At 68.6% G+C, this 57671-nt stretch carries 45 protein-coding genes and 1 tRNA gene (2 of these 46 cut by a window edge); 18 read left to right on the forward strand and 28 right to left on the reverse strand.

Annotated features, from left to right (window positions below; translation table 11 throughout):
* Window positions 1-1868: the 3' portion of an aminopeptidase N gene (pepN, locus tag TFU_RS10910; protein WP_011292627.1), read on the forward strand. 673 nt of this gene lie to the left of the window's left edge; only the last 1868 of its 2541 coding nucleotides appear in the window; its start codon lies off the left edge, out of view; the stop codon is at window positions 1866-1868.
* Window positions 1869-1955: 87 nt separating this feature from the next.
* On the opposite strand, the gene malQ is transcribed toward pepN, so the two are convergent.
* The gene (gene malQ / locus TFU_RS10915) at window positions 1956-4064 is read right to left on the reverse strand and encodes a 4-alpha-glucanotransferase (RefSeq protein WP_011292628.1); all 2109 of its coding nucleotides are present in this window, start codon (window positions 4062-4064) and stop codon (window positions 1956-1958) included.
* Window positions 4065-4241: 177 nt separating this feature from the next.
* On the opposite strand from malQ, the gene TFU_RS10920 reads away from it, so the two are divergent.
* Entirely contained in the window at window positions 4242-5468 is a 1227-nt protein-coding gene (locus tag TFU_RS10920) for an MFS transporter (protein ID WP_227480909.1), read from the forward strand.
* Between the two features lie 7 nt (window positions 5469-5475).
* On the opposite strand, the gene TFU_RS10925 is transcribed toward TFU_RS10920, so the two are convergent.
* Window positions 5476-6906, reverse strand: coding sequence for an amidase (locus TFU_RS10925; RefSeq protein WP_011292630.1), 1431 nt, complete (start codon window positions 6904-6906; stop codon window positions 5476-5478).
* Between the two features lie 320 nt (window positions 6907-7226).
* On the opposite strand from TFU_RS10925, the gene TFU_RS10930 reads away from it, so the two are divergent.
* Complete coding sequence (locus TFU_RS10930; RefSeq protein WP_016189018.1) at window positions 7227-7913, forward strand: nuclease-related domain-containing protein; 687 nt, start codon at window positions 7227-7229, stop codon at window positions 7911-7913.
* Between the two features lie 225 nt (window positions 7914-8138).
* A complete protein-coding gene (gene ilvD / locus TFU_RS10935) occupies window positions 8139-10016 on the forward strand; it encodes a dihydroxy-acid dehydratase (protein ID WP_011292632.1) in 1878 nt (625 codons plus the stop codon).
* 383 nt (window positions 10017-10399) lie between these two features.
* Here the strand turns inward: ilvD and TFU_RS15865 are convergent, their stop codons facing one another.
* Both TFU_RS15865 and TFU_RS10945 read right to left on the reverse strand, forming a co-directional pair.
* The gene (locus TFU_RS15865; protein ID WP_038043978.1) at window positions 10400-10606 is read right to left on the reverse strand and encodes an FmdB family zinc ribbon protein; all 207 of its coding nucleotides are present in this window, start codon (window positions 10604-10606) and stop codon (window positions 10400-10402) included.
* 135 nt (window positions 10607-10741) lie between these two features.
* Window positions 10742-11296, reverse strand: a complete 555-nt coding sequence (locus TFU_RS10945) for an HNH endonuclease (RefSeq protein WP_011292634.1) — start codon at window positions 11294-11296, stop codon at window positions 10742-10744.
* Between the two features lie 517 nt (window positions 11297-11813).
* On the opposite strand from TFU_RS10945, the gene TFU_RS10950 reads away from it, so the two are divergent.
* The 3 genes from TFU_RS10950 (at window position 11814) to TFU_RS10960 (ending at window position 15693) form a co-directional block, all read left to right on the forward strand.
* Window positions 11814-13922: a prolyl oligopeptidase family serine peptidase gene (locus TFU_RS10950; RefSeq protein ID WP_011292635.1), complete on the forward strand. Its 2109-nt coding sequence runs from the start codon at window positions 11814-11816 to the stop codon at window positions 13920-13922.
* Window positions 13923-14005: 83 nt separating this feature from the next.
* Window positions 14006-14455, forward strand: coding sequence for an acyl-CoA thioesterase (locus TFU_RS10955; RefSeq protein ID WP_016189022.1), 450 nt, complete (start codon window positions 14006-14008; stop codon window positions 14453-14455).
* A complete protein-coding gene (locus TFU_RS10960) occupies window positions 14452-15693 on the forward strand; it encodes an MFS transporter (protein WP_011292637.1) in 1242 nt (413 codons plus the stop codon). Before TFU_RS10955 ends, TFU_RS10960 begins: the two co-directional genes overlap by 4 nt.
* Window positions 15694-15738: 45 nt before the next feature.
* Here the strand turns inward: TFU_RS10960 and TFU_RS10965 are convergent, their stop codons facing one another.
* From TFU_RS10965 to TFU_RS11010, 10 genes are all read right to left on the reverse strand, one after another.
* A complete protein-coding gene (locus TFU_RS10965) occupies window positions 15739-16206 on the reverse strand; it encodes a globin (protein ID WP_038044003.1) in 468 nt (155 codons plus the stop codon).
* A gap of 132 nt (window positions 16207-16338) precedes the next feature.
* Window positions 16339-18003: an energy-dependent translational throttle protein EttA gene (gene ettA / locus TFU_RS10970; RefSeq protein ID WP_016189024.1), complete on the reverse strand. Its 1665-nt coding sequence runs from the start codon at window positions 18001-18003 to the stop codon at window positions 16339-16341.
* Between the two features lie 95 nt (window positions 18004-18098).
* Window positions 18099-19175, reverse strand: a complete 1077-nt coding sequence (locus TFU_RS10975; protein WP_016189025.1) for a DUF4192 domain-containing protein — start codon at window positions 19173-19175, stop codon at window positions 18099-18101.
* 64 nt (window positions 19176-19239) lie between these two features.
* Window positions 19240-20586 (reverse strand): sensor domain-containing diguanylate cyclase, encoded by a 1347-nt coding sequence (locus tag TFU_RS10980; RefSeq protein ID WP_011292641.1) that lies wholly within the window; start codon window positions 20584-20586, stop codon window positions 19240-19242.
* Between the two features lie 324 nt (window positions 20587-20910).
* Window positions 20911-22932 (reverse strand): YfjP family GTPase, encoded by a 2022-nt coding sequence (locus TFU_RS10985; protein WP_011292642.1) that lies wholly within the window; start codon window positions 22930-22932, stop codon window positions 20911-20913.
* Window positions 22933-22973: 41 nt separating this feature from the next.
* Window positions 22974-24833, reverse strand: a complete 1860-nt coding sequence (locus TFU_RS10990; protein ID WP_011292643.1) for a GTPase — start codon at window positions 24831-24833, stop codon at window positions 22974-22976.
* Window positions 24834-24894: 61 nt separating this feature from the next.
* Window positions 24895-26175: a uroporphyrinogen-III C-methyltransferase gene (gene cobA, locus TFU_RS10995; RefSeq protein ID WP_011292644.1), complete on the reverse strand. Its 1281-nt coding sequence runs from the start codon at window positions 26173-26175 to the stop codon at window positions 24895-24897.
* Window positions 26176-26561: 386 nt separating this feature from the next.
* Window positions 26562-28880, reverse strand: coding sequence for a nicotinate-nucleotide--dimethylbenzimidazole phosphoribosyltransferase (cobT, locus tag TFU_RS11000; RefSeq protein ID WP_227481047.1), 2319 nt, complete (start codon window positions 28878-28880; stop codon window positions 26562-26564).
* Window positions 28881-29077: 197 nt separating this feature from the next.
* Window positions 29078-30088, reverse strand: coding sequence for an Rv2231c family pyridoxal phosphate-dependent protein CobC (gene cobC / locus TFU_RS11005; RefSeq protein ID WP_011292646.1), 1011 nt, complete (start codon window positions 30086-30088; stop codon window positions 29078-29080).
* 261 nt (window positions 30089-30349) lie between these two features.
* Window positions 30350-30422, reverse strand: a tRNA-Arg gene (locus tag TFU_RS11010).
* A 562-nt stretch (window positions 30423-30984) separates the two neighbouring features.
* On the opposite strand from TFU_RS11010, the gene TFU_RS11015 reads away from it, so the two are divergent.
* On the forward strand, window positions 30985-31953 hold the full coding sequence (locus tag TFU_RS11015; RefSeq protein ID WP_011292647.1) for a cobalamin biosynthesis protein: 969 nt from the start codon (window positions 30985-30987) through the stop codon (window positions 31951-31953).
* A gap of 55 nt (window positions 31954-32008) precedes the next feature.
* Here the strand turns inward: TFU_RS11015 and TFU_RS11020 are convergent, their stop codons facing one another.
* A complete protein-coding gene (locus TFU_RS11020; protein WP_011292648.1) occupies window positions 32009-32488 on the reverse strand; it encodes a hypothetical protein in 480 nt (159 codons plus the stop codon).
* A gap of 179 nt (window positions 32489-32667) precedes the next feature.
* Here TFU_RS11020 and TFU_RS11025 point away from each other — a divergent pair, with 179 nt between their 5' ends.
* Together TFU_RS11025 and TFU_RS11030 are read left to right on the forward strand one after the other, a co-directional pair.
* A complete protein-coding gene (locus tag TFU_RS11025) occupies window positions 32668-33108 on the forward strand; it encodes an NfeD family protein (RefSeq protein WP_011292649.1) in 441 nt (146 codons plus the stop codon).
* A gap of 91 nt (window positions 33109-33199) precedes the next feature.
* Entirely contained in the window at window positions 33200-34279 is a 1080-nt protein-coding gene (locus TFU_RS11030; RefSeq protein ID WP_011292650.1) for an SPFH domain-containing protein, read from the forward strand.
* Between the two features lie 384 nt (window positions 34280-34663).
* Here TFU_RS11030 and TFU_RS11035 read toward each other — a convergent pair whose 3' ends face one another.
* Together TFU_RS11035 and TFU_RS11040 are read right to left on the reverse strand one after the other, a co-directional pair.
* Window positions 34664-35632 carry a quinone oxidoreductase family protein gene (locus tag TFU_RS11035; RefSeq protein WP_011292651.1) on the reverse strand — a complete coding sequence of 323 codons (969 nt, stop codon included), beginning with the start codon at window positions 35630-35632 and terminating at the stop codon, window positions 34664-34666.
* Window positions 35633-35689: 57 nt separating this feature from the next.
* Entirely contained in the window at window positions 35690-37624 is a 1935-nt protein-coding gene (locus TFU_RS11040) for a serine/threonine-protein kinase (protein ID WP_011292652.1), read from the reverse strand.
* A 287-nt stretch (window positions 37625-37911) separates the two neighbouring features.
* On the opposite strand from TFU_RS11040, the gene TFU_RS11045 reads away from it, so the two are divergent.
* Window positions 37912-38175 carry a DUF6504 family protein gene (locus TFU_RS11045; RefSeq protein ID WP_011292653.1) on the forward strand — a complete coding sequence of 88 codons (264 nt, stop codon included), beginning with the start codon at window positions 37912-37914 and terminating at the stop codon, window positions 38173-38175.
* A 130-nt stretch (window positions 38176-38305) separates the two neighbouring features.
* Here TFU_RS11045 and TFU_RS11050 read toward each other — a convergent pair whose 3' ends face one another.
* Window positions 38306-38524: a hypothetical protein gene (locus tag TFU_RS11050; protein WP_016189034.1), complete on the reverse strand. Its 219-nt coding sequence runs from the start codon at window positions 38522-38524 to the stop codon at window positions 38306-38308.
* Window positions 38525-38713: 189 nt separating this feature from the next.
* On the opposite strand from TFU_RS11050, the gene TFU_RS11055 reads away from it, so the two are divergent.
* Both TFU_RS11055 and TFU_RS11060 read left to right on the forward strand, forming a co-directional pair.
* Window positions 38714-39841, forward strand: a complete 1128-nt coding sequence (locus tag TFU_RS11055) for a sensor histidine kinase (protein ID WP_011292655.1) — start codon at window positions 38714-38716, stop codon at window positions 39839-39841.
* Window positions 39838-40524: a response regulator gene (locus TFU_RS11060; protein WP_011292656.1), complete on the forward strand. Its 687-nt coding sequence runs from the start codon at window positions 39838-39840 to the stop codon at window positions 40522-40524. The genes TFU_RS11055 and TFU_RS11060 overlap by 4 nt, the downstream gene beginning before the upstream one ends.
* 5 nt (window positions 40525-40529) lie before the next feature.
* Here the strand turns inward: TFU_RS11060 and TFU_RS11065 are convergent, their stop codons facing one another.
* Genes TFU_RS11065 through TFU_RS11085 form a run of 5 tightly spaced genes read right to left on the reverse strand, consistent with a single transcriptional unit; the run spans window position 40530 to window position 44136 of the window.
* Window positions 40530-42116, reverse strand: coding sequence for a polyamine aminopropyltransferase (locus TFU_RS11065; RefSeq protein ID WP_011292657.1), 1587 nt, complete (start codon window positions 42114-42116; stop codon window positions 40530-40532).
* Window positions 42116-42538: a DUF350 domain-containing protein gene (locus TFU_RS11070; RefSeq protein WP_011292658.1), complete on the reverse strand. Its 423-nt coding sequence runs from the start codon at window positions 42536-42538 to the stop codon at window positions 42116-42118. The genes TFU_RS11065 and TFU_RS11070 overlap by 1 nt, the downstream gene beginning before the upstream one ends.
* Before the next feature lie 40 nt (window positions 42539-42578).
* Window positions 42579-42989, reverse strand: coding sequence for a hypothetical protein (locus TFU_RS11075; RefSeq protein WP_011292659.1), 411 nt, complete (start codon window positions 42987-42989; stop codon window positions 42579-42581).
* Entirely contained in the window at window positions 42979-43524 is a 546-nt protein-coding gene (locus TFU_RS11080; RefSeq protein ID WP_011292660.1) for a DUF2617 family protein, read from the reverse strand. The genes TFU_RS11075 and TFU_RS11080 overlap by 11 nt, the downstream gene beginning before the upstream one ends.
* A 12-nt stretch (window positions 43525-43536) precedes the next feature.
* Window positions 43537-44136 (reverse strand): DUF4178 domain-containing protein, encoded by a 600-nt coding sequence (locus TFU_RS11085; protein ID WP_011292661.1) that lies wholly within the window; start codon window positions 44134-44136, stop codon window positions 43537-43539.
* Window positions 44137-44456: 320 nt separating this feature from the next.
* Between TFU_RS11085 and TFU_RS11090 the strand changes: the two genes are divergently transcribed.
* Window positions 44457-46436: an acyl-CoA dehydrogenase gene (locus TFU_RS11090; protein ID WP_011292662.1), complete on the forward strand. Its 1980-nt coding sequence runs from the start codon at window positions 44457-44459 to the stop codon at window positions 46434-46436.
* A gap of 10 nt (window positions 46437-46446) precedes the next feature.
* Here the strand turns inward: TFU_RS11090 and TFU_RS11095 are convergent, their stop codons facing one another.
* Window positions 46447-46935 carry an Lrp/AsnC family transcriptional regulator gene (locus tag TFU_RS11095; protein WP_011292663.1) on the reverse strand — a complete coding sequence of 163 codons (489 nt, stop codon included), beginning with the start codon at window positions 46933-46935 and terminating at the stop codon, window positions 46447-46449.
* A 190-nt stretch (window positions 46936-47125) separates the two neighbouring features.
* Here TFU_RS11095 and TFU_RS11100 point away from each other — a divergent pair, with 190 nt between their 5' ends.
* Window positions 47126-47494, forward strand: coding sequence for a hypothetical protein (locus tag TFU_RS11100; protein WP_011292664.1), 369 nt, complete (start codon window positions 47126-47128; stop codon window positions 47492-47494).
* A 223-nt stretch (window positions 47495-47717) separates the two neighbouring features.
* Here the strand turns inward: TFU_RS11100 and TFU_RS11105 are convergent, their stop codons facing one another.
* Complete coding sequence (locus TFU_RS11105) at window positions 47718-48515, reverse strand: purine-nucleoside phosphorylase (protein ID WP_011292665.1); 798 nt, start codon at window positions 48513-48515, stop codon at window positions 47718-47720.
* A 151-nt stretch (window positions 48516-48666) separates the two neighbouring features.
* Here TFU_RS11105 and TFU_RS11110 point away from each other — a divergent pair, with 151 nt between their 5' ends.
* The gene (locus TFU_RS11110) at window positions 48667-49350 is read left to right on the forward strand and encodes a hypothetical protein (protein WP_011292666.1); all 684 of its coding nucleotides are present in this window, start codon (window positions 48667-48669) and stop codon (window positions 49348-49350) included.
* A gap of 444 nt (window positions 49351-49794) precedes the next feature.
* On the opposite strand, the gene TFU_RS11115 is transcribed toward TFU_RS11110, so the two are convergent.
* Complete coding sequence (locus TFU_RS11115) at window positions 49795-51147, reverse strand: heparan-alpha-glucosaminide N-acetyltransferase domain-containing protein (protein WP_011292667.1); 1353 nt, start codon at window positions 51145-51147, stop codon at window positions 49795-49797.
* 24 nt (window positions 51148-51171) lie between these two features.
* Entirely contained in the window at window positions 51172-53136 is a 1965-nt protein-coding gene (locus tag TFU_RS11120) for an acetoacetate--CoA ligase (protein ID WP_011292668.1), read from the reverse strand.
* Between the two features lie 495 nt (window positions 53137-53631).
* Between TFU_RS11120 and TFU_RS11125 the strand changes: the two genes are divergently transcribed.
* Window positions 53632-54684 carry an SGNH/GDSL hydrolase family protein gene (locus TFU_RS11125; protein ID WP_152436259.1) on the forward strand — a complete coding sequence of 351 codons (1053 nt, stop codon included), beginning with the start codon at window positions 53632-53634 and terminating at the stop codon, window positions 54682-54684.
* A gap of 6 nt (window positions 54685-54690) precedes the next feature.
* Here TFU_RS11125 and rocD read toward each other — a convergent pair whose 3' ends face one another.
* A complete protein-coding gene (gene rocD / locus TFU_RS11130; RefSeq protein WP_011292670.1) occupies window positions 54691-55947 on the reverse strand; it encodes an ornithine--oxo-acid transaminase in 1257 nt (418 codons plus the stop codon).
* Between the two features lie 673 nt (window positions 55948-56620).
* Here rocD and TFU_RS11135 point away from each other — a divergent pair.
* Window positions 56621-57671 carry the 5' portion of an acyl-CoA synthetase gene (locus tag TFU_RS11135; RefSeq protein ID WP_011292671.1) on the forward strand. 602 nt of this gene lie beyond the right edge of the window, so only the first 1051 of its 1653 coding nucleotides appear in the window; the start codon lies at window positions 56621-56623; its stop codon lies beyond the right edge, outside the window.

A 57671-nucleotide genomic window follows, 5' to 3' on the forward strand; every position in this document is an offset into this window, starting at 1 on the left:
CCGACGCGATCCTGGAAGTCACCAAGCAGGGCTTCGACTTCTTCCACCAGCTTTTCGGGGTCCGCTACCCGTTCGGCAAGTACGACCAGCTGTTCGTCCCCGAGTTCAACGCCGGGGCGATGGAGAACGCCGGGGCGGTCACGTTCCTGGAAGACTACGTGTTCCGCTCCCGGGTCACCGACGCCCGCTACGAGCGCCGCGCCGAGACCATCCTGCACGAGATGGCGCACATGTGGTTCGGCAACCTGGTCACCATGCGCTGGTGGGACGACCTGTGGCTGAACGAGTCGTTTGCCACGTTCGCCAGCGTGTACTGCCAGGCCCAGGCCACCAAGTGGCGGGACGCCTGGACCACGTTCGCCAACGTGGAGAAGGCGTGGGCGCTGCGCCAGGACCAGCTGCCCTCCACCCACCCAATCGCCGCGGACATCCCCGACATCCAGGCCGTGGAAGTCAACTTCGACGGCATCACCTACGCCAAGGGCGCCTCCGTGCTCAAGCAGCTCGTCGCCTACGTGGGGGTGGAGGAGTTCTTCTCCGGGGTGCGCGCCTACTTCGCCGAGCACGCCTGGGGCAACACCGAGCTGTCGGACCTGCTCGCGAAACTGGAGGAGGCGTCCGGACGCGACCTGTCGCGCTGGTCGCGGGAGTGGCTGGAGACCGCGGGCGTCAACACGATGCGCCCCGAGTTCGAGGTGGGCCCCGACGGCACGTTCACGTCCTTTGCTGTCCTCCAGGAGGCGCCAGCCGACCATCCGACCCTGCGCTCCCACCGGTTGGCGATCGGCCTGTACGACCGCACCGACCAGGGAATCGTGCGGCGCGACCGGGTGGAGTTGGACGTCAGCGGCGAGCGCACCGAGGTTCCGGAACTGGTGGGCAAACGCCAGCCTGACCTGGTCCTGCTCAACGACGACGACCTCACCTTCATCAAACTGCGGTTGGATGAGCAGAGCCTGCGCACGGTCGTGGAGAGCGCCGGCGAGATTGTTGAGTCGCTGCCGCGCGCGCTCGTCTTCGCCGCGGCGTGGGACATGACCCGCGACGGCGAGATGCCCGCGCGGGACTACGTCCGCCTCGTCAGCCGCAACCTGGCCGGGGTCCGCGACGTCGCGGTGGCCCAAACCCTGCAGCGGCAGGCCGTCTCCGCGCTGATCCACTACGTCTCCCCTGAATGGCAGGAGGAAGGTTTCAACCTGCTCGCCTCCCGGCTGCGGGAGCTGCTCACCTCTGCTGCTCCCGGCAGCGACCTGCAGCTCGCCTACGCCCACGGGTTCGCTGAGACGGCGCGCGCCCCCGAGCACCTGTCGCTGCTGCGGGGGATCTACGAGGGCGCGATCGAAGTGGAGGGGCTGAAGGTCGACACTGACCTGCGCTGGGCCCTGCTGCGCCGCCTCGTCGCGGCCGGTGCCGCCGGGGAAGCGGAGATCAACGCGGAACTGGAACGCGACCCCACCGCCGCGGGCGAGCGGGCAGCGGCAGGCTGCCGGGCGGCGATCCCCACCGCGGAAGCCAAGGCCGCAGCCTGGGAGCGCATCACCAGCGGCACCCTGGCCAATGCGGAGTTCCGCGCGACCCTGGGCGGATTCGTCGAGCCCGCCCACGCTGAACTGCTGCGGCCCTACGTGGACCGCTACTTCGGCCAGCTTGCGGACGCGTGGGCGAAGTGGACTGCCGAGTTCGCGCAGACCTTCACCGAGTTCGCTTACCCCGGCTACCTGATCGAAGAGGAGACGCTGCGCCGCACTGACGCCTACCTCGAGACAGAGAACCCGGTTCCGGCGCTGCGCCGCCTCCTGCTGGAAGGCCGGGCCGGTGTCGAGCGTGCCCTGCACGCTCGGGCGCAGGACGCTGCGGCCGCACACTGACCGTTTCTGGCCTGGTGGGCGGGCGCTGCGCGGGACGCGGTGTCCGCCCATCGGCGTCTTTGCCCCGGCAAGGGCTCCCGCGGGCGGTCACCACTGCGGGCAGAGGAACGACCGGGATGGGCGGGGCAGTGGGGGCGCGGCCCGTGCCGTGCCGCTGCCCGGGGACAGTTGGGTGAGCTCCCCGAGTGCGGCACGCACTGCCGCAGCCCACTGCGGATTGGTGATCAGGTCTTCGAGGAGGACCGGCTCCCCTTCACTGTTGGTGAGCGGGATCCGCCAGTTGGGGTATCCGCTGCTGGTTCCCGGCTGGTTCTGCATGCGGTGGTCGCCGACCACATCGGCCAGGGACACGCCCACCAGGACGGCAGGGGTGCGCGCCAGGTAGCTGTGCAGCGCGGTGACCACAGCGGCGGGCTGAGCCACGGGGTCGGTTCCCTCCGCGAGCAGCCCGAGTTCGGTGAGCAGCGCGCACCAGGCGGCGACCTGGGCTTCGGCTTCGGCGCGCTCTTCTTCCACCGGGCGGGTGAGCAGGCCCAGGTGGGAACGCAAAGCCACGTGCTCGGCCGTGACATAGGAGGTGATCGGGGGAAGGTCGTGGGTGGCGACCGTGGCCAGGCAGTCGGTCCGCCAGGTTTCCGGGCGGCGCGGGGCGCCATGCTCGTCGCGTTCAAACCACAGCACGGATGTGCCGAACACTCCGCGTTCGGACAGGTAGTCGCGGACCCACGGTTCGACTGTCCCCAGGTCTTCCCCGATGACGAGCGCGTTTGCTTCGTGGGCGGCCAGGAGCAGCGCGCCCACCATGCCCTCGTGGTCGTAGCGCACGTAGGTCCCTTCGGCGGGGTCGGCCCCCTCCGGGATCCACCACAGCCGGAATAGTCCCATGACGTGGTCGACCCGGATGCCGCCAGCGTGCCGCCCTACCTGCCGAAGCTGGTCGAGGAAGGGAAGGTAGCCCTGTTCGGCGAGGCGCACCGGATGCCAGGGCGCTTGCCCCCAGTCCTGGCCCTGCTGGTTGAACTCGTCCGGGGGTGCGCCAACGTGGATCCCGGGGACGAGCACTTCGCGGTGGATCCAGGCGTCTGCGCCGCCGCTCTGCGCCCCGACCGCAAGATCGTGCACGATTCCCACGTCCATTCCGGCGTTGCGTGCCGCGGTCTGGGCGTGGGTGAGTTGGCTGTCGAGAATCCACTGGGTCCAGCGGTAGAAGTCCACGCGACGCCAGCGGCGCCGCGTTTCGACGCGGACCTCTTCGGCGGTGGGGTCGCGCAGCGGCTCCGGCCAGCGGCGGTAGTCCGGTCCGTGCTCTTCGGCTATCGCGCACCACGTGGCGTAGCGTTCCAGGGCTTCGCCTTCGCGGTCCAGGTAGTCGCGGAACGCCTGCTCCCGCTCCTCTGAGCGGCTGACCCCGTAGATGATTTCCAGGGCGGCCCGTTTGGCTTGCCAGACCGCGTTACGGTCCAGCAGGTCGGCGGTGCGCCCCCGCTCGCGAAGCGGCCGGGCGAACCGCTGGATGGTTTCCCGCTGGATCGAGTTGAGCCGCGCGTACTCGGGGATGTCTTCAATACGGATGTAGAGCGGGCTGGCGTAGTGGCGGCTGACCGGCAGATACGGGGAGTCGGTGACGGGCGGCAGCGGTTCGGTGGCGTGCAGGGGGTTGACGAGGATGAAGGACGCCCCCAGGTCGCGGGCGGACCAGGTGGCCAGCTCGGCGAGGTTGTGGAGGTCTCCCATAGCCCACGAGACGTGGGAGCGGACCGAGTAGAGCTGGGTCATCAGCCCCCACATGCGGCGGGGCACGGAGCGGGACAGCCGAGCGGGTGCGACCAGGAGGGGACGCTGCTGGTGGTTGCCGCGGTTGTCCACGTGCAACCGGTGGAGGCCGAGCGGGAGGGTGGGACCGACATCGGTGTACCCGCCGTCGGCGAGTTCCACCCAGGTCCGGGCCTCGTCGGGCAGGGGGAGCCGCGGGGTGTGCCCGGCTCGGGTGACGACGGCCGGGGGAAGCGGGTGAGCGGCCTGGGCTTCCTGGTGCGCCCGCAGCGCGGCCTCAGGGTCGCTGACGTCCACGCCCAGGGCGGTGAGCACGTGGCGCAGCGTGTCCACGGAAACGGGGATCCGGGTCCCCTGCCAGTTCACATAGCTGGTTGCGACGCCGTGCGCCTCGGCTAGCCGGACCAGTGCAGCATCACTCACACCATCCGATCATGCCGCAGCACGGCGCTGATCAGCAGGATCTGGAGCCGCCAGTCGCGGAATCGGATGGTTTTTACCACTTCGGCCAATGTTGATCACGGTATTGGCTAAAAATGCGGAGATTCATCCTACGAATCCGGTGATACTTGTGTGGTGCTCAAGTCCTACCGTCCGTTGTTGTCCGTTCCCTACCTCGTCGGACTTTTCGTCTGGTCGCTGATCGCCCGGCTGAACATCGCGGCTCTGCCGATCGGTATCACCTTTCTCGTAGCCGACTGGACCGGATCATATGCCTTGGCGGGAGCAGTCAGCACTACGCTGACCATCGGCGCTGCCGTGGCCGGACCGCTGCGCGGGCGCAGTGCTGACCGGGGGCGTACGGACCGACTCATGGCGCTGTGCGGGCTCTGCTACGGGGCTGGTCTGCTCGTGATCGCCCTGCTGCCCGCCTCGCTGTGGTGGGCGGCCTTCCCCCTCGGCTTGGTGACCGGTCTGTTCACTCCGCCTGCCTCCCAGGTCGCGCGTGCGCTGTGGCCGCGGCTGACCTCAGGCCAGACCCGCACCGCCATGTACGCGGCCGAGTCCACCTTCCAGGAACTCGTCTTCGTACTGGGACCGCTGTTGGCGGCCGCCACGGTAGCGGTAAGCGGAGGCAAAGGGGCCGTGCTGCTGGTCGCGGCGCTCTCGATCGCGGGCTCTTTCGGGTTTGCGTGGCAGATCTACCGCTCCGGCCTCGCTTTCCCGCCCCAGCCCGGTCCAGCCTCCCCCACCCAGCGGCGCCGGTCTCTGCTGCTGCAGCCGGAACTCACCCTCCTGGTTGTCGTATGCATGCTGCTGATCGCCGGCCTGGCATCCGTGGACCTGGTCATCGTGGCGTGGGCGCGGGAGATCGGCCGCCCCGGGGTTGCCGGGGTGCTCGCCGCGTTCTGGTCGATCGGTTCCCTGGTCGGCGGGCTCGTCGCGGGCGCCTTGGCCGGCCCGCCCCGGTTGAGCCGCCGGGCTTTCGCCGCCGCGGCGGGAACCGCGATGCTGATCCCGCTGCTTCCTCCCGTGCTGGAGCTCCCCTCCCCGTGGCTGCTCCTCCCCGTGCTGTTCGTAGCTGGGCTGGCGATCGCCCCCACCTTGGCCGCGGCAACCGAACGGATCGGCGAGGTGGCACCCAGCGATCGGCGGGCGGAAGCGTTCGGGTGGATGAACACCGGGATCACCACCGGGGTGGCGTTCTCCGCGCCACTGTCCGGATGGCTGGTGGACGTCGGCGGCCCCGCCCTGGGCGTGGTGGGCGGCGCAGTGATCGTGCTGCTGTCTGCCTTCTGCACGCTCGCGGTCGGCAGCGGATCCCCAGGAGAGAAGACACACCCGGTCGCAGACGGCCCGGACAGCGGGAACGGCACACCGCAATAACTGTGGCCTAGCGATGCCACACCTCTGGAGTGCGGTCCCGCCACGGGCGGGCCGCCTCCAGTTGGGCGGACAGGGAGATCAGCGTGGCCTCCGCGCCGATCCTCCCCAAGAGCATCATGCCGAGGGGAAGCCCGTCCGCGGTGGTGCCGCTCGGCACGTTCACCGCAGGCTGGCCGGTGATGTTGGCGATATTGCCGAAAGGGGTGAACGCGTTCATCTTCTCGAACTCGTCCGCGGGATCCCCGGACGCGGTGAAATACCCGAGGGGAACAGGCGGGAGAGCCAAGGTAGGGGTGAGCACCACGTCGTAGGGGGCGAACGCAGCCAACGCGGCCCGGGCGAAGCGCCGCAGCTCCCCCACAGCTTCCAGGTAAACGGGGGCCGGGGTGCGTTGTCCACGGTCCCGCAGCCAGCGGGTCAGCGGGCGCAGGCGGTGCTCGGCCGCAGCGGGGACAGGGATGCCGGCCGCAGTCACCGCCCACACGGTTGCGAAATGGCGCATATGGGAGCCGTCAAAGGGCGGGGTGATCTCGGTGACGTCGTGTCCAAGCTCCTCGAGGAGCCGGACCGTGGCATGGTAGGCCGCCAAGACCTCCGGGTGCACGGTGGCTTCGGGCAGCGGCGGGGTTGCGAAACAGGCGACGCGGAGCCGACCAGGCTCCCGGTGTGCGGCGGCGAGGAACGTCTCCCCCGCGGGCAGCGGTGGGGCAGTGAAGAGATCCGCGGGATCGCCGAGGGTCAGTGCGTCGAGCAGAAGAGCCGCGTCGGCAACCGTGCGGGCGAGCGGACCGGTGACCGCCAGGCCGAGCGTGTCGACGCGCAAGGGTGCCGAGGTGACCCGGCCCCGAGTGGGTTTGATCCCGAAGAGCCCGCACACGCTCGCAGGGATACGGATCGATCCGCCGCCGTCGCTGCCCTGGGCGAAAGGCGCAAGCCCTGCAGCGACCGCGGCCGCTGCCCCGCCACTGGAGCCGCCCGCGGAACGCGTCGTGTCCCACGGGGTGCGGGCCGGTGGGGCGATCTCGTTCTCGGTGTAGCAGGGCAGCCCGAACTCGGGGGTGTTGGTCTTGCCGAGGAACACCGCCCCGGCCCGCCGCAGCGCGGCCACGTAGCCTTCGTCAGCGTCGGCGACCTGGTCGGCGAAGACCCTCGACCCTCGAGTGCAGCGCACTCCGGCGACCATGTCGAGGTCTTTGATCGGCACGCACAGGCCGAGGAGCGCGGGCAGGTGCGCCGGGTCCTCGGTGCGCAGCCGCCGCTCCGCGTTTCGGGCCTGCTGGAGCGCGAGTTCCGGGGTAACCGTGATGAAGGCCCCTACTTCGTCGCCGAGCCGTTGGACCCGGTCCAGGTAGTGCTCGACGACGTCGACCGGAGACAGCTCCCGGCTGCGGAACAACGCAGCTTGGCGTAGTGCACTCAGGTCGTGAATCTCGCTCACACTTCCCCGAGCGTAGCCGGGCAGCACCCCGACTTCGGAGGAAAGTCACCTACCTGGAGGCGTAAAATCGGGAAAAATATATTCTTCCCAGGTCAGGGCCGAAAAACACCCGTAAGAAAACTTCAGGCAGGGAACAAAAATGTGAGTCTTTACGGACTAGGAGCTTTCTTTGAAGGGAACTACCCTTCTGAGGCGTGGAATCGGCAACCAGCACCAGACCGGACGACCCCTCCCGCACCAGCGAGACCCAGCGGGACGATGCACCCCCTTCTTTTCACCGCCCCACCAGCAAACCAGTGGCGCCGCACACGGATACCCTCATGCGCACCTACCGTTCACTGCTGAAACACGGTGTCGTGCGCCGGTGGCTTCCCCGAGTCGCCGCCTGCCTCGTGGCCGCGGTAGTGGTGGGCGTGCTGTTCAGCAGTTGGCGTGTGGGGGTGACGGCCGGGGCCGCAGCGCTCGTCGGTTTCATCGTCTACACCTCCCAGCGCCAGTCTGAAGTCCCCCAGTGGCGCAAACCCTCCTCTGCGCAGCGGCGTACCGAAGCACAACTGCGGATCATGCAACGCTTCGGCTACCGGGTGCTGCACGCGCGGCGTATCCAGGACGGCAACGGCCAGATCGACCACTTCATCGTGGGACGGCGCGGCGCCTTCGCGATCGACTCCGAAGCCTGGGACAAGCGGCTGCCGCTCCGCAACAAGCTGGAGAAGCTCTACCACGGCCGCTTCTCCAAAAACGAGCGCATCGACGAAGCGCTGGCTGAGGCCCGCAACGCGGAACGGCTCATCAGCGAAGAACTGGGCCGCCCCATCAAAGTGCGTGCCGCCCTGGCGATCTACGGTCCCAGCATGCCGTGGGACAGCCACCGGCTCCGCGGGGTCGACATCATCGTCGGCACCAAAGTCCGCAAGTGGCTGCGCAGCGGCAAAGACCGGCTGACCGAAGAGGAGATCGAGGAGATCTACCAGGCAGCCAAAAAAGTCCTTCCCCCCATGTACTAAACGTTCTGCACCCCCACCCAGGTCTTCCCGGGGCGGCCCTAGGGCCGCCCCGTTCCCGTGCACGGTGTAACCGGTCGGCTAGGGGACTACCATCGAGAGAACGACCCCAAGTTTCGTCCCAGGGCGGCACCCCTACAGGGCATGCCGCGCGGACCGTCGGCGGGGACCCCACCGTTACTGTCCCGTCGTCGGCCCCGGTTCTTCTCTCGACGGGAGCAGACTTCCATGCCCGCGCTTCGTTCACGGACGGTCACCCACGGCAGAAACATGGCCGGTGCCCGCGCGCTGCTGCGCGCCACCGGCGTGGCACGCGAAGACTTCGGCAAACCCATCGTGGCGGTGGCCAACAGCTATACCCAGTTTGTGCCCGGACACGTGCACCTGCGCGAAGTCGCCGACGTCGTGGCTGACGCGGTGCGCGCGGCAGGCGGCGTGCCGCGCGAGTTCAACACCATCGCGGTCGACGACGGCATCGCCATGGGGCACGGCGGCATGCTGTACTCCCTGCCCAGCCGCGAACTGATCGCCGACGCCGTGGAGTACATGGTCAACGCGCACTGCGCTGACGCCCTCGTGTGCGTGTCCAACTGCGACAAGATCACCCCCGGCATGCTGCTGGCCGCACTGCGGCTGAACATCCCCACCGTGTTCGTCTCGGGTGGGCCGATGGAAGCCGGAAAGGTGACCGTAGTCAACGGCACTGCGACGACGGTGCGCAAACTCGACCTGATCAACCCGATGATCGCCTCGGCGGACGAGAACGTCTCCGAGCAGGAGCTGAACGCGCTGGAAGAAGCAGCCTGCCCCACCTGCGGCTCCTGCTCGGGCATGTTCACCGCCAACTCGATGAACTGCTTGACCGAGGCGATCGGCTTGGCGCTGCCCGGCAACGGCACAGTGCTGGCGACCCACACCGCGCGCAAGAAGCTCTACGAGGAAGCGGGCCGGGTGGTCGTGGAGGCGGCGCGCCGCTACTACGAAAAGGACGACGAGTCGGTGCTGCCGCTGTCGATCGCCACGCCGGCGGCGTTCGCAAACGCCATGGCCTTGGACGTGGCCATGGGCGGCTCCACAAACACGATCCTGCACCTGCTGGCCGCGGCAACCGAAGCCGGCGTGGACTTCGGCCTCGACGACATCGACGCCCTGTCCCGCCGAGTGCCGTGCCTGTGCAAGGTCGCCCCGAACAGCGACAAGTACCACATCGAGGACGTCCACCGGGCGGGCGGTATCCCCGCCATCATGGGCGAGCTGGCCCGCGCCGGGTTGGTGGACACGTCGCTGCCCATGGTGCACGGGATGACCGTGGGCGAGTACGTGGACGCCTGGGACATCGCCTCCCCGAATGTGCGTCCCGAAGCGGTGGAGCTCTTCCACGCAGCTCCGGGCGGCCAGCGCAGCACTGAGGCGTTCTCGCAGAGCACTCGGTGGGATTCGCTGGACCTGGACCGCGAGTCCGGGTGCATCCGCTCGGTGAAGCACGCTTACACCAAGGACGGCGGCCTGGCCGTGCTCAAAGGCAACCTCGCCCCGGACGGCGCGGTCGTCAAGACCGCGGGAGTCGACGAGGAACTGTGGACCTTCAGCGGCCCGGCCAAGGTGTTCGAAAGCCAGGAGGAAGCGGTCGACGGCATCCTCAACAAGGCGGTGCAGCCCGGTGACGTGGTGGTCATCCGCTACGAGGGCCCCAAGGGCGGTCCGGGCATGCAGGAGATGTTGTACCCGACGAGCTTCCTCAAGGGTCGCGGTCTGGGCAAGGTGTGCGCCCTGATCACCGACGGCCGGTTCTCCGGCGGCACCTCAGGGCTGTCGATTGGGCACGCCTCACCGGAGGCGGCCGCCGGCGGCGACATCGCCCTGGTCGAGGACGGTGACATCATCACCATCGACATCCCCAACCGGTCGATCACTTTGGAAGTGCCGGAGGACGAACTCAACGCCCGCCGGGAGCGTCTCCTCAAGGAACTGGGCGGATTCCGGCCGCGGAACCGGCAGCGCCCGGTGAGCGCGGCGCTCCGCGCCTACGCGGCGATGGCCACTTCGGCTTCTACGGGAGCCGCCCGAGACGTCAGCCAGGTGGAGCGCACGCATCTCCACTCGTAATGCGGAGGCCGCGGGGTTCGATTCCCGCAGGCGGCTCGCAGTGCTGGGGGCCTCTCCCTAGAGCCGGGAGGGGCCCTGTACCACACTGCGCACGCCCCTCCCCTAGCCCTCGCATGCCACTGGCCGCCTAGGCGAGGCCGACGCCACTATTCCTGGTCACACGCCACGGGTACAGCCGTAGAGGGGCATCTCCGTGCCTTTGATTCACCTCTCCACCCTGGGCCATTTAGGCGTTGCTCCCGATTGTGAGAAGTGAATGAAATAGGCTTACCGGACTGGTAAAGTTGCAGGTCGTTTAGTGTGCTCCCCGCGCATGCGGGGATGGTCCTGACACGGCTACGGGGAGGCCTGCTCCAGCAGACCTCCCCGCGTAAGGTTCAGGATCAGCCGCCGCAGCAGCCACCGCCGCAGCAGCCGCCGCCGGCTGACGAAGGGGCTTGCGCGAGACCGCTCACCCCAATCGTGGACAGCAGTTTGACCGTGTCGTCGTGCCCATTCGGGCACTCTGCCGGGGCGTTAGCCTCGGCCATGGGCCGGGACAGTTCAAAGGTTTCACCGCAGGCACGGCAACGGAACTCGTAACGAGGCATGACATCAGCATAGGGTCGGGTCGCGCCGCAGTTCCGCACACTTCCCCCACCCCAGAGGCACGCGCCTGGTGGTGTCACTGGTGGATCGTCTGGTCCCCGGGACCGAGACGAACCCCCGGCCCCGGGATGTCCTCCTCAGACTTTCACCCTCGCCATATAGGGGGCCCAAAGGGGGTCAGTGTGGTGGTCACCGTTGATGAGGCGCCAATGAATCCCCCGCGGAACTGTGGGGGTGACACGTAGTTTCCAACCGAGTTCTTCAAGGAGGCGGTCGGCCTTACGGTGGTTGCAGGATCTGCAGGCCGCCACCACGTTCTCCCAGACGTGCTGTCCCCCGCGGCTGCGCGGAATAACGTGGTCGATCGTCTCGGCACGTCTGTCACAGTAGGCACAGTGGTATCCGTCGCGCCGCATGAGCGCCACGCGGGTCAGCGGAATCCTGCGCCGATAGGGCACCCGGATGTAGCGGAGCAGCCGGATGACCGACGGCACGGAGAACGCCATCGTGCTCGAATGGAGCACAGCTCCGGTAGAGTCGCTGTGCACCACCTCGGCTTTCTCCCGCAGGACTAGCAGGACCGCGCGTCGCAACGGCACGGTGGTCAATGGTTCATAGCTCGCGTTGAGAAGCAGTACGTGACGGCGGATCTGTGGTGGGCCGCCTTCCGTAGTATTCTGTGCGGCGCTCATGGCCGCCTCCGGTAGGCCGACGTGTCGACCACACGTATCTCTTCTCCGGCTAGCCACCCGGCTAGCCAGAAGGCCTCCTTGTGGACCGGCCCAAGAGCCGGCGTTCTTCGTTGTGCCACACGGACCTCCCGTGGGTGGGTTCCCGCCGAGTTGTGTCCCTTCTTCAGTTTGCGTGCTGAGGGTCGGTCATTGCCACCCCATTTCTCCGCAACACTGCCAGAAACCTCCGTGAATGATCTGGGCTTCCAACGGGAAACCCCGCAGCGGCAGTACGGGAGCCCTCCGGCGCACGCTCGGCGGGACGGGCGACGGTGCACCGCAGTGTTGCCACCTTCACACGGATACCCAGCTCCGGCCCGCTGCCGCCACCGACCCCATACCCCGGTAGGCCGTCCATGCCCGCGGTGTCGACCGGCCGCGCCGATCCTCCTCCCAGCAGGCAGGGGAAGCGGACTGCTTCCCACCGGAAACAGCGTATGACCTCGGGTACTGTCCTGCTGCGGCTAGAGTTCTGGGCATGTCTCGTCTCCCTTCCTATCCCTTTGCTGAGCGCTGGGAATTGACTGACGTGCTCCACGGCCAGACGGTCGCGGACCCCTACCGCTGGCTGGAGCAGACTGACCTCGCCGCCACCAAAGAGTGGTCGCAAAGCCAGGACGCGCTGTTCACAGCAGCATCCGCGATGTGGTCGGCCACCGACTGGTTCCGGACGCGGCTGCGGGCCCTGATGAATGCCGGCTCGGTGGGGGCACCGGTTTGGCGGGGACAGCGTCGCCTGTTCGTGCGGCGCGCCGCCGACCAGGAGCACGCGGTGCTCTACGTCCAGGACGGTTCAGGACCGGAACGGGTCCTCATCGACCCCACCGAACTGAACCCGGAAGGCACCACCACCCTGGACTCGTGGGTGGTGGACTGGGAGGGACGGCTGCTGGCCTACCAGTTGTCCGATAACGGAGACGAGCAGTCCCGGCTGTGGGTGATGGACATCGACACCGGGGAGAACATCGACGGCCCCATCGACCGCTGCTCCTACTCCCCGGTCGCGTGGCTGCCGGGCCGTGACGCGTTCTACTATGTGCGCCGCCTCGCCCCCGAACTGGTCCCCGAAGGAGAAGAGCAGTACCACCGGCGGGTCTACCTGCACCGGGTGGGCACCTCCCCGGAAGAGGACACGCTGATCTTCGGGGAAGGGCGGGACAAAACCGAATACTTCGGGGTGGCGGTCAGCCGCGACGGCAGGTGGCTGACGCTCACCGCTTCGCCGGGCACCGCGCCCCGCAACGACGCGTGGATCGCGGACCTCACCGTGTCCGCCCCGGAAGCGCCGCGCTTCACCGAGATCCAGACCGGTGTGGACGCTGAAACCTTCCCTCATGTGGGCCGCGACGGCAGGCTGTACCTCTTCACCGACCTGGACGCGCCGCGGGGACGGCTGTGCGTGGCCGACCCGGCCTCGCCCACCCCGGACCACTGGCAGACCCTGATCGCCAGCGACCCGGACGCGGTCCTCAGCGGGTATGCGATCCTCGACGGCGCGGAACTGGACACTCCGGTGCTCCTCGCCCGGTGGGAGCGGCACGCGCTCAGTGAACTCAGTGTGCACCACCTCGCCACCGGGGAGCGGATCCGGAACCTTCCCCTGCCCGGCCTCGGGTCGGTGGGCAGCATCACCGCCCGCCCCGAAGGCGGCACGGAAGCGTGGTTCACCTACACCGACTACACGTCGCCGACCGCGGTCTACCGGTACGACGCGCGCACCCACGACGTGGTGCTCTGGCAGAAGTCCCCGGGAACAGTGGAGGCTCCCCCAGTCCGCACCGAGCAGGTCACCTACACCTCCCGGGACGGCACCCCGGTGCGGATGCTGGTGGTCTCCCCGCCGGACCGGGAGGGGCCCCGTCCCGCCATCCTGTACGGGTACGGCGGTTTCGGGATCTCGCTGACCCCGGCCTATTCGGCGTCGATCCTGGCGTGGGTGGCGGCCGGTGGCGCCTACGCGGTCGCCTCGCTCCGCGGCGGCCTCGAAGAAGGCGAAGAGTGGCATCGGGCAGGCATGCTCGGCAACAAGCAGAACGTTTTCGACGACTGCCATGCCGCTGCCGAATACCTGGTCGACGCGGGGTTCACCACTCGGGAGCAGCTTTCCGTGATGGGCGGCAGCAACGGAGGGCTGCTCGTCGGAGCCGCTATCACCCAGCGTCCCGAGTTGTATGCCGCGGCCGTGTGCTCCGCCCCGCTGCTGGACATGGTGCGATATGAACAATTCGGGCTGGGGCAGTTGTGGAGCGTGGAATACGGCAGCGCCAGCGACCCGGAAGCGTTGCAGTGGCTGCTCGCCTACTCCCCGTACCACAACGTCCGGGAAGGGGTGCGCTATCCGGCGACCCTGTTCACGGTCTTCGAAAACGACACCCGGGTCGACCCGTTGCACGCCCGCAAAATGTGTGCGGCGCTCCAACACGCCACCTCGGCCGCTCCGGAGGAAGCCCCGATCCTGCTGCGCCGGGAGACTGACGTGGGGCACAGCACGCGTTCCGTGAGCCGCAGCGTCCGGCTCGCCGCGGACCAGTTGGCTTTCCTCGCCCATTACACCGGGTTGCGGGTCACCGACCGTACTGGAGGGTAGGGAACGCTACCCCGGGTGTCCGCTGCGCTGCTCGAACTTGCCACAATCGGCGGGTAACCACGACCGACGGAAAGGTAGGACCAGTGAGCGGGACAGCCGTGCAGGAAGGCACCAGCGTGGAAACCCCGACCGGGCAGCGGCACGTCTTCCTGGGGCACGTCCGCTTCGCCGACTTGGATCCGCTCAACCACGTTAACAATGTGCGGATGCTGACGTACCTCGAAGACGCCCGCATCTCCCTTCTCCGCTGGGACGACGCGGACAGCTCTTCCCGGTTCGGTGACGTGGTGGTGGCTCGGCACGAAGTCGACTATCTGCGGCCGTTGCAGATGCGCCGCGACCCCTTCCGGGTGGAGACGTGGGTCACCGAGATCAGGAACGCCAGTTTCACCGTGCGCTACGAGATCCTCGACGATGACGCGGTGTACCTCAAAGCGCTGTCGGTACTGGTCGCCTACGACCTCGCCCAACAGCGTCCGCGGCGGCTGAGCCCGGAGGAACGCGCCCACTTGGCGCGGTATTACCTCCCATGAGGTGGGGGCTCCAGCGGGCGGCCGCGCGGGCCCGGTCTTTACGGCCGGGACGGCGCTGGCTGGTCTTGGGGCTGGCGGTCGCCGCGCAGATCGCGAGCCTATCCGCGTTGTTCGGGGTGGCGTTTGTCATCCCCGAACTGCGGCAGGCCTACGGGATCACTGTGGCCCGCGCAGGCACGCTCGCTGGGCTTCCCAGTCTCGGCCTGCTCCTCACCCTTCTAGGGTGGGGTGTCCTCATCGACCGTTACGGGGAGCGTCTCACTATGGCGGTGAGCTTGGGGGCCACCGCTGGTCTTCTCGCTGTGTTCCCGCTGGTCGACACGGCGCTAGGTGCGGGCCTCGTGCTGTTCGGTGTGGGCGCGGTCGCCGGTCCAGTGAACGCGGCCAGCGGCCGTCTCGTCATGGGCTGGTTCGCGGCCCGGGAACGCGGCCTGGCCATGGGACTGCGGCAGACCGCCCAGCCGCTCGGCATGGGGCTGTCGACGGCACTGCTGCCGGTCCTCGCCCACCACTACGGAGTCGGTGTGGCGATGCTGCTGCCCGGGGTCCTGGCCGTGGCCGTACTTCCGCTGGTGGTCAAATTCGCGGTCCCTCCTGGGAAGGCTGTCGCTGCGGGCCCGGCAGCGGATGCCCCGCAGCCTCAGCGGGCAGGCTCCTCGCCCTACCGGCATGCCGCGATCTGGCGGGTCCACGCGGTGAGCATGCTGTTGGGGGTGCCGCAGTTCACTGTGGCCACGTTCGCGCTGGTCTACCTGGTCGACCAGCAGTCGTGGACTGCCCCGGCGGCGGGGGCGCTCATGGCCGCGGTGTACGTGCCCGGCGCGGCAGCGCGGCTCGGGGCCGGGGTCTGGTCGGACCGGGTGGGTAGTCGCCTTCGCCCAGTATGGATCATCGCCTGCTGCGGGGCGGTAGCGCTGGTCCTGTTGGCCGCCGCATCGCCGCTTCCCGGGATTGCCGTGGTGCTGCTCGTGCTCGCCGCAGTGCTGACGATGAGCCACAACGGGTTGACGTTCACGGCGGTCGGGGAAACCGCGGGGCTTGGCTGGGCGGGCCGGGCCATGGCTGTCCAAAACACGTTGCAGGCGGTGAGCTCCACCCTCACCCCCGTGGTGATGGGGGTGCTCATCGACTGGGCAGGCTACCGCACGGCTTTTGCCGCGGCAGCACTGTTCAGCGCCGCCGCGGCCGTGTTGCTCACTCCGCCCCAGTCCAGTCGCCGTGCCGCGGTGCGGCAGTGACAGCCGGAATGCCATTCGTGCGACCGCCTCGCGCGGGAGGATGGGTCACCGCAGCGAGATCCGGATCGTCTCCCCCTCGTCGCCGCGGTCGCGCTCGTTCGAGGTCACGGTGAAAGAGCGCTGCACCATGGGAGGCTGCGCGTCTTCCGGCACGTTCACCATGGCATAGGCGGCGTAGACCAGGTACTCCCACAACTGCTGTTCCAGGTGGGCGGGCAAGGCGAGGTCGTCGACCGCTGCGCGCATGTGCGTCAGCCAGCGGTCGCGTTCTTCCGCCCCAATGCGGTACGGGAAATGCCGCATCCGCAGCCGGGGATGCCCGCGCCGTTCACTGTAGGTCCGTGGACCGCCCCAGTACTGCATGAGGAAGAGGCGCAGCCGTTCCTCGGCGGGCCCCAAATCCTCTTCGGGGTACATGGGGCGTAGCACGGGGTCGGCGGCTACCCCCTCGTAGAAGCGGCGGGCGAGTCGGGTGAACGTCTCCTCACCGCCGACCGCCTCGTAGAAGGTCATCTGGTCATCGTGCTGGGAAGTCATAGCGCCTACAGGGTATGTGCTGGCCTCCCCGAGCGCGCTGCGGGTTCCGCTCCGTTCCCGCGGAACCCGCACCACAGTCGCGTCCCACCGGGACGGCGGAAGCCTCGGTCAGTCACGCGTGAGCTTGCGGTGGGTGACGGCGTGCGGGCGAGCGGCTTCGGGGCCCAGCCGTTCGATCTTGTTCTTCTCATACTGTTCGAAGTTGCCCTCGAACCAGAACCAGTTAGCGCCACCCTCCCACGCGAGAATGTGGGTGGCGACCCGGTCCAGGAACCAGCGGTCGTGGCTGGTGATCACAGCGCAGCCGGGGAAGTCCAGCAGCGCCTTCTCCAGCGAGCCGAGGGTCTCCACGTCCAGGTCGTTCGTGGGCTCGTCCAACAGCAGCAGGTTGCCGCCCTGCTTGAGGGTCAGCGCCAGGTTGACCCGGTTGCGTTCCCCACCGGAGAGCACTCCCGCCTTCTTCTGCTGGTCGGATCCCTTGAACCCGAAGGCGGCGACATAGGCGCGGCTGGGGATCTCCACGTTGCCGACACGAATGAAGCTCTCCCCGTCGGAGATCACTTCCCAGACCGTCTTCTCGTCGTCGATCCGGCCCCGGTACTGGTCGACGTAGGAGATCTTGACGGTTTCGCCGATGGTGATGGTGCCGCTGTCGGGCTGCTCCTCGCCGACGATCATCTTGAACAGCGTGGTCTTGCCTACGCCGTTGGGGCCGATGACACCGACGATGCCGTTCGGCGGCAGGGAGAAGCTCAAGTCCTCGATGAGGATGCGGTCGCCGAACCCCTTGGTGAGGTTCTTGACTTCGACCACGGTGCTGCCCAGGCGCGGGCCCGGCGGAATCTGGATCTCCTCGAAGTCCAGCTTGCGGGTCTTCGCGGCCTCAGCGGCCATCTCCTCGTAGCGCTGCAGACGCGCCTTGTTCTTGGCCTGCCGGGCCTTGGGGTTGGAGCGGACCCACTCCAACTCCTCTTGGAGGCGCTTCTTCCGCTTGGCGTCCTTGGCGCCCTCCACCTTCAGTCGGGCAGCCTTGGTCTCCAGGTAGGTGGTGTAGTTGCCTTCGTAGGGGTAGAGCTTGCCGCGGTCCAGCTCCAGGATCCAGGTGGCGACGTTGTCCAGGAAGTAGCGGTCGTGGGTGATCGCGATGACCGTGCCCGGGTACTTCTCCAGGTGCTGTTCCAGCCACTGCACGCTCTCGGCGTCCAAGTGGTTGGTGGGCTCGTCCAGCAGCAGCAGGTCGGGCTGTTCGAGGAGGAGCTTACACAGGGCGACCCGGCGCTTCTCCCCACCGGAGAGCACGGAGACGTCCGCGTCGGCCGGCGGGCAGCGGAGCGCGTCCATGGCCTGCGCCAACTGGCTGTCCAGGTCCCAGGCGTTGCGGCGGTCCAGCTCCTCCTGCAGCTTGCCCATCTCCTCGAGCAGCTTGTCGGAGTAGTCCGTGGCCAGCTTCTCAGCGATCTCGTTGAAGCGGTCGAGCATCGCCTTGGTTTCCGCAACGCCGTCCTGCACGTTCTCCAGCACGGTCTTGGCGGGGTCGAGTTGCGGCTCCTGGGCGAGCAGGCCGACGGTGTATCCGGGCATGAGGCGCGCCTCGCCGTTGGAGGGCTGCTCAATACCAGCCATCAGTTTCAACAGCGTGGACTTGCCCGCACCGTTGGGGCCCACGACGCCGATCTTGGCGCCGGGGAGAAAGGCGCCCGACACATCGTCCAGGACAACCTTGTCACCGTGCGCTTTACGCACGTTTCGCATCGTGAAGATGTACTCCGCCATGTCTTCCAGCCTAGGCCGTTCCGCGCCCTGCACCGACCAGAGCCACGGGGCGCCCGTGTCGGTTTAACACCCGTATGAACCCTGATACGGGCTGGTCAATTCCCATGTCCTGCCTGCGGTGTGGCTTCCTCGCTGATCGGGGCATACTCAGCAAGCCAGTCAGGGGTGAAACCTTCCCACCGGTGGGGTGGGAGCCCGTAGCGCACCGCCCGGCGGACGAGCCGGGCCATGGAATACTCCGGGTCGACCTCCAATGCCCGGTCCACGGCGACGTCGGCGAGGAACGGGTCGTCATTCTGCCACGCGGCGAAGCCGAGCAGGGCTGCGGGCGCCGCCGCATAGTCGGGGTCGACGTGGCGCAGCACGTGCGACCACAAGCCGACGTGGTGGGTGAGGTGCGCACGGTCGATGTGGGCCCACGCCTCATCGCGGACCCGCGGGTGGACGAGGAGCACGCTGAGCCACGCCACCGTGTCCGGCTTTGGGGGTGGAGCACCGTCCAAGGCCGCGGCCACCACAGTGCGCACCGTGCGGACCCCCTCCGCGATGACGGCGGCTTCTCCCCGGTCGCCGGCTTCGCGGCGCAGCCGGGCGCAGCGCTCTTCAGCCTGGCGAGTGGCTCGGGTCATTGCTGCGCGCCGTGCGCCCCCGACCGGGGCGACCAGGGCCAGCAGCTCCTCCCGACTGGCGCGGACCCGCAGGCCCGCAGCGACCGCGGTAGCGGGGATCGTGGAACGGTGCACGTCGTAGACCACACCCTCTGCCGGACAGCAGACAGGGTTGGCGCACTCGTAGGACCAGTAGCGGTCCTTGGTGACCCGGAGGGTTTCGGCGACAGCGGCCCCGTGGGAGGCCAGCCGGTCCCGGACCGCAAACAGTCCGGCGACCGCTGGTTCTTCCGGGCCGTAGCCGAGGATCACCGCCCGCCGCCCGCCTTGTTCGAGGAAGGAGCGGGCAAGACTGTCGGCCAGCTCGCGGAGGAGGGGGTCGGCAGTGGTGAGCGGCGTGTAGCCCGCGGCGAAGTTGATCGCGTTGTCGCGGCCGTCAGTCCCCAGCACGAGGACGCAGTCTTCGGGATGGAAGCCGATCAGGTAGGGGACCGCGGCAATCAGGTCCACCGGGGTGCGGACGGACAGACGGACCGGCAGACGGGGATGCTTTTGAGTGGTCATGCCTCCACTGTCTGCGACCGGCATCCCGCTGCGGCAAGCCTCCGCTGCACCCTGTGGACAACTGTCAGGAGCCGCGTGAATCGGTGGGCGGGTCCGTCACGGAGCGGACCGGGACCCCCGCGGTCGTGGCGACAGGAAGGCAGACGCGGTCGCGTCCAGAGTCTTTCGCCCGGTAAAGCGCCAGGTCCGCGGCGGCCATCAGCTCCAGCAGATCCCGTCCGTGCACTCGCAGGAGAGCCACCCCGATCGAAACGGTGACGGTGATGGTGATGTCGTTGATCGGCTGCGCCATCCGCCCTACCTGGGTGCGCAGCCGCTCCGCGGTCCGGCAGGCCTCGGCCATGTCTGCTCCGGGCAGCAGCACGACGAACTCCTCCCCGCCGAACCGGCCGATCACGTCGTAGGGGCGGAGCTGCTGGCTGAGCATGGTCGCCACGTTGAGGAGCACCTGGTCGCCGACCAGATGCCCATGGGTGTCGTTGACCTTCTTGAAATGGTCGATGTCAATGATGAGAACGGCCAGCGGGCAGCCCGTCCGCAACGCCCGCGTCAGCTCGGTTTTAGCGACCCGCTCCCACGCGACCGCGTTGAGCAGGCCGGTCTTGGGATCGGTGCGTGCCGCCGTCTGCAACTGCTGGAAGAGCAGGCTCCGCTGGAGCAGGAGCACTGGGGGCAGCGCCACCAGCAGCAGGAAGAGGGAGAGCGCGCACAGGAGGGACACGATCAGTCCCACGCACACTTCGACCGCGTCCAGCAAGAGGGATTCAGAGTCCCACACTGTGGTGCGGCGGGGTTCTTCGGGGACGCTCATGCGGATCGCCCCGGTGATGAGCACCGTGTTGCACACAGTGAACAGGACCGCGCACAGGATCGCGGCCCCGATTCCCTCCCCGCTGATGAGGGCGCTCTTGCCTGCCGCCCCGGTCACCCCGTCGAGCAGGATGATCGGTCCGGGGATGAGCGCGTGGAACACGGTCGAGGAGGAGAACCCGGCGAGGGCGACCACTGCGGCGCTGAAGACGCGGCGGAAGACTACGGCGCGCTGAATGCGGTACTGCATCAGCAGGTACAGCGGGATCGGCACGATGAGCGAGTACACCGGCGGCAGCAGCAGTACCACCGGGATCCACCACGTGCCGAGCAGGTCGCGGACCATCCCCTGAGGCAGCCCTAGGCGGCGCATCGCCTCGACACAGATCGCCCCGGACATGACGATCGCCGCGGCAGTGAGGAGTTCCGCAGAGCGCAGAGCAGTCGTCCATACCCCGGCGATCGCGAGTAGCGCATCGACGGCGACGAGTGTCACCACGAAGCCGACCACGGCACGCGGCTGGGTCAACAGCGCCCACTCCCGGGGACGGAACAGCACTCGACAAGTACTCTCCGTAGTCGAATGCCGGGTGAGTGTCATCGGGGCCTCCTCGCTGTCGGCCGTCCCGGTACGGCGGGCACACCGGCCCCGCCGCAGCCCGGTCCTGTCCTCCGGTCCCGCCGGGAAAACAGAGCCCAATGGGAGACTACTTTAGGTAATATTCTAATCGCCTTTCGTGAAAACCGCCGGAGAACCAGCACATTGACAGCGGTTTTCGCCCCTGTGGCAAGCCCCGCAGAGACTATTCAGGACATCTCAGGACATGGATTCCCGCCCTCGGAGACCGACCGCCGCAGTACGAAAACGCCCGTACCGCGGTCGGATCCGCGGCACGGGCGACAAGAGCCTCAACCTGGGACGCGGTCACCGGCGTCGGGCAGGCTGCGCTTCCTCCAACGCCTGGCAGAACCGCTCGTAGTTGCGCAGCTCCTCCTCCAACGGGGCGACGACGCGCTCCAACGTAATGCGTCTGACCTGTTCAAGACCGTGCATCTCGACGTATTCGCGTTGGCGGGCAGCCTCCACCTCGACCAGGCTGCGGCAGCCCACGCCAACCAGCCAGCCCAACAGCAGCGCACCTCCGGTCAAGGCAGCGGTCAAGAACAGCAGCGCCGGTTCCACCAGGCCGCCGCCGACCCAACTGACCAGCAGCAGCGCCAGCCACACCAGGCTGCCTCCGGCCAGCGCCACCAGCAAGTACTGGACAGCCCGCACAGCCCCCCACCAGAAGGGGGCGTCCTCTTCAGGGATCGTCGCTGCAATCGCGGAGCCCAGCTCTTCGGGGAGCGTCTCCACGTGTTTGCGCGCAGCCGCCCGCACCCGCTTGGGCCACGGGTCCGGCAGCGAACCGGCCGCGGCCTCCGCTGCCGCCGCGATCGCGGTGTCGATCTCGGCGCGTTGCGCCCCCACTGGACCGGTGCTCGCCTGGGTCGTGTCCTCAGTGAGGAAATCAAGCTGGGTCACGCGCAGCGGGTCGCGGCGCAGCCGCCGCGCCCAGCGGGGCAGCGGCCACCCCACGGCCCGTCCCCCGCGCCGCTGGTAGGCGGTCTCCACCGCTTCAGCAACCGCCTCCACCCCGCTGGCCTCAGCCATCTGGTCCATCAGGACAGACCGGGCCGGCGGGGGCAGCTCCGCGGTGCCGCCCGCCTCACCGTAAGCAGCAAAGTCGGCGACGACCTGCTCAAGGTCGGCGGCGAGGCGCTCGATCGCGGCACGCCGATCGGCAACGGTCTCCACTAGGAGTTGCCGCAGTTCGCGCAGCCCTTCCCCGGTGACCGCAGACGTGGTCAAGATCCGGGGGTGGACTCCCGACTCGTCCTCCAGCAGTCTCCGCAAGTCGGTGAGCAGCTCCTCCACATCGTCCGGCTCCACCCGGTCAACCTGGTTGAGGACCGCCACCATGACTGCCCCGTGCCCGGACATCTCCGCAAGATAGCGGTGGTGAACCGCGGCGTCGGCGTACTTCTGCGGGTCCAACACCCAGATCAGGAGGTCCGCGGTCCGGATGAGATGGTCGGACTCGGCGGTCTGCGCGGCCCGCACCGAGTCGTGGTCGGGCAGGTCCAGCAGGATGAGCCCGGTGAGGTCGGATTCGCCGCGGTCGAGTTCGCTCACCCGGGAGTGCCGGTAGCGGGGCGGAACCCCCAACCAGTCGAGCAGGTTGTCGGCGCCTTCCGTCCCCCACACGCAGGCGTGGGCAGCGGTGGTCGTCGGCCGGGTCACTCCCACGCGGGACAACTCCAGGCCGCACAAGGCGTTGAACAGTGAGGACTTACCGCTTCCGGTCCCCCCGGCCAGCGCGACCACCGTGTGGTCGGCGGACAGCCGCAGCCGCGCCCCCGCCTGGGTGAGCAGGCGGCGGGCACGTTCAATCAACTGCGGAGCGAAATAGTCGCGGCCCAGTTCGACGAGGAGCGCAAGCGCATCGAGTTGCGAGATCAGCTCCGCGCGGGTCGTGGTCGGCATCGGCTGCCGCAGGTCGCCCCGCGTAGGCTGGTACTCCTCCTCGTCGTCCTCGGACAGCCAGGAAGGCGTGACCGCAGGCCGGGGGGGCACCGTGGGCACCGGACCGGTGCGGCGTCCGGCGATCATCTCGCCTTCCTTCACCTCGGCGAGACTCCCCACCCAGCCGGCGAGGTTGTCCGGATCATCCGGGTCGGTGCGCTTCTCCTCCGCCGGCGACGGGCTGTCCACCGGCACGATGGGACTGCCCCGGGAAGAGAAACCGCCGTCGACTGGACGGGCGGCCGGGGTGAGCGGCACCCGGTACCGGAACCCGTCGTGGGCCCGGCCACCAGAGTCTGCGGCGCGAAACTCGCCGCCCTCGCCAGAGCGATCCACGGGTGGGGGCCCGCCTGCCACATGGTCGGCTGTGTGGTCCGCCATATCGGTCTCCCGCCCTGGGCGGGCGGAGTGGGGAGGGGTAGTCATCGTGCGATCTCGAGGTGATCCGTAGCCTGGTAGAGCAGTGCGGCGTCAGAGTAGTCCGGCAGGTTTAGAGTCGCCAGCGCCTTCGCGAAGCGGTCCTTCTCCGCTTCGAAGAGCGCGCTGATCCGGGCACGCAGATCGTCACGCGCTTGGTTTCCGATGAGGCGCAGCGGCTCCGCACCGAACAAGGCCCGCAGCAACCGGCTGGGTGCGGCGTTCGGCGGCGGAGGCGCGGCTCCGTCGTGGTCGGAGATTCCGAAACCGAGCAGCCCGACGATCAAGACAAGTCCGAATGCCTCCACATCGTAGGTGAAGAAACGCGCCACCGAGCGTTTCGCAACGCCGTCCGAGGAGAGGAGCTCCGTGATCCGGGCCTGCCAGTCGCTGACAGCGGTGCGGGCCCGGAGAGCGAAGTCTGCGGGAATCCGGTCGAGAGCGTGGCGTTCCGCAACAGCGGACGCTCCAGGGACCTGCTGCCAACGCTCCATGATCGTCTCGATCGCGCGTTCCGCGGCCGAGACCACGAGCGCCGCTACGGCATCCTGGACCGCCTGCTCCAGCGCACGCACCCGAGTGCGGTCCTCCTGTTGCGGCTTGGTTTTCCGCTTGTTGCGGATCCGCAGGGAGCGCGCGAGCTCCCCGCTGGCGGCGATGTCCTGCCAGCGGGCCAGGACATTCCCCCGCAGCAGGGACGCATCCGAAGTCCCCCGCTCCACCTCGGCGAGCGCGTCGGTGAGCGCAGTGCTGGCGGTGGCAGCCAGCATCCGCCCCACCTCGGCCTGAGTCTCGACGTATTTGCCGAGCTCTGGGATCCGGGTGCGGAAACTGTCGAGCACCCCCAGCAGCGTACGGCGGGTGATCCGCTCCCGTTCCTGTTCGTCCCCGGCCACATCGGCGAGGAAGCCGCGGATCTGGTCAGCGATATTGCCGGTGAAACGCCCGCCGGCGATCTGGTCGGTCTCCGGGATCACGAACCGGGGCGCCGCACCCAGGCCGTTGGCTTCCAGCATCGCTCCGAAGTGGGCGACGATCTGCCTCCGGCCGCGCTGCGGCACGCGGGACAGCACCACGACCAGCGAGGTGTCGCGGTCCCGCGCGACCTGGAGGAACTGCCAGACTCGGGCGTCGGCGTAGCGTTTGCTGGTGGTGACGAACACCCACAGGTCGGCCGCGTCCAGGAACTTCGCGGCGAACTCGTGGTGCGCGGCAACGGCCGAGTCCACGTCGGGGGTGTCCAGCAAGGCCACGCCTTCCGGCATGTGCTCGGTAGCGGCCAGCACCAGCATGCCGTCCTTACCGGGCATGGCCAGCCCTTGCTGACGGACCCGCGGCAGCGCGGGCAGGAACGCTGTTTCACTGAACCAGTCCACGTCAGCGGGGTTGCAGGCCAGCACCGGGCTGTTCGTTGTGGGCCTCCGCACCCCGGTGGTGGTCACCTGGGTACCCACCAAGCTGTTGACCAGGGTCGACTTCCCTGCCCCCGTGGAACCGGCGACCGCGATCAACAGGGGAACGTCGGACCTGCGCACTCTCGGCAGCACATAGTCGTTGAGCTGGTCGAGGACGTCGGTGCGCGCGGTACGCCCTTCCTCAGCTCCGGGGAGGCCGTCGGCGAACTCGATCGCGCGGATCCGGTCCCGCAGCGTCTCGAGGTTCCGCTCCAGGCGGGTGTCCCGGGCCATTGCCCCGCGGTGTGCCCCTCCCCCACCGCTTCTGCGCGGGCGTGCCATTGTCGACGCGCCGGCCGGGGCGTTCCCGCTCCGGACCGTACCGCGTCCCCACTCCATACCCCGCATGGGCGCGTCCGGTATCGGTTCGCCTGGTCCTGTCGCTTCCGGCACGGCAGGCGGCCGGGTCATGGCGATTCCGCCCTTCTCATCGGTATTCGTCGTCACAGCACCCGATTCCCCGCGGCCTTGATCAATTCCGACCGTTTCCTCCTGCGGGAGCGATCGGAGTTTCTGCGGCGTTTTGGCTTCTGTGCAGTATGTCAAGCTCTTGGGCCGTGTTCACTACTTCTCCGATAACGAGCACCGCCGGAGGGTGCACTCCGGCGGCGTGCGCTTCCTTTTCGACCGTTTCCAGAGTGGCGACCAGGGTGGTCTGGCTCGGCAGGGTGGCCTCCTGGATGACGGCAATAGGAGTGTGGGGATCACGACCGTACCTGATCAGCGCCTCGGCAATCCGTCCCAAGCGTTCCACTCCCATGAGCACCACGATGGTGCCGCCACTGCGGGCGAGCGTCTCCCAGTTCACGGTGGAGCGCTCGTCGCCTGGTGCGACATGGGCGGAGACGACGTGGAAGTGCTGGGCGACGCCGCGGTGCGTCACCGGGATGCCCACGCTCGCGGGAGCAGCGAGCGCACTGGTCACGCCAGGGACCACGGTGACAGGGATGCCTGCCGCGACGCACGCTGCGAGCTCTTCGCCACCGCGTCCGAAAACGAAGGGGTCGCCGCCCTTGAGACGGACCACGAACTTGCCCTGTCGCGCACGGTCGACGATCACCGCGTTGATGCCCTCTTGGGACATGGAACGGCCGTAAGGGATCTTGGCCGCGTCGATAATCTCCACGTCGCCGGACAGTTGGTCAAGCAAGCTCGTGGGGGCAAGCCGATCCACCACGACCACGTCGGCTTGCGCGAGAAGCTGCCGTCCCCGCACCGTGATCAGTCCGGGGTCCCCTGGACCGCCGCCGACCAGGGCCACGCCGCGCAGAGGAGCGCGTCCCCTGCGCGCGTCCAGAGTTCCGTCGGCCAAGCCGGTGACGATAGCGTCGCGTAGTCCCGCGGCACGCCGGGGATCAGTACCGGTGATTACTCCGACGGTGACTCCGGAAGCGCTCCCTGTTGCGGGAGTCCAGGCACTGGAGGCGTGACGGTCGTCGGCGTGCACCGACCAGATGCGTGCTTCCTCTGCTTCGGCAACCACCGCCGCGTTGACCTCGGGATCGTCCGTGGCTGCGTGGACCAGCCAGAAGCGGCCCAGCCCGGTGACGTCACCGCGGCGGTAGGGGCGCTGCTCCCAGTGGATGCGGCCGCTCTCGGCGAGCCCTTGCAGCGCAGTAGTGACGTGCGGGGAGACCACTGTGACCCGCGCTCCGGCCTCCAGGAGCACGGGGACGCGACGTTGGGCGACCTGTCCTCCGCCCACGACGAGCACGTCCCGGCCCTGAAGCCGCAAACCGAGGAGATACGTCACCGAGGCAGCCTCCAGATCCCGTTGTCCCGTCTCGAACCGCTCGGGGCTCCACTGCGGTGTGTGCCGCGTCCCGGTGGACGCCTGTCTCGTCCCCACTGCCTCCGCTGTCCGGTGCCAACGGCGCGGGGTGCCCCGGAGTCTGCTCACCAGCGGTTCGGAACTGAATCCCGGCTTTGTGGACGAAACGCGGCACGATGCAAAACCCCTATGCCAGACACGGTCCAAAATACCGCGCTGGTCGCTCCCATACCGCTACTACTACCTAATGAGAGTGGTCTGTCTTGCGCGTACCGCTCCCCAAAACCGGCAGAAGATGGGGAAGCGTCCACAGGCCGGCCTGCGTCGGTGCCGCGCTACTCGGACCGCGCGGCACCGACGGACCGGAATCAGTCGCGCTGGCTCACGTGGGCGGAGTCGAAGGTCGCCACGTCTTTGAGGGCACGCGCTGCGCTCTGCACCAGCGGCAGCGCGAGCAGCGCCCCGGAGCCCTCCCCAAGCCGCAGATCCAGGTCGACCAGGGGGCGCAGGCCCAGGTGCTCCAAGACCACTGCATGCCCCGGTTCGCTGGAGCGGTGTCCGGCAATACAGGCCAGGCGCGCATCCGGGGCGAGCGCGACCGCGGCCAGGGCTGCGGCCCCGGCGATGACCCCGTCGAGGATGACCGGGACCCGCAGGGAGGCGGCGCCCAGGATGAAGCCGGCCAGGGCGGCATGCTCCAGTCCGCCCACCGCGGCCAGCACCCCGATCGGATCGGCGGGGTCGACCTGGTTGACCTGCAGCGCGGTGCGGACAACCGACACTTTGTGCGCGTACATGGCGTCGTCGATCCCGGTGCCCCGCCCGGTGACCTCCGCGGCGTCGCGGCCGGTGAACGCGGAGATCAGCGCAGCCGACGCGGTGGTGTTGGCGATTCCCATGTCCCCGGTGAGGAGGCAGCGGTTGCCTGCCGCGACCAGGTCGCGGGCGACTTCGATCCCCGCTTCGATCGCGTACTCGGCTTCCATGCGGCTCATCGCCGGGCCCTGGGTCATGTCAGCCGTACCGCGGGCGACCTTGCGGGGCAGCAGGCCGGGTACCGGGGAGAGGTCTTCGATGACGCCCACATCCACCACGGTGACCTCGGCGCCAAGCTGGGTGGCGAAGGCGTTGACCACCGCGCCGCCGTTGAGGAAGTTGCGGACCATCTGCGCGGTGACTTCCTGCGGCCACGGGGTCACCCCTTGGGCGTGGACGCCGTGGTCCGCGGCGAATACCGCCACGGACGCCGGCTCGGGGATGGGTGCCGGGCATTCGCCGGCGAGTCCCGCGAGCTGGATGGAGACTTCTTCAAGCACCCCCAAGGAGCCCGGGGGTTTGGTCATGCGGGACTGGCGTTCTCGTGCCTCCTCCATCGCCCTCTGGTTGAGCGGACCGATTTTCGCGATTGTCTCGTCCAGCAAGCTGGTGGACTCCTCCCCTGGCAGGCCGCGTTGGCCGTACTGCTCCCGGTGCACTGCCCAGGCCAGCGGGCGGCGCTGCGCCCAGCCGCCCAGGGACAGTTCGGGCTCTGGGGGGAATTCCTCCACGTAGCCGACGCACAGGTAGGCGACGATCTCCAAGTGGGGCGGGAGGCCGAGTTCGCGGGCCAGCTCCCGTTCGGAGAAGAAGCTGACCCAGCCCACACCGAGCCCTTCAGCGCGGGCGGCGAGCCACAGGTTCTCTACGGCAAGTGCGGCGGAGTAGGCCGCGGTCTGCGGTTGGGCGTGCCGTCCCAGCGTGTGCCGGCCGCCCCGAGTGTGGTCGACGGTGACCACGATGTTGAGCGGGGTGTCGAGAATCGCTTCGACTTTGAGGCCGGAGAACGCACGGGCCCGTGCCCCGGGCAGTGCCCGGGCGTAAGCCTCCCGTTGGCGCTGCACGATGTCGTGGACGCGGGCCCGGGTGTCCCGGTCCTGGATCACGACGAAGTCCCACGGCTGGGAGAAGCCGACGGAAGGCGCGTGGTGGGCTGCTTCCAGGATGCGGACCAGGACGTCGTCGGGGATCGGGTCGGGGCGGAAGCCCACCCGGACGTCGCGCCGCTCCCGGATCACCCGGTACACGGCCTCGCGTTCCACGTCGCTGTAGGCGTGGTCGGCGGGCACGGAGGCCGACTGGCTGGGCGGGTCGCTCGCGGCCGCCATACCGGCCGGTTCGGCGACGACTTCATCGGCGTACTCGACCGGTTCGGGCTCCCCGTGGGGAGCGGCATCAGGCTCCGGTTGGGGGGATGCAGCAGCCGGTTCGGGGGCGGACGGGGGCGCCGTGGACGGCGCGTTCCCGGGGCCGCTTGGTGCTTCGGATGGTGTGGCGGGCTCGGTGTGCGCCGGGGGCGGGGCTGCGGGCTCCGCGGCACCCCGCTGGACTGCGGGCTGCGGCGGGTGTTCGTCGGCGTCCCGCACCGGACCGGCGGCACGGGAAGCCTCCCCTGGGGCAGTGGCCCTGCCCTGCGGGGCAGGCGGTTCCGGTTCTGCTGGGACGGGAGGGATCGTCACCGGAGCGAGGGGGACGCGGTCGCCCGGGGAGACGGGCAGCGGAAACGCTCCCGTACCCCGCCCAGCTTCGGGAAGGCCGTCGAGGAGTCCGCCCGGTGACTGAGATCCGCTGGGCGGACGTGCCACGGTCCGGTGTTCCGGCGGAGACGGTTCAGCCGGGGGACGCAGGTCCTGCCCGGGTTCTCCCCGCATCCGTCCGTGGCCGGTATCCCGGGTGCCGCCGGGAATACTGTCTGCACGATCACCGCTCAAAGGGTCTCCTCCGTGGTCACTGATCGGTCTCGGTTTCCGGGCGACGGCGTGCGACTGGGGGAACACGCCGGACCTCCACGGCACGGCGGAGGGACGGAACCCAGGGTGTGGGGCGGTTCGCCGGCTCTTTCCTCCGCTCAGAGCAACTCTGCCAGAACTGTCACGAGCTGGGCGTTGGTCTCGGCTTGTCGGACCGCGATGCGTAAATAGTCCGTTCCAAGACCGGGGAAGGTGTCGCCGCGACGCACCGCGATCCCCCGTTCTCTCAGGCGGCGGCGGAGCAGGTCAGCGCCGGGGGTGTGGACGAGCACGAACGATGCCCGCGGTCGAGGGGTGACGGTGAAGCCCAACGCGGTGAGGTCTGCCACGAGGCGGGTGCGGCGCACCGCGAGATCGGCTGCCCAGGCGTCGGCTTCGGCGAGGGCTCGGGGCGACGTGCATTCACGGGCCGCGACCAGTGCCGGAGTGGAAACTGCCCAGAGCGGCTGGTGTTCCGCAAAGCGGCGGACCAGTGCGGGGTCGGCCAGCAGGTAGCCGACGCGGAGTCCAGCAAGTCCCCAGGTCTTCGTGAGGCTGCGGATGACGACCAGGCCGGGCAGGTCGGTCCGCCCAGCCACGGACTCTGCTTCCCCAGGAATGCAGTCGGCGAAGGCTTCGTCGACGACGAGGATGCGGCCCGGCCGGGCGAGCGCGGCCAGGGTTGCCGCCGGGTGCAGCACGGAGGTGGGGTTGGTGGGGTTGCCGACGATGACCAGGTCTGCGTCGTCGGGGATCCGGTCGGGGTCGAGGGTGAAGTCGCCGTCCAGCACTACGCGTTCCACCGGGTGGCCGGCGGCGCGCAGTGCTGCTTCGGGCTCGGTGAACTGGGGGTGCACGACGACGGCGCGGCGCGGGGTGAGGGCACGCGCCAGCAGGACGAACGCTTCAGCTGCGCCCGCGGTGAGCAGCACGTCGGCGGGGTCGCGGCGGTGGCGGCGGGCGACAGCGTGACGCGCCGACTCCGGATCAGGGTAGGCGGCCAGGTCGGAGAGGGAAGCGGCGAGGCGTTCCACCAGCCACTGCGGCGGGGTGCGGTCGCGCACGTTGACGGCGAAATCGAGGAGGCCGGGGCCGACCTCGGCGTCCCCGTGATGGCGTAAATCGACCATGGGCCTTCGTGCTCCCCCGTTGCACCGGTCCGGTTCCGAGGGGAACCTACCGTCGTACTGTGCGCCGCGGTGCCGCTGCCCCCGTTTTCACCCCCCTCAGACACCACTGTGAGTATTGCAACAGTTGCACAGTGCTACAGAATGGAGGGCGGGTGGTCCAGTCAGGCTGGAACGCATGCGCCAGCCGACAGAGGTGGGCGGGCTGCGGTGCGCCTTGTGAACGACGGCGGGCAGACCGCGTGCGGCCTGCCCTGGTCGCGGCGCGCCCGGCAGGATTCGAACCTGCGACCATCGGATTAGAAGTCCGGTGCTCTATCCACTGAGCTACGGGCGCTCAGATTCAGTTATGCGGGCATACGCCCTCAACGACGGATCCGTGATGTCCGGGACAGCGACAAGGTCGGCACGTCATGGGACGATCCGGAGCCGAGGCGACATTCTAGGGGATAACGCCGATGCCGCTCATGATCGCACGAAATCGTAGCAATACGAGCCATATGCCGTCAGGACGGTTTGCTGTGCAGTCCCACCGGACCGGGAGGTAAGGGCATCCTCGACCACGTTACCGCCCGTCTGGCTCCGTTCCGTGTCATGACAACAGCGTTTCCTCAGGTCTTATGCACTGTTTCGGGCACGGCGCGGGCACTGGCCGCTTCGACGTGCCCGCTGTTTGCCTGGTCAGCCACTGGCAGGCGACAGCCGTACCGGCAGAATGCGGTGGGCGGACAGCGGCCCCGACATGCGGAACCCACCCCACAAGAGACACACGCTGTGGTGCCGTTCTCACTATAAGCGTTGACTTTCCGGTCTGTTTTTCTTCCCGGAAGTCTGGGCACCGGTCCACCGCCCGGGGAGGCAGGGACCATGGCCAGCAGCCGGGCCTCTAGGGTCAGGGCATGCGGAAAAAGCGTCACACCTCTCGCCGGACGTGGGCGTGGGGGCTCGTAGCGGGAGCCGCCGTGGACCGGGTCGTTGCCGACCCCCAGCGCGGCCATCCGGTGGCGTTGTTCGGCACCGCCGCGGCACGCCTGGAGCGGCTGCTGTATGCGCCCAGCCGGGTGCGGGGCGCCCTGTTCGCTGCCGCGGCCCTCGCCCCCGTCGCCGCCCTTGGGGCATTCGCTGACACGCGTACCGGGCGCTGGCGTGCTCTCGCGGTCACTGCCGCGACGTGGACCGTAGTCGGCGGAGCCATGCTGGAACGGGAAGCTGCGGCCCTCGCCGACGCCCTGCACTCCGGGGACCTGGCCGAAGCACGGCGCCGCCTACCTCACCTCTGCGGCCGGGACCCCCGGGGTCTCGACGAGCAGGCCCTCGCCCGCGCCACGATCGAATCCGTGGCTGAGAACACCTCGGACGCGGTGGTCGCCCCCCTGGTGTGGGGTGCCCTGCTCGGGTGCACCGGGCTGCTCACCTACCGTGCCGTCAACACCCTCGACGCGATGGTCGGCCACCGCTCTACCCGGTATGCGCGGTTCGGCTGGGCCGCAGCCCGCCTGGACGACATGGCCAACTGGGCGCCGTCCCGGCTCACCGCCCTGCTCGCGGTGGCCGCCGCCCCGCTCATCGGGGGTGATCCGCGTCGCGCGTGGCGGAGCTGGATCCGCGACGGACAGCGTCATCCCAGCCCGAACGCGGGCCAGTGCGAGGCCGCATTCGCCGGGGCGCTCGGGGTGCGCCTCGGCGGGCGCAACATCTACGACGGCAGGGTGGAAGAGCGGCCCCAGCTCGGTGACGGCCCGCCTCCCGCAGCAGCGGACATTCACCGCGCCATCCGCCTCAGCCGGGCTGTCACGGTGGGGGCTGTCCTGCTTACCGCGGCCGCTGCCTGGGGACTGGCCGTAGGAGACCGCCGCGGAAGGCGTTGAACCCGTCCCCGGTGCCGCACCGAGCTGAGGGTGCCGGCACCGGGACAACCGCTGCTTAGCAGGTCAGCGAGCGGACGTAGTGGAACTGCTGGTGGATCCGGACGACGTCGCTGCGGGACCGTACCGGCACCTGCGTGGTGAAGAACCGGTCTCCGAAGACCACGGTGATCTGGATCGTCCCTTCCACACGGGTCTCTTTCACCAGGAGCAGCAGCAGGCTGAGCGCGCAGATCACGAAGAAACCGAGCAACGCCACGACGATGGCCCAGGCGGGGGTGGACTCGCGCACCGTGGTCAGGTCGTTGATCGTCCACATGCTCCCCCGCAGGGGAAAGGTGCCGGCTGGCGTATACACCGTGCTCTGCGTGACCGTGATCTCACCTAAAACAGCGATCGGCGTCTCAGAAACCGCGGGGAGCGGGGCAAAGTATCCGCCGGTGGCAGATTTGTCCGGGGGCATCGGGTCAGGCACGCCGCCCTGATTCCAGGCGTCAGCGGGATCCTGACCGCCGTACGGTCCGGGATAGGGGTTCATAATCCGAGTTTCTCCCGGATTTCGTGTGTGAGGGCAGGGAGATCGGAAAAAGAAAACCTGACGAGAAGATCGCCCGTGTTCTCTGATGTCACGATTGGTTCGCTGTGGGAAACCGGCGGTGCAAAGGGGGGATTTGCGGGTAGTTTTACGAATGCGCGCCCTCGAAGGCGGGAGTGGATATGTCGGTGTGGGTTGTCTGGTTGGTTCTGGCTGTCGCGCTTGGCGTCGCCGAGCTGTTCACACTGACCCTTGCCCTGGGACTCATTGGTGCGGCGGCGCTCATCGCCGGGGTGGTGGGAGCGTTCGGGGTGGGCTTGACCGGGCAGGTCCTCGTGTTCGCGGTTGCGTCGGCCGCCGGTCTGCTCGTGGTCCGGCCCATTGCTCGCCGTCATATGACTCAGCCGCCGCCGCTCCGTTCCGGAACAGAGGCGCTGGTGGGGCGGAGTGCACTCGTGGTTGAGGAGATCACCGCGACCGGCGGCCGGATCAAACTCCAGGGCGAAGAGTGGTCGGCCCGGTGCCTCGACGAAACACTGCGTATCCCGGTCGGCGCCCACGTCGACGTCATGGAGATCGAGGGTGCTACCGCGGTGGTGTACCCGAGAGACGAGCTGCCGTGACCGCGGACCGTCGTTCCAGGGCCCGCCGTGTCTTTGTCAACGTCCTCGTTCCCTTAGCCGGGCAGCCGCTGCAGGAGGAGTGACAGCCGCCATGGCTCTACAAATCGTCCTCATCGCCCTCGCGATCCTTGTCGTCCTGGGCGTGATGTCCACCGTACGGATCGTCCCCCAGGCGCGCGCCTACAACGTGGAGCGCTTCGGCCGCTACCTGCGGACCCTGCAACCGGGCCTCAACTTCATCGTCCCCATCGTGGACCGAGTCAGCACCAAGTTCGACCTGCGGGAACAGGTGCTGTCGTCCCGCCCGCAGCCGGTGATCACCGAGGACAACCTCGTGGTCAACATCGACACCGTCCTCTACTACCAGATCACCGACCCGCGGGCCGCCGCCTACGAAGTCGCCAACTACCTGCAGGCCATCGACCAGCTCACCATCACCACCCTGCGTAACGTCATCGGCGGCATGGACTTGGAGCGGACGCTCACGTCCCGGGAGGAGATCAACTCGCGGCTGCGCGGGGTGCTGGACGAAGCCACCGGCAAGTGGGGTATCCGCGTCAACCGGGTCGAGATCAAAGCCATCGACCCGCCGCCCACCATCAAAGAGGCCATGGAAAAGCAGATGCGGGCCGAACGCGACAAGCGTGCCGCGATCCTGCACGCGGAAGGGGAACGCCAGTCCCGGATCCTCAAAGCCGAAGGTGCCCGCCAGCAGGCCATCTTGGAAGCGCAGGGTGAGCAGCAGGCCGCGATCCTCCGTGCCGACGGTGAAGCCAAAGCCATTGAACGGGTCTTCCAGGCGGTGCACGCCAACAACGCCGACGCCAAGCTGCTGGCGTACAAGTACCTGGAGACGCTGCCGACGCTCGCACAAGGCCAGGGCAACACGTTCTGGGTGATCCCCGGGGAGCTCACCCAGGCGATCCAGCACTTGAGCCAGGCGTTCGCCCCGAACCGCGAGGGCGCTTCCGCTGAGACAGCGCAGGAGGAGCCGGCTGCTGCAGCGGAGACACCTCCCGAGCTCACCCAGAGCGACGGCCCCAGCGCTGAAACGCTGCACGCCGCCGACGTGGCCGCTGACCAAGCGGCCAAAGCGGTCAAAGAAGCGAAGAATGAGGCCCAGGCCGCAGCTTCTCCCCATTTGCCGAGCCAGCGCGACACGCAGTCGTAGGGCGGGCCTCGCCCGGAATGTTTTCCAGGGCTGTTCCCGCCCCGGTACCGGGGCGGGAACAGCCGAGCACGGTGGTGCGCACAACGAAAAAGGACGGATCCGGGATGTCGCTCGCACATCAGATCCCGGCCATCCTTTTTTCGTTTTCCCGCACAGTCCACCCGATTCTCACTCCGCACGAGGAGCCATTCCTTTCCTCTCCCTGCCCGACCAGTAAATACGTTGAGAAATACGGTGGGAGGAGGGGTGGCTCAGGGATGCTGCGGGACTGGGAAATGGCGTCGGCGCGGCAGCCAGGCACACCATAAATCCGCTGCTGTTTCGGTGTTGCGAACACCGGGGTGCGCCCGTGCCGCCCCGCCGTAGAGTGCGGTGCGGGCGGCGCTAGTCGACGAGCAGCAGTTTGCCCATGGTTGCCCGGGAGGCCAGGTCGGTGTGGGCCCGCGACGCCTCCGCCAGCGGGTAACGTCCCCCGATCTGCACGGCAAGTTCCCCGGAAGCCACGAGGCCCAACACCGCGGAGGCGCGTTCGAGCAGCTCCTCCCGGGTGCGTGTGTAGTGGCCGAGCGACGGCCTCGTCAGATAGACCGAGCCGGCAGCGTTGAGCCGCTGCGGGTCGAACGGCGGCACCACCCCGCTGGACTGTCCGAACAGCACCAGCATGCCGCGAGGGCGGAGGCAGGCCAGGCTTACGTCGAAAGTGGCCGCGCCCACGCCGTCGTAGACGACCGGCACCCCTTCCCCGCCGGTGAGCCGCCGTACTTCGGTGGTGACATCCTGCTCGGTGTAGCGGATGACTTCGTCGGCCCCCACCGCGCGGGCTTGGCGCTCCTTGGCTTCGGTGGAGACGGTGCCGATGACTCGGGCCCCGCGCCGCTTGGCGAGCTGGACGATGAGCTGCCCGGTGCCGCCGGCGGCGGCATGCACCAGGACAGTGTCGCCCTGCTGGATCGGATAGGTCGAATGGGTGAGGTAGTGCGCGGTGAGCCCTTGGAGGAGGACCGCGGCAGCCTGGTCAAGGGTGACCTCGTCGGGGACAGGCACGAGGTCTTTGGCGGCGGCCACGGCACGCTCCGCATACGAGCCGCGCAGCGCGACGGACGCCACGCGGTCGCCCACGGACACTTCGGTGACGCCCTCCCCCACGGCACTCACCACACCCGCGCCCTCACTGCCCGGGATCCACGGAAGGGACACAGGGTAAATGCCGGTGCGCTGGTAGATCTCGATGAAGTTGACCCCACGGGCCGCGATGTCGACGACGGCTTCTCCAGGGCCGGGGACCGGATCGGCGGTCTCGGTGGGCCGCAGGACTTCCGGACCGCCGGTCTCCTCGACAACGATGGCGCGCATGCGTGGCCTCCTCGCATTCGCGGGCACCGTGCCCGCGCAACAGGACAGACGTTACTGTTACGACCTTTCCCGCTGCCCGCCGTCCAACTGGTACACGGCAAAGTCGTCGAAGACGACCACGATGTTGTCGCCTCCGCCGATTCCCCGGCCGGCCAGCATGCCGGCCTGGGGGGCGTCTTCGCCGTCATAGGGCAGCGGGTTGGTGTCGACCGCCTCCAGGACGTGCTCCCCGTTGAGCCACAGGTTGAGGGTGACCGTGTCGGCTTCGGGGTCCAGTTCGCAGGTGAAGTCGAACGTGTTGACCGGCGCTTCCTCGGCGTCCCTGCTGGGAGTGAGGAAACCGGAGACGGGTTTGGCGGTGACTTCCTCCAGGTGGGTGGAGCCTTGTTCGCCGCCGTGGCGGCGGATCTGGGCTGCGCTGCCGTCCACGCGCACCGTGGCGGAGTAGTAGGTGACGTTGTCTCCGTCGTCGTTGTAGAAGCAGTGCAGCCCGTAGGTTCCGTAGTCCGGTCCGGACACCACCTGGGTGGTGGCGCTGACGCGCACCTGCTCCGGAAGTCCGGCGGGGGGAGCGACCGAGACCGTGGAGGTCCGGGTGTCCCCGTCCGCGCTGAGCGCGTAGCCGCCCTGGTAGTAGCCCGACCAGGAGAAGGTGTTCTCAGGGTCGAAGTCGTAGCCAGCCCACCCGTCCTGGTGGGTGAAGTCGTCTGCGTAGACCTGCATGCCTTCGGGCACTTCAGGGGAGCGGAACAGCACCAGTCCGCCGATGACTGCCCCGGCGAGGAGGGCGACAGCGCTCCCACCGGCGATCGCTATCGCGGGAGAAAAGCGTGTGCCCCGCGTCTTCTGCTCGGTGCCGTTGCCGCCCGGCGGGGTGGGGGCAGCCCAGGGCGGAGTCTGCGGAGAATGCTCGGGGAAGGGGGGAGCGGCTGCGGGCTGCCCGGCGGGAGGAGTAGCCCCGGGGTGTCCGGCGGAGGGTGTAGCGCTGGGCTGTCCGCCGGGAGGAGTGGTGCCCGGCTGGGTGGGAGGGGCCGCTGCTGCCGCGCCCACCTGGGCGGGCACGGCAGCCGGGTTCGGTCCGGAGGGGACCGCTTCCGGCCGCGAGGTGGCAGGCGGGGTCCAAGAGCGCACGACGGTCTCGTGGACCGCGTCCAGGCTCATCTCCTCTTGTCCGACCAGCCGGCTGAGAAGCTGCTGGGCGGTGGGGCGGTTGTCGGGGAATTTGTCCAGCGCGCTTTCCACGAGTTCCCGCAGTGCCGGGTCGAGCCCGGACAGGTTGGGCTGCCCGGCGACGATCTGGTGGAGCACCGCCGGAACAGTGGGGGCGTCGAAGGGGGCCCGCCCGGTGCCCGCGTAGGCGACGAGGCACCCCCACGAGAAGATGTCGGACATGGGGGTGGGGGGTTCGCCCGCGATGAGCTCCGGCGCCAGGTAGGCGGGGGTGCCCATGAGCTGGCTGGAGCGGGTCACCGCGGTGTCGTCGTCCAAGGCGCGGGCGATACCGAAGTCGATCACCTTCGGCCCCACCGAGGACAACAGCACGTTGGCGGGTTTGAGGTCGCGGTGGATGACGCCCGCCCCGTGGATCGCGGTGAGCGCCGCGGCAACCCCCATGGCGAGGCTTTCCAAGGTCCCGCCGTACATCGGACCGTCGGCCTGGATCGCTTCAGCCAGGTTGGGTCCTGCCACGTACTCGGAGACGATGAACAGCGGATCGCCCTCCAACTGCGCGTCGAGTACGGCGGCGGTGGAGAACCGGGCGACCCGGCGTGCCGCTGCCACCTCACGCGCGAAGCGTTGGCGGAACGCGGGATCCTCGCTGAGGTCAGGACGGATCAGCTTGATCGCGACAAGACGTTCCGCAGTGTCTTTACCGAGGTAGACCGTTCCCATACCGCCACGGCCTAGACGACCCACGATGCGGTAGGCGCCCAATTCTGTCGGGTCGCCGGGGCGGAGGGGTTTGGCGCGCTCGTGCCCGTTTCGCGTCACGGTAGGGATTCCTTAGAGGGACAAGGGGGTGCGGTTCGCCTCCCAAAGCCTAGCGATCTCGCCTGGGACAAGGGCGGAGGTATCGCTGCCTGGACGGTCGCAGTCAACCACGAAACCGGGGCATAAGGCGACTCAGTGTGGCAGGGCAGCGTACGGGCACCTTCCCCATTTCCCCTACGCAGCGTGATCTTCTCCCCTATCATTAGAACGCTTGTTCGAACACAGGTGCGAGTTCGGGCACTGGCCGGTCGTGGACGCGCTCATACCGGGAAAGGTGGGGAGCGGTGATGGCAGGACGGGACTACGGGGTCCCCGTGCAGGTCTGGGATCACTACGGGCGGCCGACACGATTCGCATGGCAGGGGCGGATCCACGTAGTCCAGCAGATTCTCGACCACTGGGTGACGGTGCGCGAGGACTACAGCGGCAACGGCAAACGACCGGAGCGGGTCTTCTGGCGGGTCCGTGCCGGCGTTGGGGCGGGCCTCGGGTTGTACGAGCTGCGGTACGACTCCACGACTGAAGACTGGCTGCTGGCCCGGACCGGGTGAGCTGGAAACGCAGCCACGGCGGAGCGGGCGCGCGCCCAGGCGGGTGGGGCCGCGCGCCCGCCGCGTCCCGGGCACGGCGGGATGGGACTACCGAGCGGCAGAGTCCTGGACTGGCGCGGCGCCGCGGGGGTTACTCCGGTACCAGGTTCGCTGCCGCCATCACGACGACGCCCACCACGGCCAGGCTCAGGTTGGCGTACAGCTCATAGCCGGCGAGGAAGTCGAGGTGGGGCAGGATCACCCGGTTGAAGACGTTCAGCAGGAGTCCCATGATCGGCTGGACGTAGAGATGGTCGATGGCCCCGCTGATGCCCATGAGCATCAGCACGAATCCCACTGTCTGCATCATTGACCGCATGCCGGTGACGCTAGACAGGCCACTCGGTCACGCGGATCGGTCAAGAGCACACGTTGGATTGACGGAAGTCGCCGTGTGGCCTCGCGGGCAGCGACGAAAGTAGCGACTGCGGTGACTTCGGTATGGTCTCGGGCCGCGCACCGGAAGACCCCGGCGCAGGGACCGTAGGCTCTTCTCAAGATGACTGCAGCCAAGCGTCCCCGCCGCCTCCGCGACTGGCTCGTGGACTTCGCACTGTTCGCCCTGGCCGTCGTCTGGGGCATCGTACTGTCCGGGCTGCGGATCAGCGCAGCCGAGGTCCCTAGCGTCGTCCCCGCATGGCTGTTCACCCTGGATCAAGCGGTCGGCGCATTGGGCTGCGGGGCGCTGTGGTTCCGCCGCCGCTGGCCCACCGAGGTAGCGGTGGCGCTCGTGCTGCTGTCGAGCTTCTCGGAGATGGTGTCCGGGGCGATGTTGGTCGGGCTGTTCACGGTCGCCGTGCACCGGCCGCCGCGCACTTCGCTGACGGTTTTTGCGCTCAGCCTGCTCGCTGCCGTCGCCTATGCGCTGCTGCGTCCCGAACCCGGCGCTCCCGGCCTGCTGCTGTTCTTCATCGGCGCGGCCTGTCAAGGCACCGCCACCGGCTGGGGACTGTTCGTGCACCACCGCCGCCGGCTCCTCGTGTCGTTGCGGGAACGCGCAGAGGCGGAGGCGCGACGCGCAGCCCGGGAGGAGATCGCCCGCGAAATCCACGACGTTCTCGGACATCGGCTGTCCCTGCTGAGCGTGCACGCCGGAGCGTTGGCGTACCGTCCCGACGCGCCCCCTCAAGACATCGCCCGCGCTGCCCGCGTGATCCGGGAAAGCGCCCACCAGGCGCTGCAGGACCTCCGCCAGGTGGTGGGTGTGCTGCGCGCCCCGGTCGGAGAACTGCCGCAGCCGGTGTTCGCCGACCTTCGCTCGCTCGTGGCTGAGGCCGAGCAGAGCGGGATGCGGATTCGCCTGGTCCAGGAGGTGGCCGGGGAGGTTCCCGACGCGTTGGGCCGGACCGTCTACCGGATCGTGCAGGAAGCGGTGACCAACGTCCGCAAGCACGCCCCAGGTGCGGCGGTGACCGTGGCGGTCAACGGGGCGGCAGGCACCGGGCTGGATGTGGCGGTGACCAATACCGCGCCGACAGCCCCCGCCACAGCGGGCCAGGCTCCTGGCCCAGGGTACGGGCTGCTGGGCCTGGCGGAACGGGTGCGGGTCGCCGACGGGGAGCTGGAGTACGGGCCGCTTGCCGACGGCGGGTGGCGGCTTACGGCTCGACTACCCTGGCCGTCGTGACCCAGCCTGCCGATCCGCCGATCACTGTGCTGCTCGTCGACGATGATCCGCTCGTGCGCGCCGGCTTGACCATAATGCTGGGTGGGGCACCGGACCTGCGGGTGGTGGGGGACGCGGGCGACGGCGCCCAAGCGCTCGCCCTCGTCGACGAGCACCACCCGGACGTGGTGCTCATGGACATCCGCATGCCGGGCATGGACGGGCTGACCGCGACCGAGCGGCTGCGTGCCCGGCGCAACGCCCCCGAAGTGATCGTGCTCACCACGTTCGACGCCGATCAGCACGTCCTGCGTGCGCTGCGTGCCGGGGCCGCCGGCTTCCTGGTGAAGGACACTCCGCCCGAAGAGATCGTGGCGGCGGTGCGGCAGGTGGCCTGCGGCAACCCGGTCCTGTCCCCGACCGTCCTGCGCAGGCTCATCGCGCGGGTCGCCGACCCTGAGGCAGACCTGCGGCGGAGCCGTGCCCGGCAGCGGCTCGCCCACCTCAACGACCGGGAGCGCGAGGTGGCGGTAGCGGTGGGCCGCGGCCTGTCCAACGCGCAGATCAGCGCGGCCCTGCATCTGAGCGTGCCGACGGTGAAAACGCACGTCTCCGCCATTCTGGCCAAGTTCGGTTTCACCAACCGGGTCCAGATCGCCCTGCTGGTGCATGACGCGGGCCTTCTCGACGACGCGACGCCCTGAACTGGTCAGTACCCTTCCCACGCGGTGCGGTGGTAGTCGATGATGCGCGGGTTCAGCAGGGTCGACGGCTGGGATTCGCCCTGCGCCCCAGGCCGCCGGTCTTTGGGGAAGACTTGGGCGGCGTGCAGGACTGCCGCGTCGAGGAAGTCGGTGTCGGGCAGGTCGTCGGGGAGGGTGAGTGCGGGGGCACGGTCGGTCGCGGCGAGGAAGAACCCCCAGTCGCCGAAGCTGGGCACGTCCACGTGGTAGGGGGTGGTGTGCAGTCCGGCTTCCTCCATGCTCTGTCCGACACTCCAGTAGGCGCGGGAGGCGAAGTACGGAGACCCGGCTTGGACGACGACCCGCGCTTCTTCCGCCATAGCCTGCCGGACCAGTCCGTAGAACTCCACCGAATACAGTTTGGCGGTGTTGACGTCGTCGGGGTCGGGGAGGTCCACGACGATCGCGTCGAACTGCTCGGTGGTGGTCCGCAGCCAGGTGAACGCGTCGTCGTGGACGACGGTGACGCGTTCGTCGGCGAACGCATCCCGGTTGAGCGCGGTGATGCGGGGGTGGGTGCGAGCCAGGTCAACTACGGCCGGGTCGAGGTCGACGAGGACAACGCGTGCCACGTCCGCGTATTCGAGGATTTCGCGCAGGGCCAAGCCGTCCCCGCCGCCGAGGACGAGCACGGTGCGGCGCGGCCCGTTCATCACCGGGTGGACGAGCGACTCGTGGTAGCGGTACTCGTCCAGGGAGGAGAACTGGAGGTCGCCGTTGAGGAACAGCCGAAGGTCGGTGCGGGCGAGGTTCTCCGTGAGGACGATCTCCTGGTAGTCGGAGCGTTCCGCGTAGACCACTGGGTCTCGGTAGAGGGCTTGGCGGGCGTCCACTTCGAACCGCTCGGACAGGGCGAGTGCGCTCCCGGACACCGCCATGACCAGGGCGAGCCCGGCGGCGAGTCCGATCCTGCCGCCGCGGGTGAGGGAGTGCCGGAACAGCCAGAGCACGATCGCTATTCCGGTGACCGCGTTGAGGATGCCGACCAGGAGCACGCCTTCCAGCAGTCCGAAGACGGGCAGGAGCAGGAAGGGGAAAGCAAGGCCGCCGATGAGGCCGCCCACGTAGTCGGCGGCGAACAGGTCAGCGACCGCACTGGCGGCCTCTTGACGGCGTATGCGCTGGATGAGGGTCATCAGCAGCGGGATTTCCGCGCCGATGAGGACACCGATGAGGAAGGACAGGCTGACGAGGGCGGGCTGGTAGAGCGAGAACCAGGCGAACGCCGCATAAAGGATCAGGACGGATAGGCCGCCAAGCAGGGACAGCAGGCCTTCCACCACGGCGAACCAGAACGCGGGCCGGTGGGTGAGCTGTTTGGAGGCCAGGGATCCGACGCCCATGGCGAAGACCATGACCGCCAGGACCACGGACGCCTGGGTGATGGTGTCGCCGAGCAGGTAGCTGCCGAGGGCGACGAGAGCGAGCTCGTAGACGAGGCCGCACGCGGCGCAGACGAAGACCGCGAACAGCACGACGAACCGGGCGATCCGCGGGGGCAGGGGCAGGCGTTCCTTCTGCTCGGCTGGTTGCGCCGGTGTGGTGTCGACCATCAGTAGATGGCGGTGGCCACGACCGCTGCGACCGCGAGGTGGGCGGAGGCGTTGACCCAGGCGGCAGGGTGCAGTTCGTTCTCCGCGACGATCGAGCCGAGCTTGCCGGGGGTGAGCAGGTCGATGAGGAGGAAGGACAGTGCCATGAGGAGGAGGCCGACCAGTCCGTAGACAACGGTGGTGACCAGCCCGGCAGCGAGGTCGTTGGCGCTCGCGGCGATGGCGGTGGACACGACGATGGCCACGCCGAGGGTGTTGGACGCAACGATGAGCGTCGCGTTGCGGTTGCGGTTCGTCCAGATCAGTTCGTGGAGCTTGCCAGGGGTGAGTAGGTCGACGATCAGGTAGCCGAGAGCCATGAGCGCGATACCGACTACGCCGTAGGCCAGGCAGGCGACGACGTCGATGAGCAGTGGGTGCATGGGGGTTTCTCCTTCGGTTGAGGGGTGGGAGCGGGTAACACTATTTGCCCCAGCCCGGGCCGCCGCCCCGGGTGGAGCTGCCGCTGCGGTTGGAGCTGCTGTCGCTGCTGTCGACACCGACGTGCCAAGAGAAGCGGTTCCTCTTGCTGCATCCGACGTAGACGTACTCCCCGTTCTTCAGGTCGTAGGCACCGCCGTTGGGGTTGTATATGTAGCGGATTTCGCGGCGGTAGTCGCCAGTGCCGTCGGGCCGGTAGACATAGTCGCTGCCTCGCCGGTCGTAGTCGCCTCGGCCAGGGCTGTAGGTGTACACGATGTCGCGGTCGTAGTCGCCGCAGCGGGACCAGGAGCTGCTGCAGGAGGCGACGAAGACGACGATGAGCGCCAGCAGGCCCAGTCCGATGAGGACTTTCTTCTTGGCGGGGGCGGAGTTGTCGGGGTCAACGGCCATGACCGGGGTCCTCTCTTCCGGAGAGCGGAGGGTGGAGGTGGGTGGTGGACACGGTGGTCACCAGTTCTCCGGTCTGCGGGTAGGCGTGCCAGGTGTACCAGTGCAGGACCGGCCCCGCCCCGGCTACGAGCAGCGCGGTGATCGCGAGGGGGTTTCCGGGGAAGACGGCGAGGAGCGCCCCGGGGTGTTCGGCGAGCCGGTCGCGGACCGTGGTGGTGCGGGCGGTGAACTCGGCGCGGTCGAGGCGGTGCACGGAACTGGTGAAGTGGTAGCGCGCCGTTCCCGGCACGCGGAGGGCTGCCTCGGCGGGCAGTCCGCCGCCGACATCCGGCAGGCAGGCGACGGTCTCCACGAACCGGGTGGGCCCGTGGTCCACCACCACCTGGTGGGAGGCGCCCAGCACGCAGAGGCGGACACGGGCACCGGCCAGGGCCACGGTCCGGCTGACGAGCGGTTCGACGGGACCGTGGGTCACACTCCACGCCAGGTCGGCGGCGCGGGTGTCACTGAACGGGACATCGACGGCGATTCTCATCTCGGTTGCGGCTCAGTTGCCGCCGGGGTAGACGGTGACGGTCGCGGGGGTGAGCTCGGTGCCGACGCTGGCTTCCCACGAACCGTGGTCGAACCGCTCGAATGCGAGGCGTTCTCCGCTGGGTGCCTGGTAGTCGGCGTAGTCCATTCCTCCGCTGGCGCGCAGCCCGGTGGTGCCTTCCGACCGGTAGGAGGCGGTGCCGCGTTCCACCAGCCGGTAGGTGACGCCGTCGACGGTGAGCGTGGCAGGGCCGGGAACGACGTCCAGGTCGGGGCGGCTCGTCCACAGCACCATCCGCACATCGGGGTCTTCTTCTACGGAGAGCCAGCGCCGCTGTCCGGTGCCGCCTTCGTCTACGAAGTGCTCGGCCCATTGCCAGCCGCCTTCCGACAGCCGCAGGGTGCCGCGTACCCACACCCGTTCGATCCCGATGTCGAGCATGTCCCCGACTTTGATGGCGCGCGGGTCGCCTTGCGGGCCCGAGTCGGCGAAGGGGTCGCGCAGCGGGGCGGGGGCGGGCGGCGGTGCAGCGGTTTTCCGGCTGCGGACGAACAGGTAGATGAGTGCGGCCGCTGCCGCGATGAGGACCGCCAACAGGATCACTGTGCGCACGCCGGTGTCTCCTACTTCTCAACTGTGCTGATGGTGACATGTCGGGATGGCGAGCGTCCATCCCGGTCCGCCAGAGGGCTGCCGGGAGTCAGACGGACAATCGGATCCCCTCCGCCGATGTAGTTATTGATTCGTTATCTATTTTTCGAGTGGGGTTCCCCATTGTTCCCCTGCGGACGTTGATGACCGCAGGCCAGCACGCTTTTCGAACAGGGGAAGCCGGGTGGTGTCCGCTTCCGGCCGGGGCGGCGGGTTAGTTCCGGGCAGTACAGAGCAGAAGTGAAGGGGACAGTGGAGGCCCTATCGAGGGGGAGGCTGCCATGCCCCAGCACGGCGATACAGCGAGAGTCGATGTCGAAGCGCTACGCGACCTCTTGGACGGCCGTTGGGCTGCGGTGCGGCGCCGCGCCCGCGACATACTCCGCGGCCCGGAGTTCACCCCCCGCTACGGGCTGAGCGTGGCGGAGCACCGCGCCCGAGTCACCGAGCAGTTGCACGCCTTGGCGCGTACCGACCTGGCCCGCTACGGCTTCGACCCGCGGTACGGGGGCCGCGGAGAGGTGGGCGCCTCCGTGGCAGCGTTCGAAATGCTCGTCTGCGATCTGTCGCTGATGGTGAAGATGGGTGTGCAGTGGGGGCTGTTCGGCGGCGCGATCCAGGCGCTGGGCACCGAATACCACCACGCCACCTACCTGCCGGGGGTGATGTCGCTGGAGATCCCCGGCTGTTTTGCCATGACGGAAACCGGTCACGGCTCTGACGTGCAGCGGCTCCGCACCACCGCCACCTTCGACCCGAACACAGACGAATTCGTCGTCCATACCCCCGACGAAGCGGCCCGCAAAGACTACATCGGCAACGCCGCCCGCGACGGCCGGCTCGCCGTCGTGTTCGCGCAGTTGATCACTGGCGGGCAGCGGCACGGGGTGCACGCCCTGCTGGTCCCCATCCGCGACGCCGACGGCACCGTACTGCCCGGGATCCGCATCGAAGACTGCGGGCCTAAGGCAGGGCTCAACGGAGTGGACAACGGCCGTATCTGGTTCACCCAAGTCCGGGTGCCGCGCACCGCGCTGCTCAACCGGTACGGGGATGTGGCCGCCGACGGCACCTATTCCAGTCCGATCGAGAACCCGAACCGGCGGTTCTTCACTATGCTCGGCACGCTCGTCCGCGGCCGGATCAGCGTGGCCGGGGGTGCTGGCATGGCGGCGAAGACCGCGCTGGCGATCGCGATCCGCTACGGGCAGGTGCGCCGCCAGTTCCTCCGCCCCGGCAGCGACAGCGAGGTGGCGCTGCTGGACTACCTCGCCTACCAGCGCCGTCTGCTGCCGGCTCTGGCCCGCACCTACGCGCTGCACTTCGCCCAAGAGGAGATGGTGTCCCGGTTGCACGACGGTTTCACCGACGGGCCCCTGGACGAGCGAGCGCAACGGGAATTGGAGGCGCACGCTGCCGGGTTGAAGGCGGTCGCCACCTGGCACGCCGTCGACACCATCCAGACCTGCCGGGAAGCGTGCGGCGGGGCAGGCTATCTGGCGGAGAACCGGCTTCCCCAACTGCGCGCGGACACGGACGTGTTCACCACCTTCGAAGGCGACAACACGGTGCTGCTGCAGCTGGTGGGGAAAAGCCTGCTCACCAACTACCGCCAGGAGTTCGGCAACCTTGACCCGCTGGGCATGGCCAAGTTCGCGGCCGGGCAGTTCCTCGGCACCGTGATCGAGCGCACGGCTGCCCGCTCACTGCTGGACCGCCTGGTCCAGGCTGCCCCGGGGCGCGGAGACGAGGACGACCTGCGGAACCGGGAATGGCAGCGTGCCCTGCTGGCAGACCGGGAGAACCACGTGCTGGAAGGGCTGGCGCGCCGGCTCCGCGCCGCCCCCGCCGATGCCGACCCGTTCGACGTGGTCAACAACGTGCAAGACCATGTGCTGCTCGCAGCCCGCGCCCACGTGGACCGGCTGGTGTTCGAAGCGTTCGCTTCCGGTGTCGCCCGGATTGAAGACGAAGGCACGCGGGCGGTCGTGGAGCGCCTGTGCGACCTGGCTGCGCTCTCCCTGGTGGAGCAGGAGCGCGCCTGGTTTCTGGAGCACGGGCGGCTCACCCCGGCCCGGGCCAAGGCGGTCACCGCGACGGTGAACGCGCTGTGCCAGGAGCTGCGCCCTCACGCCCGCGACCTGGTGGACGCGTTCGGGTTGAACGACGAATGGTTGGCCGCGCCGATCGCGCTGGGCGCGGAAACCGCCCGCCAAGATCAGCAGGCGCGGGCCCGGGTGCCGGTGGGCGCGGAGACGTGAAATGCTGCAATCAGCAGTCCTGCGGCGGTCGCACCACGGTACGGTGCACGACCTCGTCGATGACGGTGAGGGTCTGCGTGGAGTTGACGCCGGGAAGCGACTGCAGTCGGGTGAGGATGAGGTCGCGGAGCTGATCGGTGTTGGCCAGCCGCACCAGCAGCACGATGTCCGCCGACCCCGCGACGTACCAGCAGTATTCGACTTCGGGGTAGGAGGAGATGATCTCGCGGTTGGCCCGCCAATCGGGTTGGCTTCCCGAGATCAGGATGAGCGCGGTGATGCCGAGCCCCATCCGGGCGTGGTCCACGACCGCGGAGTAGCCGCGGATCACTCCCTCGTCGGTGAGCCGCTTGATGCGGTTGTAGGCGGTGGCCCGGGAGATGTTGACCATTTCGGCGAGCTCACTCACGCCGATCCGCGCATCCTGCGCGAGCGCGTCGATGATCGCCTGATCGATCTTGTCGGGCGCCCTGGCCGGCCGCCGCGCATCACTGCCCACTGGTCAACCCTCGTCTTTCCGATCCGATCCGCACGAAGAGATAGCAAGACGGGGGAGTTCCGTCTACGGGATTTCTCATGAATTGAGACTGAAAAACCGTTCTACCAGCGAATTTCCTCAAAAGTGGGGAAGTCCACACACGAGACCGCTTGGCTGTGGACGGTGTTCCACCCAGTCGCGAGGAGGTCCCATGCCTGTTCCCACCGCGGTCCGCACCCGTTTGAAAGGTTTTCTTCCGGTCGACGCAGAGATCCGCTACGTCTTCCCTGCCACGTGGAACGATTCAGCGACCTGCTACGTGGTGGTCACGGACACTTCGGTGGTGGTGGTCGCGAACCGCAGATTCCGCAAGAAACGTCCCCGCGAAGTGTGGCGGGTCTTTCCGCGGAACACGCGTATCGGACCGGTGGATACGCACTTGGTCCCCACGTTCGAGCTGGGCGGCCGCGAGTTCACCGTGGATGACGAGTACGTTCCGGTCATCAACGCCGCCGACGCGGAGCTCTCCCCGGACGTGCTTCCCCCGGACCCGCTGTGGGGGTGGGGAGAGCAGCCGTGACCTGGCCAGCTGAGGCACGGCAGCGGGCCTAGGATTGCCGCATCCCCGCAGCGGATCGGGGTCTCGACGGGGCAGGTGAGCGAGCTGCTCCGCGGTCCGTGGGCTGACGTCGGCCCCGGGTGCTGCGGGCTGGAGGGACCGTGCAGGCAGGGGCGGGGACCCCTCCTGTTCTGGGCCCCGCCGGTCTCGTCCTGTTCCCCGTCACCGGTCCGGGAGTTCCCGGTCAGATTTTCTTCACCACATCCGCCAGCAGGACACCGGCCTCTGTCGCGGCGGCCCGCCCAGTGCGGAGCACGTCCTCGGGCAGGATCGGGCCTCTGCCCAGGCCCGCGGCGAGATTGGTGACCAGGGAGAGGGCGAGCACGCGGGCGCCGAGTTCCCGGGCAGCGATCGTTTCCAACACCGTGGACATCCCCACCAGGTCCGCGCCGAGCGTGCGGAGCATGCGGGCCTCGGCGGGGGTTTCGAACTGCGGCCCAGGCAGGGCCGCGTAGACGGCTTCCGGGAGCGACGGGTCAACTTCGCGGGCCACGGCGCGCAGCTCAGGGCTGTACGCGTCGGTGAGGTCCACGAACCGCGGACCGACGACGGGAGACCGTCCCGTCAAGTTGATGTGGTCGGCAACCAGCGCCAACTGGCCTACTTCCAGGTTCGGGTCGAGGGATCCGGCAGCGTTGGTGAGCACGACCGTGTCCGCACCCGCCGCCACCGCGGTGCGCACGCTATGCACCACCGTGTCCGCGTCGTGCCCCTCGTACAAGTGGGGGCGGCCCAGGAACACCAGCATGTCCCCCCGGTGCCCGGACACGCTCCGCACCAGCCCTTGGTGTCCCAGCGCGTAAGGCTCCACAAACCCGGGAAGCTGGGTGACGTCGATTTCCACACCGGAAGCACCCAACGCGTCGGCTGCCGCGTTCCACCCCGAACCGAGGATCACCGCGGTGGTGTAGCGGTCGACCCCGGTACGGGAACGCAGCCGGTCTGCTGCGGCTCGGGCGCGGGCATGTGCCTGAACGCTCACCTGCTCTTCCTCCTCCCACGCACGAGAAACGGCGGAAAATAACCACCCTACTCGGAGCGTCTCGCGTCATCTTCCTTCCAGCGCAAAATCAGGGCGTGTCTCTGCGCTGACCTTGACCTACGCTGGGAGCGCGGAGAAGAGGAGGCGCCCCATGGCCGAATTCCGGCTGTCCAGTGACGACGATGTCGACCTGCGCAAATTGGCCACGGCCTTGGTGGAGTCGCAGGGGTGGCCCCGCGACCGGGTGAAGATCTGGGACCGGCGCGACGGCGAGGTTGTGGTCACCGTCGACGACGCGCTCCTCCGCCCGCCGCGCCCGAATCCGTGGAACTCCCCCGTGTACACGCCCCGGGAGATCCACCGGGCCTGTGAACTGCTGCGGCGGAACGACCCGTCGCTGGCCGGGGTGGACTTCACGGTCTTCCGCAAGGAAGCCACCCGGTTCTTCGCCGCCGGATGGTCCGTGGCGGACCTCCAGTACGCGCTCACTACCCGCCCCGACGGGATGCCGTGGCCGCGCGGCGAGGGCTACCAGGGCACCGAATGGTTGGAACACCGGCTGCGGCGCTGGAAGACCCCCAACGGCAGTATCCGGCCGTCGATCTCCCAGGAGAAGGCGCAACTGCGGGTGGTGAGCCGTGCCGGGCTTCCCCCCGACCTCGGGCTCCCCCACGATGAGCCCCGCCCGGCGACAGCGGCGCGGCCCGAGGTGGCACGCACCTCGATCGACGACGCCCGGCGGCTGGTGCGGGCGCACACCCGCACCACCGGGGATTCGCTGGTGCACCGTGACCGCACGCAGGCGCGCATGTCGCGCAGCAGTCGGCGAGGTTGACACCCGCCCTGCTTTTTTGCCGGGGTTTCACCAGTTCCAGACGTTGTCGCAACCAGTGGCGGAGGGCCTGGAGCCGGACCGCAGCCTAGGGTGTGAAGTACCGGTTCCGGTTGGTGGGAGGCGGAGTAGATGGTGTGCCTCTGCCTCCCACCACTGCCCGTACGGCCTCAACCGGACCTGGTGTCGTCGACGCCTGTCGACTGGATGTGTCGGACCGTACAAGGCTGACGGACCGTCCATCTCGTGCTATCTCCCGGCCTGGCGCTGGCCCATGCCCGCCCCGGTCTCAAGCGTCACCGCAGAGGCCGGGGCCGGGTTTGGCCGCGCCTCTTCCCGGGCGTTTCCGCATGCGGCACGCCAGTCCTGGCCCTGTCACGTGTTCTGCTGCCGCCCAGTTCTTCCGGGGGTTCTCTGGTCTGGAGCGCGTCTGTGCCGGTGCGGCCGCTACTCCGCGGGAGGCGACGGCGGGGGCGAGGACAGGCGTGATCCGCCGTGGGGCGGCGAGGCAGGAGACCGGCCGGCCACCTGCTCGGCGGTCCAGCCGAGGAAACGCTCGAGGGGGCCGCGGCCCAGGAAAGTCTTCCACGCGGTGGCGAAGAGCAGTGCTCCGGCTACGAACATCTCCCACAGCCACGGCGGCGCTTCACCGGTGACGTCCCCCAGCGCGGCCAGCACCACGATGTGCCCCACGTAGCAGGTGAGGGCCATCGAACCGGCAGCGGCCAGCGGGTAGACCCCCCAGCGCAGCACGTCGGCGGCGAAGAGGCAGCCCACGAGGATGAGGAGCGCGGTTCCGACTGCCCCGGCGATTTCGAACGTGGTGCCGCTGTGGGGGGAGGACACCAGCAGCCAGGCCGGGGTGTCCACGGGAACCGTGCCGTGCCGGGAAGCGATCTCTTCTGCCGCCAGGTCGCGGAGCATGGCCCACCCTTCAGGGGAGACCGTGGTCTCCGCGGTGCCGTAGAACAGGGGGAGGAAAGTCGCGGCGATCCGGTCGATTCCGCCGAGCGGGTAGACGAGCAGCCATGACACGCCGTATCCGGCCAGGACCAGGACTGCGCCCAGGCCGGCCAGGACGCCGCGCACCGCTGGTGCATTCAGGTCGAGGCGGCCCACCGCCATACCGGCGACCACGAACGCCATGAACGTGAACGCCGGATAGTAGCCGTTGAGGAAGAAGTCGCCGAGGCCGGTGATCGAGGCCGGCGGGGACCCGGGGTCGCCCAGCACGGTGCGGAGCAGGAACGACAGTTGCGGCCCGAGGAGGGCGATCCCCGTGGCGATGGCGGCCAGCGGGGCCGGGCCCAGCCGCAGCAGCGGCACCGCGAGCAGAAAGTAGCCGGCGTAGTAGACCAGGATGACCGCGACCGAGGTGGCGAGTGCGTCCAGGAACACTCCGAGCAGGAGGAGCAGGACGGCGCGCACCAGGACTTTGAGGGTCACCCTGCGGAGCGGCTCCCCTTCCAGCGGGGTTTGCCGTCCCGACACGAGGGCGAGGGACACCCCGGCCAGGAACGCGAACAGGGCAGAGGAGCGGCCGCGCATCAGTTCGTGGAGGGTGTCGGCGGCGGAACCGTCCAGCAGGCCGATGGAGGTCACGCCCAAGTGGACAGCGAACATGCCGAACACGGCGAGCACCCGGGCAATGTCGACGCCGACCAGTCGTCCCGGCTCCGGCCACGCCGGACGGCGCAGGTGTGGTGTGGGCTGTGGATGCGGCACGTGGACCAGGGTAGGGGGTCGCGTGTTGATTCCCGATGAAGAAAGACCGGATTCGTCCCCGGTCCCGTGCCGCATCCCCGCGGACTGCGGTGCCGCCGGTTACGCGTCGCGGGACTGGTGGACGAAGTAGTCCAACGCCTCCGGGTTGGCGAGCGAGTCGCGGCTGACGACGCGTTCCGGTGGTTCTCCCATGAGGATGCGTTTGACGGGAACCTCGAGCACTTTGCCGGACAGGGTGCGCGGCACAGCCGGAATAGCCTGGATCCCGTCGGGCACGTGCCGCGGCGAGCAGTCTTCGCGGATGCCCTGTTTGATCCGCCGCACCAGGTCGTCGTCGAGCACGGTGTTCTCGCGCAGTACCACGAACAGTTCGATCCGGGAGCTTCCGTCGGACTGTGGCACGTCGACGACGAGGGCGTCGATGACTTCTTCCAGGGCCAGCACGGAGCGGTAGATCTCGCTGGTGCCCATCCGTACCCCGCCGCGGTTGATGGTGGAGTCGGAGCGCCCGTAGATGATCGCGGTGCCGCGGTCGGTGATCTCGATCCAGTCGCCGTGCCGCCACACCCCCGGGTACATGGAGAAGTAGCTGTCGCGGAGCCGGCTGCCGTCCTTGTCCCCCCAGAAGTAGAGGGGCATGGACGGGGCGGGACGGGTCACCACGAGCTCCCCGACTTCGCCTACGAGTTCGTTGCCTGCGCTGTCCCAGGAGGCCACTGCCATGCCGAGGGAGCGGGCCTGGATCTCTCCCTGGTAGACGGGCAGGGTGGGCACCCCGCCGACGAGGCAGCTGCAGATGTCCGTGCCGCCGCTGGTGGAGAACAGCCACAGGTCGGAGCCGAACTCCTGGTAGCACCACGCGAACTCGTCCGGGGACAGCGGGGAGCCGGTAGAGCCGATGGCGTGCAGCGCGGACAGGTTCCGCCCGCCGGTGGGGTGGATGCCCGCTTTCCGGCAGTTCGCCAGGTAGCCGGCGCTGGTGCCGAAGATGGTGATCCCGGCGCGTTCCGCCAGATCCCAGAGCACTCCCAGGTCGGGGTAGGCAGGGCTGCCGTCGTACAGCACGATGGACGCGTCCGTGAGCAGCACGCTGACCAGGAAGTTCCACATCATCCAGCCGGTGGTGGTGAACCAGAACACCCGGTCGTCGGCGTGGGCGTCCAGGTGCAGGTGCAGGTTCTTCAACTGCTCCAGCAGGATGCCGCCGTGGCCGTGCACGATGGCCTTGGGCAGGCCTGTGGTCCCCGACGAGTACAGCACCCATAGCGGATGGTCGAACGGCAGCGGGGTGAACTCCAGTTCCGCGCCTTCGCCCGCGGCTTCGAACTCCGCCCAGGACAGGGTGTCGGCGACAGGGCCGCAGCCCAGGTACGGCAGGACGACGGTGTGCTGCAGGCTGGGCATGCCGTCGCGCAGGGCTTTGAGCACGTCACGGCGGTCGAAGTCCTTACCGCCGTAGCGGTAGCCGTCCACGGCCAGCAGCACTTTCGGTTCGATCTGCGCGAACCGGTCGAGGACGCTGCGCACCCCGAAGTCGGGGGAACAGGACGACCAGGTCGCACCGATCGCGGCGCAGGCGAGGAATGCGGCCGTCGCCTCGGCGATGTTCGGCAGGTAGGCCACGACCCGGTCGCCGGGGCCCACCCCGAGGCTGCGGAGGGCCGCAGCGATCGCGGCGGTGCGGGTCCGCAGTTCTCCCCAGGTCCACTCGGTCAACGGCCGGAGTTCGGACGCGTGCCGGATCGCCACGGCTGATGGGTCACGGTCGCGGAAGATGTGCTCGGCGTAGTTGAGGGTGGCGCCGGGGAACCAGACGGCGCCGGGCATGGCGTCGGAGGCGAGCACTGTGGTGTACGGGGTGGCGGCGCGCACCCGGTAGTACTCCCAGATCGCGGACCAGAATCCTTCGAGGTCGGTTACCGACCAGCGCCACAGTGCCTCGTAGTCCGGTGCGTCCACACCGCGGTGCTCCCGCACCCAGCGGGTGAACGCGGTGAGGTTGGCGCGTTCTTTGCGCTCCTCGTCGGGACTCCACAGGATCGGCGGCTGCGGCTTGAGTGTCATGAAACGCGACCCCTTCGTGGACGGTGCGGATGCGGTGAGCGTCGGGTGCCTCCCCTAACGCTCCCCGGTGACGGAGTGTTGTGCACCACATCTAGCACGCGGGACGCGGAAACCGTATGGAGAAAACACCTACAACCCCGGCCGGACGGTGGGTTTCGGCCACACTTAGGGGTCGGGTGCCTGCTTGCCGGGCAGGGCAGTCCCGGGGTGCTGTGGTGCGGGCGGGAGGGCTGTCGCTTCGAGGTGTGCCGGCGGGACACTCCGGGCCTCAGCCGTACCCGCAACGGGGACAGTTCTCCTCCCTTCCGGGCTGGATGGTCCCTTCCCCCGAAATGCGGCGAGATCTCCCAGTCAGCCCGGAAAACACCCGCTGTGCCCAGGTACTCTTTGCTTCGAACAGACAGGCCGGACGGTCCACGGGGGAGGTTTGTGGGCAGCGGACCACGTGCGGCGACCAGACGACGGTTGTTCCTCGGTATCCCCGCTCTTGTACTTGTGACAGCGCTCACGCTGGTCTTGGCTGTCCCGACGGGGCGCGAGACGCTGTGGCGCATGTGGTGTGAGGCCACCCAGGACTGGTGCCTGGGGGTGCCGGTCGACTCCCGCGGACAGCCTGCGGAGGACGGCGAGTTTCTGCTGCTTTCTCCGGTCCAGGCAGCGACCTGGGGGAACTATTACGCGCTCGGGGATTCGTACTCTTCGGGGGACGGGGCCCGCGACTACTATCCCGGCACCGCGGTGAAGGGCGGTTGCTGGCGGTCCGCTAACGCCTATCCGGAGCTGGTCGCCGAAGCCTACGACTTCGCCGGACACTTGTCGTTCCTGGCCTGCAGCGGCCAGCGCGGCTACGCCATGCTTGACGCTATCGACGAGGTCGGCTCGCAGCTGGACTGGAACTCCCCTCACACGTCGCTGGTGACGATCGGGATCGGCGGCAACGATCTGGGGTTCTCCACGGTTTTGAAGACCTGCATGGTGCGGGTGCCGCTGCTGGACAGCAAGGCGTGCACGGACCAGGAGGACGCTATCCGCAAGCGGATGGCGAAATTCGAGACGACGTTTGAAGAGCTCATCAGCGAAGTGCGCACCCGCGCGCCGGACGCCCGGATCCTTGTCGTGGGCTACCCCCGGATTTTTCCGGAGGAACCGACCGGCGCCTACTACACGCTGACCGCGAGCAACCAGCGGTGGCTCAACGAAACCATTCAGGAGTTCAACCAGCAGCTCGCCGAGGCTGTCGCGGTCCACGACGAGGAGATTGCCGCGTCGGGCGGGGTGGGCAGCGTGGAGTTCGTGGACGTCTACCACGCGTTGGACGGCCACGAGATCGGCTCGGACGAGCCGTGGGTGAACGGGGTGCAGTTGCGGGACCTCGCCACCGGGGTGACTGTGGACCGCAGTACCTTCCACCCCAACGCCGCTGGGCACCGGGCGGTCGGTGAGCGGGTCATCGAGCAGATCGAAACCGGCCCGGGCCGTCCGCTCTATGCCACTTTCGCGGTGGTGGCGGGGGCGACCGTGGACACTCTCGCGGGCGAGGTGGGGTGACCCGGCTTACCGTCCGGCCCGCAGGTCTGCGAGCACTGCGGCGATCTGGTCCACTGCCCAGTGCAGTTCGTCTTCGGTGATGACCAGCGGCGGGGAGAGCCGGATCGTTGAGCCGTGCGTGTCTTTGACGAGCACACCCCGCTGCAGGAGCCGTTCGCACAGTTCTCTTCCGGTGGCCAGAGTCGGGTCGACGTCGATCCCAGCCCACAGGCCGATGCTGCGGGCCGCGACCACGCCGTTGCCGACCAGTTGGTCGAGGCGGGCGCGCAGCACGGGGGCGAGGGCGCGGACATGGTCCAGGTAAGGGCCGTCGCGGACGAGGCTCACCACGGCAGTGCCGACCGCGCAGGCGAGGGCGTTGCCGCCGAAGGTGCTGCCGTGCTGGCCGGGGCGGATCACGTCGAAGACTTCCGCGTCGCCTACCGCCGCCGCCACGGGCAGGATGCCGCCGCCCAGCGCTTTGCCGAACAGGTAGATATCGGCGTCGACTCCGCTGTGGTCGCAGGCCCGCACGGTGCCGGTGCGTCCCAGCCCGGACTGCACTTCGTCTGCAATCAGCAGGATGCCGGCACGGGTGCACAGGTCCCGGACGCGTGGCAGGTAGTCGGCAGGCGGCACGATCACCCCGGCTTCGCCCTGCACCGGTTCGACGAGGACTGCGACGGTGTCGGCGTCGATAGCGTCGGCGAGTGCCGCGGCGTCCCCGTAGGGCACGATGCGGAATCCTGGAGTGGGTGGTCCGAAGCCGCGGTAGGCGGCAGGGTCGGTGGAGAAGGACACGATCGTGGTGGTGCGTCCGTGGAAGTTTCCGCTGGCCACGACGATGACGGCGCGCCCGTCGGGGACGCCTTTGACCTCGTATCCCCATTTGCGGGCGATCTTGATCCCGGTTTCGACCGCTTCAGCTCCCGTGTTGACCGGAAGCACCTGTTCTTTGCCGACGAGATCGGCGAGCGCGGCGACGAACGGTGCGAACCGGTCGTGGTGGAAGGCGCGGCTGGTGAGGGTGATCCGGTCGAGCTGAGCGCGGGCGGCGGCGAGGAGTTCAGGGTTGCGGTGTCCGAAGTTTACCGCTGAGTATCCGGCGAGGCAGTCCAGATAGCGACGGCCCGCCACGTCGGTCACCCAGGCTCCTTCGCCGTGCGCGATCACCACGGGCAGCGGGTGGTAGTTGTGCGCGGATCGCCGTTCCGCCACGGCGATGTGCTGTTCGGCGGACCAGGATGCGGGGACGCTGTCTGCTCCCGATGGACGTGGGCTCATCGGACCGCTCCGATCTCCGGGGATCGTTGTCTGTTCGGGATACCCGCGTCGTTGAACGGTGATACATCCGTGATCAGGATCGTGGGGACCACTGGTGGCGCCGGTGCTGGGCGCCGCCGTGCGTGAGGGCCCCGGCTGTGCCGGGGTGGGGAGGGAGGACGGGATGGACTTGTGTGTGACCGCAGCGGCACAGCCGCTGCAGCGGAGAGGACACCGGGGTTCCCGGTGGGATGGGGGGCGCGGTCCGGCGGCTGGCACCAGCCGGTCGCCGCGGGGAAGGATCGCATGCGCAAGTACGTCGGGTGCTCACTCCGCTGCCACGGGTGCGCTGGTCGGACTGGCCGCGCCGCCCAGTCGGCCACCGACGCCACGGAGGTTTGAGAGATAACGCGCAGGCTCCCGCGCGCAGAAACGCCCCGTGAGCAACCGCACACCGTCGATTTCCCTGCTGTTTCCACCGCAGCACGGTGACGTTCCGCACACCTTTCGCTTCTCTTTTTCTTCCGACGGTGGTGCACTTCACAGCAGGGCGCCTGTTCCCCTGCCGCACATCGGGTTCTGCCGCGTTTGTCGCTTTTTCCAATAGCCAACCCCGGCCAAATGTGACCCAGGTCATAGATGCAAGATCGGTCGTCATACCCGCCCACGGGCACAACAGCAACAGAGGCGAAATATGACCGAAATGCGAGTTCTGGGAGCGGAGATCTGTTCGACCACTCACAGTGACCTCTCCTTGTCCGGCTTGCTGTCCGCCGTCGCGACAGCAGTCCCCCACCGACTCGCCCTCGTCGCGGGCCCGCGGCGCCTCACCTACGCCGAGCTGGACGCCCGCGCCACCCTCGTCGCCCGGCACCTGATCGACGCGGGAATCCGCCCCGGGGAGCACGTCGCCATCCTCAGCTTCAACCGGGCCGAATGGCTGGAGGCCGCATTCGGCGTCTGGCGTGCCAAAGCCGTCCCCATCAACGTCAACTACCGGTACGTCGCTGCGGAACTCCGCTACGTGCTCCGCGACTCCGACTCGGTCGCCCTCATCGCTGAACGCTCTCTCGCTGCCACTGTTGCCCGCATCCGGCACGAACTGCCGCTCCTGCGCCACGTCGTCCTCCTCGACGACGGCACCGGCGAGCACGGGGACGGCATCGACTACGAGACTGCCCTGGCCGACGCCGCCCACTCCACCACCCCGCTGCCCGCCACCAGCGGCGACGACCTCTACCTGCTCTACACCGGCGGCACCACCGGCTATCCCAAAGGCGTCATGTGGCGGCAGGAAGACATCTTCCACGTGGCTCTGGAACAGCGCCGCCGCGGCACCCCGCGGGCCACGAGCGCCGCAGTCGTCGCGGAACGCGCCGCCCGCACCACCCCGCAACGCATGCTCGTCCTCGGCCCGGTCATGCACGCCGCAGGCCAGTGGAACGCGCTGAGCATGCTGCTGTCGGGTTCCACCGTGGTGCTCAACACCGACCGGGTCTTCTCCCCCACCCGGACCGTGGAACTCGCCCACCGCGAAAAAGTGACCATCGTCCAGTGCGTCGGCGACGCCATGGCCCGCCCCCTCGCTCACGAGCTGCTGCGCAGCCCGGGACGATGTCCGAGCCTGACCACGCTCAGCTCCGGCGGCACCCCGCTCACCACGACCGCGCGCCAACTGTGGCGGGCGTGGAAACCGACCATCGCCATCCGCGACAACTACGGAGGAAGCGAAACCGGGGTGTGCG

Origin of the sequence: Thermobifida fusca YX (genome assembly GCF_000012405.1) — a bacterium.
GTDB classification, from domain to species: domain Bacteria; phylum Actinomycetota; class Actinomycetes; order Streptosporangiales; family Streptosporangiaceae; genus Thermobifida; species Thermobifida fusca.

What these genes read in the sequence shown, in the direction of transcription:
- TFU_RS10930 (WP_016189018.1), top strand. Translation starts at nt 7,227, where the DNA reads ATGCGCACCTACCGTTCACTGCTGAAACACGGTGTCGTGCGCCGGTGG.
- ilvD (WP_011292632.1), top strand. Translation starts at nt 8,139, where the DNA reads ATGCCCGCGCTTCGTTCACGGACGGTCACCCACGGCAGAAACATGGCC.
- TFU_RS15865 (WP_038043978.1), bottom strand. Translation starts at nt 10,606, where the DNA reads ATGCCTCGTTACGAGTTCCGTTGCCGTGCCTGCGGTGAAACCTTTGAA.
- TFU_RS10945 (WP_011292634.1), bottom strand. Translation starts at nt 11,296, where the DNA reads ATGAGCGCCGCACAGAATACTACGGAAGGCGGCCCACCACAGATCCGC.
- TFU_RS10950 (WP_011292635.1), top strand. Translation starts at nt 11,814, where the DNA reads ATGTCTCGTCTCCCTTCCTATCCCTTTGCTGAGCGCTGGGAATTGACT.
- TFU_RS10960 (WP_011292637.1), top strand. Translation starts at nt 14,452, where the DNA reads ATGAGGTGGGGGCTCCAGCGGGCGGCCGCGCGGGCCCGGTCTTTACGG.
- TFU_RS10965 (WP_038044003.1), bottom strand. Translation starts at nt 16,206, where the DNA reads ATGACCTTCTACGAGGCGGTCGGCGGTGAGGAGACGTTCACCCGACTC.
- ettA (WP_016189024.1), bottom strand. Translation starts at nt 18,003, where the DNA reads ATGGCGGAGTACATCTTCACGATGCGAAACGTGCGTAAAGCGCACGGT.
- TFU_RS10975 (WP_016189025.1), bottom strand. Translation starts at nt 19,175, where the DNA reads ATGACCACTCAAAAGCATCCCCGTCTGCCGGTCCGTCTGTCCGTCCGC.
- TFU_RS10980 (WP_011292641.1), bottom strand. Translation starts at nt 20,586, where the DNA reads ATGACACTCACCCGGCATTCGACTACGGAGAGTACTTGTCGAGTGCTG.
- TFU_RS10985 (WP_011292642.1), bottom strand. Translation starts at nt 22,932, where the DNA reads ATGGCGGACCACACAGCCGACCATGTGGCAGGCGGGCCCCCACCCGTG.
- TFU_RS10990 (WP_011292643.1), bottom strand. Translation starts at nt 24,833, where the DNA reads ATGACCCGGCCGCCTGCCGTGCCGGAAGCGACAGGACCAGGCGAACCG.
- cobT (WP_227481047.1), bottom strand. Translation starts at nt 28,880, where the DNA reads ATGCGGGGAGAACCCGGGCAGGACCTGCGTCCCCCGGCTGAACCGTCT.
- cobC (WP_011292646.1), bottom strand. Translation starts at nt 30,088, where the DNA reads ATGGTCGATTTACGCCATCACGGGGACGCCGAGGTCGGCCCCGGCCTC.
- TFU_RS11015 (WP_011292647.1), top strand. Translation starts at nt 30,985, where the DNA reads ATGCGGAAAAAGCGTCACACCTCTCGCCGGACGTGGGCGTGGGGGCTC.
- TFU_RS11020 (WP_011292648.1), bottom strand. Translation starts at nt 32,488, where the DNA reads ATGAACCCCTATCCCGGACCGTACGGCGGTCAGGATCCCGCTGACGCC.
- TFU_RS11025 (WP_011292649.1), top strand. Translation starts at nt 32,668, where the DNA reads ATGTCGGTGTGGGTTGTCTGGTTGGTTCTGGCTGTCGCGCTTGGCGTC.
- TFU_RS11030 (WP_011292650.1), top strand. Translation starts at nt 33,200, where the DNA reads ATGGCTCTACAAATCGTCCTCATCGCCCTCGCGATCCTTGTCGTCCTG.
- TFU_RS11035 (WP_011292651.1), bottom strand. Translation starts at nt 35,632, where the DNA reads ATGCGCGCCATCGTTGTCGAGGAGACCGGCGGTCCGGAAGTCCTGCGG.
- TFU_RS11045 (WP_011292653.1), top strand. Translation starts at nt 37,912, where the DNA reads ATGGCAGGACGGGACTACGGGGTCCCCGTGCAGGTCTGGGATCACTAC.
- TFU_RS11050 (WP_016189034.1), bottom strand. Translation starts at nt 38,524, where the DNA reads ATGATGCAGACAGTGGGATTCGTGCTGATGCTCATGGGCATCAGCGGG.
- TFU_RS11055 (WP_011292655.1), top strand. Translation starts at nt 38,714, where the DNA reads ATGACTGCAGCCAAGCGTCCCCGCCGCCTCCGCGACTGGCTCGTGGAC.
- TFU_RS11065 (WP_011292657.1), bottom strand. Translation starts at nt 42,116, where the DNA reads ATGGTCGACACCACACCGGCGCAACCAGCCGAGCAGAAGGAACGCCTG.
- TFU_RS11070 (WP_011292658.1), bottom strand. Translation starts at nt 42,538, where the DNA reads ATGCACCCACTGCTCATCGACGTCGTCGCCTGCCTGGCCTACGGCGTA.
- TFU_RS11075 (WP_011292659.1), bottom strand. Translation starts at nt 42,989, where the DNA reads ATGGCCGTTGACCCCGACAACTCCGCCCCCGCCAAGAAGAAAGTCCTC.
- TFU_RS11080 (WP_011292660.1), bottom strand. Translation starts at nt 43,524, where the DNA reads ATGAGAATCGCCGTCGATGTCCCGTTCAGTGACACCCGCGCCGCCGAC.
- TFU_RS11090 (WP_011292662.1), top strand. Translation starts at nt 44,457, where the DNA reads ATGCCCCAGCACGGCGATACAGCGAGAGTCGATGTCGAAGCGCTACGC.
- TFU_RS11100 (WP_011292664.1), top strand. Translation starts at nt 47,126, where the DNA reads ATGCCTGTTCCCACCGCGGTCCGCACCCGTTTGAAAGGTTTTCTTCCG.
- TFU_RS11110 (WP_011292666.1), top strand. Translation starts at nt 48,667, where the DNA reads ATGGCCGAATTCCGGCTGTCCAGTGACGACGATGTCGACCTGCGCAAA.
- TFU_RS11115 (WP_011292667.1), bottom strand. Translation starts at nt 51,147, where the DNA reads ATGCGGCACGGGACCGGGGACGAATCCGGTCTTTCTTCATCGGGAATC.
- TFU_RS11120 (WP_011292668.1), bottom strand. Translation starts at nt 53,136, where the DNA reads ATGACACTCAAGCCGCAGCCGCCGATCCTGTGGAGTCCCGACGAGGAG.
- rocD (WP_011292670.1), bottom strand. Translation starts at nt 55,947, where the DNA reads ATGAGCCCACGTCCATCGGGAGCAGACAGCGTCCCCGCATCCTGGTCC.